General features: G+C 60.0%; 57 protein-coding genes (2 of these 57 running past the window's edge). 49 read left to right on the forward strand and 8 right to left on the reverse strand.

The features are described 5' to 3' along the window. The 7 genes from ACNA0I_RS12760 to cysM form a co-directional block, all read left to right on the forward strand. Positions 1-68, forward strand: partial view of an integration host factor subunit beta gene (locus tag ACNA0I_RS12760; RefSeq protein ID WP_094820404.1) — the 3' end only. The gene continues 292 nt to the left of window position 1, outside the view; only the last 68 of its 360 coding nucleotides appear in the window; the start codon falls outside the window, past its left edge; its stop codon occupies positions 66-68. A 252-nt stretch (positions 69-320) separates the two neighbouring features. Continuing rightward, complete coding sequence (locus tag ACNA0I_RS12765) at positions 321-635, forward strand: LapA family protein (RefSeq protein WP_094820405.1); 315 nt, start codon at positions 321-323, stop codon at positions 633-635. Positions 636-674: 39 nt separating this feature from the next. Then, positions 675-1,904 (forward strand): lipopolysaccharide assembly protein LapB, encoded by a 1,230-nt coding sequence (lapB, locus tag ACNA0I_RS12770; RefSeq protein WP_415806377.1) that lies wholly within the window; start codon positions 675-677, stop codon positions 1,902-1,904. Then, the gene (gene rfaE1, locus ACNA0I_RS12775) at positions 1,901-2,842 is read left to right on the forward strand and encodes a D-glycero-beta-D-manno-heptose-7-phosphate kinase (RefSeq protein ID WP_415806378.1); all 942 of its coding nucleotides are present in this window, start codon (positions 1,901-1,903) and stop codon (positions 2,840-2,842) included. Before lapB ends, rfaE1 begins: the two co-directional genes overlap by 4 nt. Then, the gene (gene rfaD, locus ACNA0I_RS12780; protein WP_415806379.1) at positions 2,839-3,831 is read left to right on the forward strand and encodes an ADP-glyceromanno-heptose 6-epimerase; all 993 of its coding nucleotides are present in this window, start codon (positions 2,839-2,841) and stop codon (positions 3,829-3,831) included. Before rfaE1 ends, rfaD begins: the two co-directional genes overlap by 4 nt. Before the next feature lie 126 nt (positions 3,832-3,957). Then, positions 3,958-4,443 (forward strand): ComEA family DNA-binding protein, encoded by a 486-nt coding sequence (locus ACNA0I_RS12785; RefSeq protein WP_415806380.1) that lies wholly within the window; start codon positions 3,958-3,960, stop codon positions 4,441-4,443. 64 nt (positions 4,444-4,507) lie between these two features. Continuing rightward, positions 4,508-5,431, forward strand: a complete 924-nt coding sequence (gene cysM / locus ACNA0I_RS12790) for a cysteine synthase CysM (RefSeq protein WP_415806381.1) — start codon at positions 4,508-4,510, stop codon at positions 5,429-5,431. A gap of 137 nt (positions 5,432-5,568) precedes the next feature. Here the strand turns inward: cysM and mltB are convergent, their stop codons facing one another. Next, positions 5,569-6,705, reverse strand: a complete 1,137-nt coding sequence (mltB, locus tag ACNA0I_RS12795) for a lytic murein transglycosylase B (RefSeq protein WP_415806382.1) — start codon at positions 6,703-6,705, stop codon at positions 5,569-5,571. A 10-nt stretch (positions 6,706-6,715) separates the two neighbouring features. On the opposite strand from mltB, the gene ACNA0I_RS12800 reads away from it, so the two are divergent. The 3 genes from ACNA0I_RS12800 (at position 6,716) to ACNA0I_RS12810 (ending at position 9,390) form a co-directional block, all read left to right on the forward strand. Beyond that, a complete protein-coding gene (locus tag ACNA0I_RS12800; RefSeq protein ID WP_415806457.1) occupies positions 6,716-7,639 on the forward strand; it encodes a histone deacetylase family protein in 924 nt (307 codons plus the stop codon). Positions 7,640-7,709: 70 nt separating this feature from the next. Further along, positions 7,710-8,459, forward strand: a complete 750-nt coding sequence (locus tag ACNA0I_RS12805; RefSeq protein ID WP_415806383.1) for an electron transfer flavoprotein subunit beta/FixA family protein — start codon at positions 7,710-7,712, stop codon at positions 8,457-8,459. A gap of 1 nt (position 8,460) precedes the next feature. Beyond that, the gene (locus ACNA0I_RS12810) at positions 8,461-9,390 is read left to right on the forward strand and encodes an electron transfer flavoprotein subunit alpha/FixB family protein (protein WP_415806384.1); all 930 of its coding nucleotides are present in this window, start codon (positions 8,461-8,463) and stop codon (positions 9,388-9,390) included. 182 nt (positions 9,391-9,572) lie between these two features. On the opposite strand, the gene ACNA0I_RS12815 is transcribed toward ACNA0I_RS12810, so the two are convergent. Continuing rightward, on the reverse strand, positions 9,573-10,496 hold the full coding sequence (locus ACNA0I_RS12815; RefSeq protein ID WP_415806385.1) for a LysR substrate-binding domain-containing protein: 924 nt from the start codon (positions 10,494-10,496) through the stop codon (positions 9,573-9,575). A 96-nt stretch (positions 10,497-10,592) separates the two neighbouring features. Between ACNA0I_RS12815 and ACNA0I_RS12820 the strand changes: the two genes are divergently transcribed. From ACNA0I_RS12820 to ACNA0I_RS12885, 14 genes are all read left to right on the forward strand, one after another. Next, the gene (locus ACNA0I_RS12820) at positions 10,593-11,813 is read left to right on the forward strand and encodes a CaiB/BaiF CoA transferase family protein (RefSeq protein ID WP_415806386.1); all 1,221 of its coding nucleotides are present in this window, start codon (positions 10,593-10,595) and stop codon (positions 11,811-11,813) included. Then, the gene (locus tag ACNA0I_RS12825; protein WP_415806387.1) at positions 11,810-12,577 is read left to right on the forward strand and encodes an enoyl-CoA hydratase/isomerase family protein; all 768 of its coding nucleotides are present in this window, start codon (positions 11,810-11,812) and stop codon (positions 12,575-12,577) included. Before ACNA0I_RS12820 ends, ACNA0I_RS12825 begins: the two co-directional genes overlap by 4 nt. A gap of 59 nt (positions 12,578-12,636) precedes the next feature. Next, positions 12,637-13,614 (forward strand): Bug family tripartite tricarboxylate transporter substrate binding protein, encoded by a 978-nt coding sequence (locus ACNA0I_RS12830; RefSeq protein WP_415806388.1) that lies wholly within the window; start codon positions 12,637-12,639, stop codon positions 13,612-13,614. A gap of 13 nt (positions 13,615-13,627) precedes the next feature. Continuing rightward, on the forward strand, positions 13,628-15,454 hold the full coding sequence (locus ACNA0I_RS12835; RefSeq protein WP_415806389.1) for an acyl-CoA dehydrogenase: 1,827 nt from the start codon (positions 13,628-13,630) through the stop codon (positions 15,452-15,454). 125 nt (positions 15,455-15,579) lie between these two features. Continuing rightward, the gene (locus ACNA0I_RS12840; RefSeq protein WP_415806390.1) at positions 15,580-16,221 is read left to right on the forward strand and encodes a peroxiredoxin; all 642 of its coding nucleotides are present in this window, start codon (positions 15,580-15,582) and stop codon (positions 16,219-16,221) included. 216 nt (positions 16,222-16,437) lie between these two features. Further along, complete coding sequence (locus tag ACNA0I_RS12845) at positions 16,438-17,463, forward strand: sulfate ABC transporter substrate-binding protein (RefSeq protein ID WP_415806391.1); 1,026 nt, start codon at positions 16,438-16,440, stop codon at positions 17,461-17,463. 21 nt (positions 17,464-17,484) lie between these two features. After that, positions 17,485-18,369: a sulfate ABC transporter permease subunit CysT gene (gene cysT, locus ACNA0I_RS12850; protein WP_415806392.1), complete on the forward strand. Its 885-nt coding sequence runs from the start codon at positions 17,485-17,487 to the stop codon at positions 18,367-18,369. Beyond that, positions 18,366-19,274, forward strand: a complete 909-nt coding sequence (cysW, locus tag ACNA0I_RS12855; protein ID WP_415806393.1) for a sulfate ABC transporter permease subunit CysW — start codon at positions 18,366-18,368, stop codon at positions 19,272-19,274. The genes cysT and cysW overlap by 4 nt, the downstream gene beginning before the upstream one ends. A gap of 13 nt (positions 19,275-19,287) precedes the next feature. Beyond that, a complete protein-coding gene (locus ACNA0I_RS12860) occupies positions 19,288-20,349 on the forward strand; it encodes a sulfate/molybdate ABC transporter ATP-binding protein (RefSeq protein ID WP_415806394.1) in 1,062 nt (353 codons plus the stop codon). A 2-nt stretch (positions 20,350-20,351) separates the two neighbouring features. Next, positions 20,352-21,104 carry a phosphoadenylyl-sulfate reductase gene (locus ACNA0I_RS12865; protein WP_415806395.1) on the forward strand — a complete coding sequence of 251 codons (753 nt, stop codon included), beginning with the start codon at positions 20,352-20,354 and terminating at the stop codon, positions 21,102-21,104. Positions 21,105-21,114: 10 nt separating this feature from the next. After that, on the forward strand, positions 21,115-22,023 hold the full coding sequence (gene cysD / locus ACNA0I_RS12870) for a sulfate adenylyltransferase subunit CysD (RefSeq protein WP_415806396.1): 909 nt from the start codon (positions 21,115-21,117) through the stop codon (positions 22,021-22,023). Positions 22,024-22,043: 20 nt separating this feature from the next. Continuing rightward, entirely contained in the window at positions 22,044-23,345 is a 1,302-nt protein-coding gene (locus ACNA0I_RS12875; protein ID WP_415806397.1) for a sulfate adenylyltransferase subunit 1, read from the forward strand. Between the two features lie 314 nt (positions 23,346-23,659). Then, entirely contained in the window at positions 23,660-24,919 is a 1,260-nt protein-coding gene (locus ACNA0I_RS12880; protein ID WP_415806398.1) for a PA0069 family radical SAM protein, read from the forward strand. A 12-nt stretch (positions 24,920-24,931) separates the two neighbouring features. Next, a complete protein-coding gene (locus tag ACNA0I_RS12885) occupies positions 24,932-25,420 on the forward strand; it encodes a hypothetical protein (protein WP_415806399.1) in 489 nt (162 codons plus the stop codon). A gap of 99 nt (positions 25,421-25,519) precedes the next feature. Here ACNA0I_RS12885 and ACNA0I_RS12890 read toward each other — a convergent pair whose 3' ends face one another. Continuing rightward, positions 25,520-26,392 (reverse strand): EamA family transporter, encoded by an 873-nt coding sequence (locus tag ACNA0I_RS12890; RefSeq protein WP_415806400.1) that lies wholly within the window; start codon positions 26,390-26,392, stop codon positions 25,520-25,522. Between the two features lie 263 nt (positions 26,393-26,655). On the opposite strand from ACNA0I_RS12890, the gene rplS reads away from it, so the two are divergent. Together rplS and ACNA0I_RS12900 are read left to right on the forward strand one after the other, a co-directional pair. Next, complete coding sequence (gene rplS / locus ACNA0I_RS12895; protein ID WP_415806401.1) at positions 26,656-27,036, forward strand: 50S ribosomal protein L19; 381 nt, start codon at positions 26,656-26,658, stop codon at positions 27,034-27,036. Between the two features lie 106 nt (positions 27,037-27,142). Further along, positions 27,143-27,892, forward strand: coding sequence for a CoA pyrophosphatase (locus ACNA0I_RS12900; protein ID WP_415806402.1), 750 nt, complete (start codon positions 27,143-27,145; stop codon positions 27,890-27,892). Positions 27,893-27,918: 26 nt separating this feature from the next. On the opposite strand, the gene rsgA is transcribed toward ACNA0I_RS12900, so the two are convergent. Both rsgA and ACNA0I_RS12910 read right to left on the reverse strand, forming a co-directional pair. Then, entirely contained in the window at positions 27,919-28,830 is a 912-nt protein-coding gene (gene rsgA / locus ACNA0I_RS12905; RefSeq protein WP_415806403.1) for a ribosome small subunit-dependent GTPase A, read from the reverse strand. Continuing rightward, positions 28,827-30,086 (reverse strand): M48 family metallopeptidase, encoded by a 1,260-nt coding sequence (locus tag ACNA0I_RS12910; RefSeq protein ID WP_415806404.1) that lies wholly within the window; start codon positions 30,084-30,086, stop codon positions 28,827-28,829. The genes rsgA and ACNA0I_RS12910 overlap by 4 nt, the downstream gene beginning before the upstream one ends. Positions 30,087-30,135: 49 nt before the next feature. Between ACNA0I_RS12910 and orn the strand changes: the two genes are divergently transcribed. Further along, positions 30,136-30,681 carry an oligoribonuclease gene (gene orn, locus ACNA0I_RS12915; RefSeq protein WP_415806405.1) on the forward strand — a complete coding sequence of 182 codons (546 nt, stop codon included), beginning with the start codon at positions 30,136-30,138 and terminating at the stop codon, positions 30,679-30,681. Between the two features lie 212 nt (positions 30,682-30,893). Here orn and paaX read toward each other — a convergent pair whose 3' ends face one another. Then, the gene (gene paaX, locus ACNA0I_RS12920) at positions 30,894-31,826 is read right to left on the reverse strand and encodes a phenylacetic acid degradation operon negative regulatory protein PaaX (protein ID WP_415806406.1); all 933 of its coding nucleotides are present in this window, start codon (positions 31,824-31,826) and stop codon (positions 30,894-30,896) included. Between the two features lie 169 nt (positions 31,827-31,995). Between paaX and paaA the strand changes: the two genes are divergently transcribed. The 9 genes from paaA to paaK all read left to right on the forward strand — a co-directional run bounded on the left by paaA (position 31,996) and on the right by paaK (position 40,328). Then, the gene (gene paaA / locus ACNA0I_RS12925) at positions 31,996-32,985 is read left to right on the forward strand and encodes a 1,2-phenylacetyl-CoA epoxidase subunit PaaA (protein WP_415806407.1); all 990 of its coding nucleotides are present in this window, start codon (positions 31,996-31,998) and stop codon (positions 32,983-32,985) included. Between the two features lie 211 nt (positions 32,986-33,196). Next, the gene (paaB, locus tag ACNA0I_RS12930) at positions 33,197-33,481 is read left to right on the forward strand and encodes a 1,2-phenylacetyl-CoA epoxidase subunit PaaB (RefSeq protein WP_094820434.1); all 285 of its coding nucleotides are present in this window, start codon (positions 33,197-33,199) and stop codon (positions 33,479-33,481) included. A 14-nt stretch (positions 33,482-33,495) separates the two neighbouring features. Continuing rightward, entirely contained in the window at positions 33,496-34,260 is a 765-nt protein-coding gene (paaC, locus tag ACNA0I_RS12935; RefSeq protein ID WP_415806408.1) for a 1,2-phenylacetyl-CoA epoxidase subunit PaaC, read from the forward strand. A gap of 32 nt (positions 34,261-34,292) precedes the next feature. Next, a complete protein-coding gene (paaD, locus tag ACNA0I_RS12940; protein WP_415806458.1) occupies positions 34,293-34,763 on the forward strand; it encodes a 1,2-phenylacetyl-CoA epoxidase subunit PaaD in 471 nt (156 codons plus the stop codon). A gap of 18 nt (positions 34,764-34,781) precedes the next feature. Beyond that, complete coding sequence (paaE, locus tag ACNA0I_RS12945) at positions 34,782-35,870, forward strand: 1,2-phenylacetyl-CoA epoxidase subunit PaaE (RefSeq protein ID WP_415806409.1); 1,089 nt, start codon at positions 34,782-34,784, stop codon at positions 35,868-35,870. A 26-nt stretch (positions 35,871-35,896) separates the two neighbouring features. Next, positions 35,897-37,561, forward strand: a complete 1,665-nt coding sequence (paaN, locus tag ACNA0I_RS12950; protein ID WP_415806410.1) for a phenylacetic acid degradation protein PaaN — start codon at positions 35,897-35,899, stop codon at positions 37,559-37,561. A gap of 14 nt (positions 37,562-37,575) precedes the next feature. Continuing rightward, on the forward strand, positions 37,576-38,364 hold the full coding sequence (gene paaG / locus ACNA0I_RS12955; protein WP_415806411.1) for a 2-(1,2-epoxy-1,2-dihydrophenyl)acetyl-CoA isomerase PaaG: 789 nt from the start codon (positions 37,576-37,578) through the stop codon (positions 38,362-38,364). 63 nt (positions 38,365-38,427) lie between these two features. Next, positions 38,428-38,919, forward strand: a complete 492-nt coding sequence (gene paaI, locus ACNA0I_RS12960) for a hydroxyphenylacetyl-CoA thioesterase PaaI (protein ID WP_415806412.1) — start codon at positions 38,428-38,430, stop codon at positions 38,917-38,919. 95 nt (positions 38,920-39,014) lie between these two features. Next, positions 39,015-40,328: a phenylacetate--CoA ligase PaaK gene (gene paaK, locus ACNA0I_RS12965; protein WP_415806413.1), complete on the forward strand. Its 1,314-nt coding sequence runs from the start codon at positions 39,015-39,017 to the stop codon at positions 40,326-40,328. 5 nt (positions 40,329-40,333) lie between these two features. On the opposite strand, the gene ACNA0I_RS12970 is transcribed toward paaK, so the two are convergent. After that, positions 40,334-41,374 carry a Bug family tripartite tricarboxylate transporter substrate binding protein gene (locus tag ACNA0I_RS12970; RefSeq protein ID WP_415806414.1) on the reverse strand — a complete coding sequence of 347 codons (1,041 nt, stop codon included), beginning with the start codon at positions 41,372-41,374 and terminating at the stop codon, positions 40,334-40,336. 40 nt (positions 41,375-41,414) lie between these two features. Beyond that, positions 41,415-42,644: a CaiB/BaiF CoA transferase family protein gene (locus ACNA0I_RS12975; RefSeq protein ID WP_415806415.1), complete on the reverse strand. Its 1,230-nt coding sequence runs from the start codon at positions 42,642-42,644 to the stop codon at positions 41,415-41,417. 170 nt (positions 42,645-42,814) lie between these two features. Here ACNA0I_RS12975 and ACNA0I_RS12980 point away from each other — a divergent pair, with 170 nt between their 5' ends. The 13 genes from ACNA0I_RS12980 to ACNA0I_RS13040 all read left to right on the forward strand — a co-directional run. Further along, positions 42,815-44,026: an ABC transporter substrate-binding protein gene (locus ACNA0I_RS12980; protein ID WP_415806416.1), complete on the forward strand. Its 1,212-nt coding sequence runs from the start codon at positions 42,815-42,817 to the stop codon at positions 44,024-44,026. A gap of 10 nt (positions 44,027-44,036) precedes the next feature. Then, entirely contained in the window at positions 44,037-44,894 is an 858-nt protein-coding gene (locus ACNA0I_RS12985) for an HTD2 family dehydratase (protein WP_415806417.1), read from the forward strand. 89 nt (positions 44,895-44,983) lie between these two features. Then, positions 44,984-45,727 carry an SDR family NAD(P)-dependent oxidoreductase gene (locus tag ACNA0I_RS12990; protein WP_415806418.1) on the forward strand — a complete coding sequence of 248 codons (744 nt, stop codon included), beginning with the start codon at positions 44,984-44,986 and terminating at the stop codon, positions 45,725-45,727. 16 nt (positions 45,728-45,743) lie between these two features. Then, positions 45,744-46,742, forward strand: coding sequence for an NAD(P)-dependent oxidoreductase (locus ACNA0I_RS12995; protein WP_415806419.1), 999 nt, complete (start codon positions 45,744-45,746; stop codon positions 46,740-46,742). Then, complete coding sequence (locus tag ACNA0I_RS13000; RefSeq protein WP_415806420.1) at positions 46,735-47,613, forward strand: branched-chain amino acid ABC transporter permease; 879 nt, start codon at positions 46,735-46,737, stop codon at positions 47,611-47,613. Before ACNA0I_RS12995 ends, ACNA0I_RS13000 begins: the two co-directional genes overlap by 8 nt. Then, entirely contained in the window at positions 47,606-48,601 is a 996-nt protein-coding gene (locus ACNA0I_RS13005; RefSeq protein WP_415806421.1) for a branched-chain amino acid ABC transporter permease, read from the forward strand. Before ACNA0I_RS13000 ends, ACNA0I_RS13005 begins: the two co-directional genes overlap by 8 nt. Then, complete coding sequence (locus ACNA0I_RS13010; protein WP_415806422.1) at positions 48,598-49,383, forward strand: ABC transporter ATP-binding protein; 786 nt, start codon at positions 48,598-48,600, stop codon at positions 49,381-49,383. Before ACNA0I_RS13005 ends, ACNA0I_RS13010 begins: the two co-directional genes overlap by 4 nt. Continuing rightward, on the forward strand, positions 49,376-50,164 hold the full coding sequence (locus ACNA0I_RS13015) for an ABC transporter ATP-binding protein (RefSeq protein WP_415806423.1): 789 nt from the start codon (positions 49,376-49,378) through the stop codon (positions 50,162-50,164). The genes ACNA0I_RS13010 and ACNA0I_RS13015 overlap by 8 nt, the downstream gene beginning before the upstream one ends. Positions 50,165-50,223: 59 nt before the next feature. Further along, positions 50,224-51,144, forward strand: coding sequence for an SMP-30/gluconolactonase/LRE family protein (locus ACNA0I_RS13020; protein WP_415806424.1), 921 nt, complete (start codon positions 50,224-50,226; stop codon positions 51,142-51,144). Positions 51,145-51,192: 48 nt separating this feature from the next. Beyond that, positions 51,193-52,215, forward strand: a complete 1,023-nt coding sequence (locus tag ACNA0I_RS13025; protein ID WP_415806425.1) for a Bug family tripartite tricarboxylate transporter substrate binding protein — start codon at positions 51,193-51,195, stop codon at positions 52,213-52,215. A gap of 96 nt (positions 52,216-52,311) precedes the next feature. Beyond that, entirely contained in the window at positions 52,312-53,526 is a 1,215-nt protein-coding gene (locus ACNA0I_RS13030; RefSeq protein WP_415806426.1) for an FAS1-like dehydratase domain-containing protein, read from the forward strand. A 35-nt stretch (positions 53,527-53,561) separates the two neighbouring features. Continuing rightward, complete coding sequence (locus ACNA0I_RS13035; protein WP_415806427.1) at positions 53,562-54,728, forward strand: CoA transferase; 1,167 nt, start codon at positions 53,562-53,564, stop codon at positions 54,726-54,728. Further along, positions 54,725-55,708: the 5' portion of a CaiB/BaiF CoA transferase family protein gene (locus ACNA0I_RS13040; RefSeq protein ID WP_415806428.1), read on the forward strand. It continues 216 nt past the right edge of the window; 984 of the gene's 1,200 nt are visible here — the first part of the coding sequence; the start codon lies at positions 54,725-54,727; the stop codon falls past the right edge of the window. The genes ACNA0I_RS13035 and ACNA0I_RS13040 overlap by 4 nt, the downstream gene beginning before the upstream one ends.

Below are 55,708 nucleotides of genomic sequence, written 5' to 3' on the forward strand. Positions count from 1 at the left end.
ACGCATCATCGTCCGAGGGTATTTCGGACGATCCTATGCCTACATTGCTTGGCATGCACGTCATGTAGTGTGGTCAGGTGCGCAGCCATGTCATGTGCCAGGCTGTCCCGATAGATATACCGAGCCCCTTGAATGTCTTGCGGCATTCAAGGGGCTTTGGCATTCTAGGAGGGCTTACTGAGCGTTTCAGGATTGGGCCGTGCCCTGCCTGCCGTCGCGGAGCGAGGAAATTTGCGCTGGCCCGGTGTTTCCTCGGGATTGCACGGAATGAGCCCGCTTCCGCTTACAATTGAAGTCTTGAATTTTCTGGAGCATGCGCCATGCGTTACCTTATCTGGGCACTGCGATTGCTCGTCTTTATTGCGGTGCTGATGTTCGCGCTGAAGAACACCGGGCCGGTTGCGGTAAATTTCTATGCCGACTATGTGGTGCAGGATGTGCCGCTTATCGTCGTGATGCTGGTGACCTTTGTCGTGGGCACCGTGTTTGGCCTGTTGCTGACCGTGCCGGCGGCGATGCGTCGTCGCCGTGAGGCATTGCGCTTGCGTCGCGAGCTCGAACGTCTGCAGGCCGCGGCCAATGGGACGACGCCCGAAATCGCACCCGAGGCGATTGCCCCGATGTCGCCGCTGTAAGCAGCGTCCTTTTCTCTATCCTGCTACAGAGCTCGCCGCGTGGACTTCGAACCTTGGTGGTTAATTTTTGTGCCAGTGCTGTTTGCGCTGGGGTGGTTGGCAGCGCGTTTCGATTTTCGGCAGATGCTGCGCGAAACGCGAACCCTGCCGGATTCCTATTTCAAGGGCCTGAATTTCCTGCTCAACGAGCAGCCTGATCGCGCCATTGACGCCTTTGTCGAGGTGGCCAAGCTCGATCCCGAAACGACCGAGTTGCACTTTGCCCTGGGCAGCCTGTTTCGTCGCCGAGGCGAGATGGAGCGTGCCATTCGTGTGCACCAGAGCCTGCTGAGCCGTTCCGATTTGCCCGAGGCCGAGCGCGAGCACGCTCAGCACGAGTTGGCTCATGATTTTCTCAAGGCCGGCATGCTGGACCGTGCGGAAAGCGCCTTCGAACAACTGAAAGACACGCGTTATGCATTGCCTGCACTGCGGTCGCTGATTCGCATCTACGAGTCCGAGCACGATTGGCCGAGGGCGATCGAGGCGGTCAAGACGTTGCAGGGCCTGGTCGACGAGCCCGTCCCGCAGATCGTGCATTATTACTGCGAGCAGGCCCAAATGGCATTGGCGGCCAAGCCCTTTGACGCCGACGCGGCGCACACCGCCCTGGACGCGGCGGATCACGCTGCCAAGCAAGCCGGGCAGGGCGAATCCGCCAGCAAGGCAGCCAAGGTCCGCACCGCCATGTTGCGTGCCCGGCTGGCCCAGCTCGAGGGCGACCTCAAGCGCGAGCGCATGTATCTGGAATCCATTCTGGCCGACGCGCCCGAGTTTGCCGGTCAAGTCGCCGAGCAACTGCTGGCCAATTACCGCAATGCCGGGCAGGTGGCCGAGGGGCTGGACGTACTGCAAAAACAGTATGCGCGTTATGCCTCGCTGGATCTGTTCAACGTGGTCTTTCGCGAGTTGCGTGTCCAGCAGGGGGCTGCGCCTGCCTGGGCCTTTGCCCGGGGCGCGCTGCGGCACCATCCTTCGCTATTGGGGCTGGATCGCTTGCTGGAGGCGGAGCTCAGCAGCACCGACGGCAGCCAGCAGGACCAGGAACAAGGGCCTGTGCGCGGCGCGGATCTGAGTCTGTTGCGCAGCCTGATCCACAAACATACCCAGCGGCTGGATCGCTACGCCTGCCGCACTTGCGGCTTTCAGGCGCGGCGCTATTATTGGCAGTGTCCGGGGTGCAATGGGTGGGAGACCTATGCACCACGGCGTTTGGAAGAACTTGAATGAACGCATTTCCCACCGAAGCGATGACGCGCAGCCGTGTGCTGGTCGTGGGCGACGTCATGCTGGACCGATACTGGTTTGGCGAAGTCGATCGCATTTCTCCTGAGGCTCCGGTTCCTGTGGTGCGGGTTGCTCGGCGCGAAGACCGTCTAGGCGGCGCCGCTAACGTGGCGCGCAACGTGGTCGCGCTGGGCGGGCAGGCAACCTTGGTGGGCATCGTTGGAAAAGACGAGGCCGGCGACAGCATTACCAACCTGTCGACACAGGCGGGCATCAATGCCGATCTGGCGGCCGACGCGGAAAATCCGACGACGCTCAAGATGCGGGTCCTGGGACGCCAGCAGCAATTGCTGCGCGTTGACTTCGAGCAGCATCCTGCGCATGCGACGCTGGATGACTTGGACGCGCGTGTGGCGCGTCATCTCGCGCAACATGATGTGCTGGTCTTGTCGGACTACGCCAAAGGCGCACTCGATCGGGTCGAGGCGCTGATTGCATTGGCGCGTGGGGCTGGTGTTCCCGTGTTGGTTGATCCCAAGGGGGACGATTACACGCGTTATCGTGGTGCGACGCTGGTCACGCCCAACCGGGCCGAAATGCAGCAGGCGGTAGGTCGCTGGACCACCGAGTCGCAACTGACCGAACGCGCGCAGCGATTGCGCGAAGATCTTGATCTGGAAGCCTTGCTGGTGACGCGTTCCGAGCAGGGCATGACACTTTTTACCGCGGCAGGCCGCGAGCATGTCGACGCCCAGGCACACGAGGTGTTCGACGTGTCTGGCGCAGGCGATACCGTGCTGGCGACCTTGGCGGCGATGCGCGCGATTGGCCAGCCCTGGGAACAAGCCATGGCGTGGGCCAACCGTGCCGGCGGCATTGTCGTCGGCAAATTGGGTACGTCCGTCGTCACCGCCGCAGAACTCGCAGGAGCATCCTCATGATCGTCGTTACAGGCGCCGCCGGTTTCATCGGCAACAATCTCGTACGTGGCCTGAATCGGCGCGGTATTACGGACATTATCGCGGTCGATGATCTGACCGAAGGCGACAAATTTCTGAATCTGGTGGACCTGCAGATTGCAGACTATCTGGATAAAGACGAGTTTCGCCGTCGCGTACTCGCAGGCTCATTGCCGCCCTTGCAGGCCGTCTTGCACCAAGGGGCGTGCTCGGATACTACCGAGCGCAACGGGCGGTACATGATGGATAACAACTACCGGGTGACGCTGGAGCTCTTTGAGTATTGTCAGGCTCAACGCGTGCCGTTCCTGTATGCGTCCTCCGCGGCGGTTTATGGCGGTTCATCGGTATACGTCGAGGATCCCGCCAACGAACGGCCGTTGAACGTTTACGGTTATTCAAAGCTGTTGTTCGACCAAGTGCTGCGCACGCGCATGCATTCGTTGACTGCGCAGGTCGTGGGCCTGCGTTATTTCAACGTCTACGGTCCGCATGAACAGCACAAAGGCCGTATGGCGTCGGTGGCTTTTCACAACATGAATCAATTCCTGGCCGAGGGGCACGTCCGTTTGTTCGCGGGCTGGGATGGTTACGAAGACGGTGGCCAGAGCCGTGATTTCATCTCGGTGGACGATGTCGTCGCGGTCAATCTGCATTTTCTGGATCATCCGGAAACGTCGGGGATCTTTAACTGCGGAACAGGGCGCGCACAGCCGTTCAATGACGTGGCGGCTTCGGTCGTCAATGCCCTGCGCGCCGAGCGCGGAGAGGCACCTTTGCCACTGGAAAAACTGGTCGAACAGGGGCTGCTGCGCTATATCCCGTTCCCCGACGATCTCAAAGGCCGTTATCAAAGCTATACGCGCGCGGATGCGACGCAACTGCGCGCCGCCGGCTTTACGGCACCGATGCGGGATGTGCAAACGGGTGTGGCCGAATACGTGAAGTATTGGCGCGCGCGTCAGGCGTAGCCACTGCTCGTACGTAGTTTCCGAGGGTGATTTTTTCATTCACTCTCCGATTCGGCGGGGCGTGCAATGGGCATCATGAGTGGGCTGGCGGACGGTTCGTCCTGCCGTTTGATACGGAGCCTGATCTTGAATCCCTTTTTGCCTGTCCCCGTTGCTGCGCCCACGGAACCCCTGCCTTATTCTGTTCTGCGTCGTCCCGTGCGACGGCTATGGTCGGAGCGCTCTCGCTCCGCTGCCGACAGTCTGCCGATCGTGCGGCGGCGTTGGGTGCGTGTGCTCGGCCGTGTTGCAGTCGCGAGCGGGTTGGCGCTGATTGCGATGCCTGCCCACGCTCTGGACGCGAACGTGGCCACTATCGAGCAACTCGAGGCGATCAACGGCGTGGGCCCGCGTACTGCCAAAATCATCGTACAAGAGCGCGAGCGCGCCGGCCTGTTCGAGTCGCTAGAGGACCTGTCTGATCGCGTACGCGGTATCGGGCGCAAACGCCTGGGGCGCTTGCGCGCCGCTGGGTTGACCGTGGGCGCAGGTGTGACTGTGCTCAGCCCCAACTCGATTGCGATGCCTCAGTTTGCGCCCTCGCTGCCCCAGGCGACGCCTATCGCGCCATAGGGTGTCCCTGGCGCCGTCTCGGCTTTATCCCCGCAGTCAGGGATCCGGCGGTATGATCGATTGCATGGCTACTTTCTCATATCCCACAATCGCACAAACCGTCGGCAATACGCCGCTGGTCTGTTTGCAGCGTATCCCCAGCGCGGCGGCTCAGTCACGGGGCAACGTCGTCCTGGCCAAACTGGAAGGCAATAATCCCGCGGGCTCGGTCAAAGACCGCCCGGCGCTTTCCATGATTTTGCGCGCCGAAGAGCGCGGTGAAATCAAGCCGGGCGATACGCTGATCGAGGCCACCAGCGGCAATACGGGCATCGCGTTGGCAATGACAGCGGCCATGCGCGGCTATCGCATGGTATTGATCATGCCGGACAATCTATCGGTGGAGCGTCGAGCGGCCATGGCCGCCTACGGTGCCGAGCTGATTTTGACCCCTGCGAGCAAGGGTGGCATGGAGTATGCCCGCGACCTGGCCATGTCCATGCAAGACGAGGGCAAAGGCAAGGTCCTGGACCAGTTCGCCAATCCTGATAACCCGCGTGCTCACATCGAAGGCACAGGCCCTGAAATCTGGACCCAGACCGAAGGGCGCGTGACGCATTTCGTCAGCGCAATGGGTACCACTGGCACCATCATGGGTGTCTCGACCTACCTGAAGTCCCAGAATCCCAATGTGCAAGTCGTAGGCGCACAGCCTGCAGAGGGTTCGCAAATCCCGGGTATCCGTAAATGGCCCGAGGCCTACATGCCCGCGATTTTCGATCGCAGTCTGGTCGATGCCTACGAGTCCATCGAGCAGTCCGAGGCCGAAATCATGGCGCGCCGGTTGGCCGCCGAAGAAGGCATTTTCGGTGGTATTTCGTCGGCAGGCGCTTTGGTGGCGGCGTTACGCGTGTCCGAGCGCGTCGAGAATGCCACCATTGTGTTCATCGTCTGTGACCGCGGCGACCGGTATCTGTCTACTGGCGTATTTAACGAAAAATCCGCCTGAGTGCGCCTTTCCCGGCGGCCGTCCCAAGGTGAGAATCTGGGCGCAAGGAGCCACAAGCGCGGTATAGGAGGGCTTCTTATCGCCCTCCTGTTTTCTTCCGGCTATCGAGGCGGGCACGCGTGTGCCGTCGCCGTGTCTCAGCGCCCCATGCGCGTTTCCAGCTCAGCCGCGAGGTCGGCAACGGCCGTGGCATAGAAATAGCTGCGGTTGTACTGGGTCAGGGCAAAAAAGTTGGGCGTTGCTGTCCGGTACTGCACCGTGCCGCGGGCCTCTTCGACCAGGTCTACGACGCCGAGGGGGCGATCCTGCCAGCTTTCCGTACTGGCGCCTGCCGTCACACGGGCGCCGGCGGCTTGCAAGCTGCGCCAGGTTTGCGTAGGTGTGAGCCCGCCTGTGGCCAGGGCGGACGGGTCCGCCGGTAACAACACGGGGGCAAAAACCGGCAGTCCGCGCAACCATCCGTGCTCGACCAGGAAGTTGCCGACAGACATGACCGCGTCGTTCACGCTGCTGTTCAGCCTGATATGGCCATCGCCATCGCCATCGACGGCGTAACGCATGATGCTGCCAGGCATGAATTGCGGCATACCTATCGCCCCGGCGTACGAGCCTTTGGCATTCATATCGAGCTTGTCCTGCAGCGACAAGGTAATGAAATCAGCCAGCTGCCCACGGAACATCTCGGCCCGTTCGGGCTTGTTCGGATCTGGGTAATCAAAGGCCAGTGTGGTGAGCGCATCCAGGACACTGAAGCTGCCCATGTTGCGGCTGTACAGCGTTTCCACGCCGATGATGGATACGATGATCGAGGCGGGTACGCCATAGCGCTGCGCCGCCTGATTCAGCAGTGCCTGGTTTTCCTGCCAGAACTCCACGCCCCACTTGATACGTTTGGGCTCGACAAAACGGGCGCGATAGGTATTCCAGCTGCGCCATATTTTTCGTCCAGGCGGAGAGGGGGCGATCAAGCGTGCCACCGTCGCGTTGTAGCGAGCTTCGGTCAAGGCCTGCTCGATAGGTTCCAGGGGTAAATTACGTTCGGCTGCCAAGCGTTCTGCAAAGGCTTTGACTTCGGGCCGCAGCGTTCCTTTGGCGGTGAGCGCCGCAGGGGGCTCGCCCGTCGGCTGGGCGGGGCCTATGCGGATAGGCGTGACGCCAGCTGGTGCCTTAGGGGGAGTTTGGGCCTGGGATGAGCCCGAAGGCGCGGTGTTTGCACAACCCGCCAATACCAGGAATACCGTGCCGATTTGCACGAACCGCCGACAGATGAACATAATCTTCCTTATGGAGACCATGTATCTTACCCATCCGCTGTGCAAACTGCATGAAATGGGCAGTTGGCACCCCGAAAGTCCAGAGAGGCTGGATGCTATTGCCGACCAGTTATTGGTCAGCGGATTGGCACCATTTCTGCTGGAGCAGCAAGCCCCTGCGGCGACGCGCGAGGCGATTCTGCGCGTGCATTCCAAGGCGCATCTCGAAGGCTTGCAGGCACGCTCACCCACCGAGGGTTACAGCGCTATCGATCCCGACACCTTGATGAACCCGTATACCTACGAAGCAGCATTGCATGCCGCGGGGGCAGGGGTTGCGGCGGTGGATGCGGTGATGCAAGGCCAGGCGGTCAATGCTTTTTGTTCGGTGCGTCCACCGGGTCATCATGCCCGTCCAGATGTGGCTATGGGTTTTTGTTTTTTGAACAATATCGCGATTGCTGCGCAGCACGCCATTCACGCGTACGGAGTACAGCGCCTGGCGATTATCGATTTCGACGTCCATCACGGTAACGGCACTGAAGAGATGTTTGCGGGTGATGAACGGGTGTTGATGTGCAGTTTTTTCCAGCACCCGTTTTTCCCTCACAGCGGCGCCGAGAGCACCGCCGCCAATATGGTCAATGTTCCGGTTCCTGCCTATACTGGGGGCGCGGCCATACGTGAGTTGGTGCAGGACATTTGGTTGCCTCGCCTGGAGGCACATGCGCCAGAGTTGATTTTGGTCTCCGCGGGGTTTGATGCCCACCGCGAGGACGATATGGGCCAGATGGCGCTGGTCGAGGCCGATTACAGTTGGATGACCGAGCAGATCATGCAAATGGCCGATCGTCACGCGCAAGGCCGCATCGTCAGCATGCTGGAGGGCGGTTACAACTTGTCCGCTTTGGCGCGCAGCGTGGTCGCCCATCTGCGGGCTCTCACAAAGTTGTAGAATCAATGAATTGTGCAATGCGGGACCGGCGAGAGCCGGTCTATTATTCTTAAGCTTAGGAGGCTGCTGGATGAAGGTGCTGGTACCTGTAAAGCGCGTTGTTGACTATAACGTCAAGGTGCGCGTGAAATCGGATCAAACGGGCGTGGATATCGCGAACGTGAAGATGTCCATGAACCCCTTTGACGAAATCGCCGTCGAAGAAGCCACGCGCCTGAAGGAAAAAGGCGGCGCCACCGAGGTGATCGCCGTTTCTTGCGGCGTTGCGCAATGCCAGGAAACCCTGCGCACGGCCATGGCCATCGGCGCCGACCGCGGCATCCTGGTGCAGACCGACGCTGAACTCCAGCCGCTGGCCGTGGCCAAGCTGCTCAAGGGTCTGGTCGAAAAAGAGCAACCGCAACTGGTCATCCTGGGCAAGCAAGCCATTGACGACGATGCCAACCAGACTGGCCAGATGCTGGCTGCTCTGCTGGACTGGCCGCAAGCCACCTTCGCCAGCAAGGTCGAAGTCGCAGGCGACAGCGTCACGGTGACCCGCGAAGTCGACGGCGGCCTGGAAACGGTCAAGCTCTCGCTGCCGGCCATCATCACGACCGATCTGCGCCTGAACGAGCCGCGTTACGTCACGCTGCCCAACATCATGAAGGCCAAGAAGAAACAGCTGGACACCGTCACCCCCGAGGATCTGGGTGTAGATGCGGCGCCTCGCCTGAAGACCTTGAAAGTCACCGAGCCGCCCGCCCGCAAGGCCGGCATCAAGGTGGCCGACGTGGCTGCATTGGTCGACAAACTCAAGAACGAAGCGAAGGTGCTCTAAGATGACGACGCTGGTTATTGCCGAACACGACAACGCCCAACTGAAGGGCGCTACCTTGAATACCATTGCTGCCGCCGCCAAGGTGGGTGGTGATGTGCACGTGCTGGTCGCTGGCAGCAATGCGAAAGCCGTTGCTGATCAAGCTGCACAGGCCGCTGGCGTGGCTAAAGTCCTGCTGGCTGATGCTCCGCAACTGGCCGACGGCCTGGCGGAAAACCTGGCTGCCCAAGTCCTGGCCGTGGCTTCGAACTACAGCCACATCTTGTTCCCGGCCACCGCCTCGGGCAAGAACGTTGCCCCGCGCGTAGCTGCAAAGCTCGACGTGGCACAGGTCTCCGACATTATCGGTGTCGAGTCTGCCGATACCTTCCAACGCCCGATCTACGCCGGTAACGCCATCGCCACCGTGCAATCGAGCGACGCCGTGAAGGTCATCACCGTCCGTACGACCGGTTTCGACGCGGTCGCCGCCACCGGTGGTTCGGCCGCCGTGGAAACGATCGAAGCCGTTGCCGATTCGGGCAAGTCCTCGTTCGTGGGCCGCGAAGTCGCCAAGAGCGACCGTCCTGAGCTGGCCGGCGCACGCGTGGTCGTCTCCGGTGGCCGCGGTCTGGGCAGCGCTGAAAACTTCAAGATCCTCGATCCGCTCGCCGACAAGCTCGGCGCCGCGCTGGGCGCCTCGCGTGCCGCCGTTGATGCCGGCTACGCGCCCAACGACTGGCAGGTCGGCCAGACCGGCAAGATCGTGGCGCCGCAGTTGTACGTGGCCGTCGGTATCTCGGGCGCCATCCAGCATTTGGCTGGCATGAAGGACTCCAAGGTCATCGTGGCCATCAACAAAGACCCCGAAGCGCCGATTTTCGGCGTGGCCGATTACGGCCTGGTCGGTGACTTGTTCACGGTTGTCCCCGAGTTGGCTAATGCGCTGTAAATAGCATCGCCACAGTGCGCCGAACGGGCGTGCAGGGCTGGGTTTCCAGTTTCTGCACGCCCGTTTGTTTTTTTATCGCCGGGCCGCCCCAAGATAAAAAAGCCCCCTTTGGGGGCAGCAAGCCGAAGGCGCAGCGTGGGGGCTTCTTCTTCGCCGGGCCGCCCCAAGATAAAAAAGCCCCGTCAATACAAGGCCTCGCAGCCGCGCCATACCCGAGCGGAAATCAATCGCTTGATTTCGTCTTTGCATAGCTCAATGACGCGCTCTACGGCCGGCGTGGGGGGCATGCTGTCACTTGCGCACAGCACGAGTTCTCTAGGTTGTCCCATATCCAGAGCATGTGCGCTGATGATGCCGAGCGCAATATCGGAGTGCGCGGCAGAGTAGGGCAGGATGGTGGCTGCGATGCCCTCGCGAACTGCCGGGATAAGGATGGCAGAGGTACTGGCTTCTGCAAACAGATTGCAGGTGAGCCGCGCCGTCAGAAAGGCATGATCGACGCGCGCCCTGAGCGTATTCGGCAGGCTCGGCAGGATCAAAGGCATGTGATGGAAGTCGGCAATGGCCAGCCGGCGCGGCGGCAATTCCTGTGCGGCATGGGTGAGCAGGAACAAGTCTTCCAATAACAACGGCGTGTGCTGCAAGCCCTGCATAGGCTGTTGATCCGGCGATAGTGAAAAATCGACACGGCCTTGCAGTACGAGTTTGGTCAGGTCCGCACTCGGGAGGTCCACGATCTCTAGTACCACCGACGGCAATTCGGCTTTGACCCTCTGCATCAGGGGCAGCGATAACATCCGTGCCGTGCTGGAGGCCAGGCCAATCGAGACCGTTCCCGTAATCTGATCGGCAGCGCGAGCCAGCAGGCTGCGCGTGGCGTCGACCTGCCGCAATATGGTCTGTGCGTGCCGATATAGCAGCAGGCCTTCTGCCGTAGGCTGTACGCCGCGTACTCCTCTGGTCAGCAGGGACACGCCAACCGCCTCCTCCAGCAGGGCCATCTGCTGGCTTAGTGCAGGCTGCGCGACGTGCAGGCTTTCAGCCGCACGAGTCATGTTGCGCATCTCGACTACCCGCACGAAATACTTCAGTTGCCGCAGATTCATTGAAATAAGTTTATCTTATGGATTGATCGTTAAATCGTATTTTTTCACCTGACTGCTCCTGCCTAGAATGAGCTCCATACAACAAGGAGACATGTCATGAGCCTGCCGTTGGCTGGAGTGAAAGTGCTGGATTTGACGCGAGCCCTGTCGGGGCCCTTCAGCACGATGATACTCGGGGACTTGGGTGCCGAGGTCATCAAGGTTGAGCCAGCGCCCGATGGGGATATGGTACGGCAATGGGGGCCATTTGACGGCGATATAAGCGTTTATTATCTCAGTGCCAACCGCAGTAAAAAAGGGATAGGAATCGATTTCCGGCATCCTGAAGGTCTGGCGCTGGTACGCAAGCTGGCTCTGCAGTGCGACATCGTGGTCGAGAATTTCAAAGTCGGAACGATGCAGCGCATGGGGCTGGGCTATGACGAGTTGGCGGCAGAAAATCCCGCGTTGATCATGGCGTCGATTTCCGGGTTCGGCAGTCGCGGCCCAGCCAAAGATTGGGCAGGATTCGATCAGATTGCTCAGGGCTATTCGGGCTTCATGAGCTTGACCGGCACCGCGGAATCGGGCCCCACGCGGGTGGGGACTGCCATTGGGGATTTGACCGCTGGCCTATGGCTGGTAATCGGCATTCTGTCCGCAGTCGTGCAGCGCAGCCGCACCGGCCGCGGTCAACATGTGGAAACCTCGCTGCTGGCCGGGCTGATGGCGCTGCTGAGTGTGCAAGGTCAACGTTATCTGAGCGTGGGGGAGGTGCCGCAGCCTTGCGGGAACGTTCATCCCGTCATTGCTCCCTATGGCACCTTTGAAACGGCAGACGGGCCGCTCAATTTAGCCCCGGCAACGCAAGCGATGTGGGTCAAGCTGTGCAACATTCTGGAGATGGAGCACCTGGTCTCTGATCCTCGTTTTCTTTCCAACGCGGATCGCATGCAGCACAGGCATGAATTAAAGCAGGAACTGGAAACCGCCTTGACGCGTAGGACCCGCATGGAGTGGACACCGCTCATGATCGAAAACGGTATTCCGGCGGGTCCGATCAATACGTTGGAAGATGTCTTTGCCGATCCTCAGGTGCAGGCGTGTGGCCTGGTCAAGGCTTTGCAGCATCCATTGTTGGGTGAATTGCGGCAGGTAGGTTTGCCATTGGATCTCAGCGCTGGGTCTTCTGACGAGGCTGCCTTGCAAGCTCCGCCAGTGTTTGGCCAGCACACGCGTGATGTTTTCGAGGCGTTCGGTTTGGCGGCCGAAGAGATCGACCGCTTGCTCGAGCAAAAAGTGGCGTACCAGGCAAACCCGATGATGGTGAGTGTATGAGCACGCCCATCGATGCGCCTCAATTGACGGTGCAGGGAGCCGTGGCGACGATACGGTTTTCCAAACCTGCGTTTGCCAACCGGCTGAGTCCGCAAGATCTGGCTGTGTTGCGTCAGCACCTCGATACCGTGAACAGCGATGAGCATGTCCTGGTGCTGCGTTTTGTGGCCGAGGGCAAGTATTTCTGCAGCGGCTACGACATTTCCTCGCTGGGTGCTGACAGCGCGCCCAGCTCCCTGTATTTCGGGGAAACGATTGATCTGATCGAAGCCGCGCGACCGGTAACGATTGCGGTTGTACAGGGCGGTGTCTATGGCGGGGGGACCGATCTTTGCCTCGCCTGCGATTTCCGGCTGGGTACGCGCGAGGCCAATATGTTCATGCCTGCGGCAAAGCTGGGGCTGCATTTTTATGCGGGAGGCATGGTGCGTTACGTCACCCGCCTCGGGCTGAATCATGCCAAGCGCTTGTTTCTGACGGCCGAGAAAATTACGGCCGAAGAAATGCTGCACATGGGCATGCTGACAGAGATGGTGCCTGCCGATCAGTTGGACAGTCGGCTGCAAGCACTGACAGAGCAACTGACCGGGATGGCGCCGTTGGCGCTGTTGGGAATAAAGCGGCATTTGAACCTGATTGCGCGCGGAAATGTGGCGGTGTCCGAAATTGAAGCTGCCGTGTTGCGCTCAGAGCGGTCTCGTGACATCGCCGAAGGCGCCCTGGCCTGGAAAGAAAAACGCAAGGCTCGATTTACCGGCCAATGAGGCCGGTCAAGACCAAAGCAGCCCTTTTAGACAGGCTGAAATAAAAAGGAGACAACGACATGAACATGCATCGTATTTTGCGTGCAGCAGGGTGTGCGCTGGCGTTAATGAGCGGATCGCTGGCGACGGTGGCCCTGGCTGCCTCGAACTATCCCACGAAGCCGATTACGCTCGTCATCGGCTTTCCTCCAGGAGGGGGCGCCGATCACGTGGGGCGGGTCTATGCCAATAATCTGGCCAAGGTGTTGGGGCAACCTGTGGTCGTAGAAAACCGGCCTGGCGCGGGCTCGACGATCGGAGCGAGCTTCGTGGCACGCGCCGCGGCAGACGGCTATACCCTGTATCTGGGTAACGCCAGCGTCATGGGCAGCGACAGCGCGCTATACAAGGTGGATTACACCGCCGACAATTTCGTTCCCGTTGCGCAGCTCACGACCGGCCCCATGGTATTGATTGTGAATGCGGCGCTGGGCATCAATAGCGTGAAAGATCTGCTGGATCGTGCGCGTGAGCAACCCGGCAAGCTGAACGTGGCCTCATCGGGCAACGGCGTCATCACCCATTTGGCCGCCGTGGAGTTCATGGGGTTGACTGGGGCAAAATTCATGCACATCCCGTTCAAAGGCGGCGCAGCAGCTACGCAATCGGTGGCGGCAGGGGATACGGACCTTTCTTTTGCTACGGCCCCGTCCGCCAAAGCCGCGATTGAAACAGGTAAGGCTCGGGCGCTGGCAGTCACCTCGGCACAACCCTCCAAGCTGCTGCCTTATCCGACGATTGCGCAGACGGTGCCCGGTTATGACGTCTCCAATTGGTGGGGCATTTTTGCCCCGCGGGGCACGCCGCCAGCCGTCGTGCAGACATTGTTTGAGGCCACGAACAAGGTTCTGGAGCAGCCGGAGGTGCGCCAGACGATGGAGGCAGGTTACGAAGAGGCGACTCCTTCCGAGTCTGCCCCCGCTTTTGCCGCCTTCGCTCACAAGGAGGGTGCGAAAGGTTTAAGATTAGCCAAGGAGAGCACCACCACCGCCAATTGATTCTGGAGACACAATGCCTTACGTCACTCCACTGCGGGATTTCCGCTTCGCGCTCAAGGACCTGGCTGGTCTGGACGAGATTCTGCGGTTGCCGGGTTTTGAGGAGGTCACACCGGATCTGGTGGACGCGATCCTGGACGAAAACGCCCGTTTTGCCGAGCAGGCTATTGCGCCATTGAACGTCGCGGGCGACACGCAGGCGCCGCAGTGGAACGACGGGCAGGTGACGACGACGCCGGGGTTCAAGCAGGGATTCGCCGATTATGCAGCCAGCGGCTGGCAGGGCCTGCAGCATCCCGCGCAGTGGGGCGGCCAGGGGCTGCCTAAATTGGTGGCGGCGGCGCCTTGCGAGAATTTGCAGGCAGCCAACTTGGCGTTTTCATTGTGTCCCATGTTGACGGATGGCGTGATCGAGGCCTTGTTGACAGTGGGGTCCGAAGCGCAACGCCAGGCCTACGTGCCGAATTTGATCGCGGGCAAATGGACAGGCACGATGAACCTGACGGAGCCGCAGGCTGGGTCAGACCTGGCCCAGGTGGCCACCCGTGCGGTGCCTCAGACTGACGGCAGCTACCGCCTGACGGGTCAGAAAATTTTCATTACCTATGGCGATCACGATCTGGCAGAGAACATCATTCACTTGGTGCTGGCTCGCATGCCGGACGCTCCTGCCGGGGTCAAGGGCATTTCGCTGTTTATCGTGCCGAAGTTTCTGGTCAACCAGGACGGCAGTCTGGGGCCTCGCAATGATGTATGGTGCGCCTCGCTGGAACACAAGCTAGGCATCCATGGCAGTCCCACGGCCGTCCTGCTGTACGGGTCGGGCAAGGGTGAGGCGGGCGAAGGGGCGGTGGGCTACTTGGTGGGCGAACCCAACCGCGGCCTCGAATACATGTTCATCATGATGAACGCTGCGCGTTTCGGCGTGGGTCAGCAGGGCATCGGCGTGTCCGAACGAGCCTATCAGCATGCGCTGGCCTATGCGCGTGAGCGGGTGCAAGGGCGGGCGATCGAAGGCTCTGCGGGGCCGGTGGCCATCGTCCATCACCCGGACGTGCAACGCATGCTGCTGACCATGCGTGGCCTGACAGAGGCGGCCAGAGCCGTGTCCTTTGTGGCAGCCGCTGCACATGACAAGGGGATGCATCATCCCGACGCTGGCGTGCGCGCCCGCAACCGCGCTTTTTACGAGTACCTGGTCCCGATTGTGAAGGGATTCTCAACCGAGTCCGCCGTCGAGGTGGCGTCGCTGGGGGTCCAGGTGCATGGGGGGATGGGTTTCATCGAGGAAACCGGCGCAGCCCAGTATTATCGCGACGCCCGTATTCTGCCGATCTACGAGGGCACCACGGCGATTCAGGCCAACGACCTGGTCAGCCGCAAGACCCTGCGCGACGGCGGCGCGACGGCCTATGCGTGCATCGCCGCGATGAAAGACACCTTGCAGACCCTGCACACTGCCGCCGCGCGTGCCGAGCCCGACGATAGGGCCGGGCTGAATTTGCTGCGCGACAATCTGGATCTGGCGATCCAGGGATATGACGCTGCAGTCACTTTCATCCTGGAGCAGGCACAATCCAATGTGCGGGCGATCTACGCGGCGAGCGTGCCCTATTTGATGCTGGCCGGTATTGTGCATGGCGGTTGGCAGATGGCGCGTGCGGCGCTGGTGTGTCAGCGGCAACTGGCCGAGGGGACGACGGATCCGTTTTATCGCAGCAAGCTTTCTACCGCGCTGTTCTACGGCGCGCAGATCTTGCCGCGTGCGTTGGCGCTGTCGGCGTCGGTCCGTGCGGGAGTCGTGGCCAATCGCTGCGGTGCACAGTCCGATATTGCATAAAGTTATTAAACATATGCAACAAACGTATTTCCAGTGATACGTGTTTGATGTAAGAATCTTCGGGTATGACTCTCGCAGTCGCTGATCATACTGGTCAGCGACGCTAACTGCCACGGAGACCTTCCATGACCCAACTTCGTCTGGGCGACACCGCCCCGGATTTCGAGCAAAACACGTCCACCGGCCCGATCCGTTTTCATGAGTATTTGGGGGATAGCTGGGGCGTACTGTTTTCGCACCCGGCTGATTTCACGCCGGTCTGCACGACCGAACTCGGTTACACGGCCAAGCTGGCCGATGAGTTCGCCAAGCGCAACGTGAAGGTGCTGGCCTTGTCCGTTGACGGCGTGGACTCGCACAATGAGTGGATCAACGATATCAACGAGACGCAATCCACGACGGTGAATTTCCCCATCATCGCGGACGACGATCGCAAAGTCGCCGAGCTGTATGACATGATTCACCCCAATGCCAGCGCCACGGCAACCGTGCGTTCGGTGTTCATCATTGATCCGGCCAAGAAGATCCGTTTGACCATTACCTATCCGGCCAGCACCGGACGTAATTTCAACGAAATTCTGCGCGTGATCGATTCGCTGCAGTTGACCGATAGCCATAGCGTGGCGACGCCAGTCAATTGGCAAGACGGCGATGACGTCATCATCGTGCCTTCCCTGAAGGACGAGGCCGTGATCAAAGAGAAATTCCCGAAAGGCTACAAAGCGGTGCGCCCGTACCTGCGTATTACGCCTCAACCGAATAAGTAAATAACCGGGATGCAGATCGGCGCGAGGTGCGCCGGTCTGCATCAGGTGCCGCTTGCGCGCGCTCGCCGTCAGGCAGCGCNCGCTTTTTTTGTTGTCGTCGTCAGGGAAGCACAATCTTTATTTCGAATAGCGATGAGCAACCAAAAAATGATTCTTTCCGTTTAGTTCGGCGACGCTGCACACTTGCATCCACTGTCTACGGATTCGGGTGCAAACATGCTGTACAAGAAAAAATTCTGGGCTGCATTGGCGGCGGTGGCTGCGGCCTTCGTCGTGGGGTTGCCGGTCCATGCGCAAGAGAAGCAAACCTTATTGAACGTGTCCTACGATCCCACGCGTGAGCTGTACCGTGCCGTGGACGAAGCATTCGCCAAGCAATATCAAGAAAAAGCCGGTGTGGCCCTGACCATTCGCCAATCGCACGGCGGCTCGGGCAAACAAGCGCGCTCGGTCATCGACGGTCTGGACGCTGATGTGGTGACATTGGCGCTGGCGTACGACATTGACGCCATTGCCGACAAGGGCCTGTTGCCCAAAGACTGGCAAACCCGCTTGCCTTTGAACAGCTCGCCTTATACCTCGACTATCGTTTTCCTGGTCCGCAAGGGCAACCCGAAGCAAATCCATGATTGGAATGATCTGGTCAAGGACGGCATTGAAGTCATCACACCGAATCCGAAGACCTCGGGTGGCGCACGCTGGAACTACCTCGCGGCCTGGGCCTATGCACTGGAGAAAAACGGTGGCGACGAAAGCAAGGCCAAGGCTTTCATTAGCGACTTGTTCAAGCATGTGCCGGTGCTGGATACCGGTGCCCGCGGAGCGACGACGACCTTTGTCGAACGCGGTGTCGGCGACGTGTTGCTGGCCTGGGAAAATGAAGCGTTCCTGGCGCAAGAGGAATTGGGCCCGGACAAGTTCGATATCGTCGTGCCTTCGTTGTCCATTCTGGCTGAACCCCCCGTCGCCATCGTGGACAAGAACGTCGATCGCAAGGGCACGCGTGCCGCTGCTCAGGCCTATCTGGAGTTCCTGTACACACCAGAGGCGCAGGAAATCATTGCTCGTAATTTCTATCGTCCGACCGACAAGAGCGTGGCCGAGAAGTACGGCAAGCAGTTCCCCAAAGTGAAGCTGGTGACAATTGACGATGCCATCTTCGGCGGTTGGAAAAAGGCGCAGGCCACGCATTTCAGCGATGGTGGGGTCTTTGACCAGATTTATCTGCCTAACGGCAAATAGGCCAGAGGGCGGGATGCAATCATGACTTCAGCCATGACCACGGCTGCGGGGGCGAAAGCCCCCGTTGGCCGGCAACGGAAACGACCCGGCGTCTTGCCGGGTTTTGGGCTTTCCATGGGTTTTACGGTGGTGTACCTGAGCTTGTTGGTACTGCTGCCTCTGGTGGTCTTGCCGCTCAAGAGCGCAAGCCTGGGATGGGAGGGTTTTTGGCGCGTGGTCACTACGCCGCAGGCGTTGTATTCGTATCAACTGACATTCGGTGCTGCGCTCATCGCAGCGTTGGTGAATCTGGTGTTCGGTATGGTGGTGGCGTGGGTCTTGGTGCGCTATCAGTTTCCCGGCAAAAAAATCTTGGACGCAATGGTGGATCTGCCGTTTGCGTTGCCCACGGCTGTAGCGGGGATTGCGCTGACGGCGCTCTATACCAAAACAGGTTGGCTGGGCGCACCGCTGGACAACTGGTTCGGCCTGAAAGTGGCGTTCTCTCCGATCGGCATTGTGGTGGCACTGGTGTTCATCGGCATTCCTTTTGTCGTGCGCACCGTGCAGCCTGTCCTGGAGGATATTGAACGCGAGATCGAAGAAGCAGCCGCCAGCCTGGGCGCCAATCGATGGGAAACGGTGCGGCGTGTGTTGCTGCCGACCATTGTGCCGGCGCTGCTGACCGGTTTTGCCTTGGCATTCGCGCGGGCAGTCGGCGAATACGGTTCCGTCGTGTTCATTGCGGGTAATCGGCCGATGGTGACCGAGATCACTCCCTTGCTGATCATGTCGAAGCTCGAACAATTCGACTATGTAGGCGCCGCTGCGATTGCCACGGTGATGCTCGCTATCTCATTTGTGTTGCTGCTCTTTATTAATTTGCTGCAAGGTTGGCAAGCCCGTCGTGGCAGGAGGTTTGCATGAGTTCTGCCGTGACGGATCGTCCCAATCATCTGACCGAACCGCGTTGGGTGCGCGGCCTGCTGCTCGGCGTCGCGCTGGCATTTTTGACGCTGTTCCTGCTGTTGCCCCTGATCACCGTGTTCGTCGAAGCCTTCAAGAAAGGCTGGGCGCTTTATCTCGCGGCGATCACCGAGCCCGATGCCTGGAGCGCAATCCAGTTGACGCTGTGGGTGGCGGCCATATCGCTGGTGGTGAATCTGGTCTTTGGTGTGGCTGCGGCCTGGGCGATCGCCAAGTTCGAGTTCCGCGGCAAACAATTGCTGATCACCTTGATCGACCTGCCGTTCTCCGTGTCGCCGGTCGTGGCAGGGCTGGTGTTCGTCGTGTTGTTTGGTTCGCAAAGCTGGATATGGCCCTTTCTGGAAGATCACAACTTGAAGATCGTCTACGCCGTGCCTGGCGTGGTGTTGGCGACCTTGTTTGTGACCTTTCCTTTTATTGCTCGCGAGCTGATTCCGCTGATGCAGGCGCAGGGCAGCGAAGAGGAACAGGCTGCATTGACGCTGGGCGCCAGCGGCTGGCAGATATTCTGGCGTGTGACGTTGCCCAATATCAAATGGGGCTTGCTCTACGGTGCGATCCTGTGTAACGCCCGTGCGATGGGAGAGTTCGGAGCGGTGTCCGTGGTGTCGGGCCATATACGCGGGCTGACCAATACGCTGACGCTGCATGTCGAGATTCTGTACGGTGAATATCAGTTTGCGGCCTCGTTTGCCGTGGCGTCGCTATTGGCTTTGTTGGCCCTGGTGACGCTGGTGATCAAAAACGTGGTCGAGTGGCGCAGCGCACGGCCCGATACCGTCGATCAACCGATGGAGGCCCGCGTGGCCGCACCGGTTGCGACGCCTCAGCCGACAACGGCATGATGGAGTTCCTGGCATGAGTATTGAAGTCAAAAATCTTTCGCGTCGCTTTGGTGATTTCCGTGCCCTGGACGATGTGTCTCTGCATATCGAAACCGGTGAGTTGGTTGCGTTGCTCGGTCCGTCCGGTTGCGGGAAAACGACCCTGCTGCGCATTATCGCGGGCTTGGAAACCGCCGATACAGGCAGCGTCCTGTTTGCTGGCGAGGACGCCACGGATGTGGACGTGCGCCACCGTCAGGTCGGTTTTGTGTTCCAGCATTACGCGCTCTTCAAACACATGACCGTGTTTGAGAACGTGGCTTTCGGTCTGCGGGTCAAGCGTCGCGCGCAGCGTCCCAATGAAACGCAGATCCGTCAGAAGGTGCACGAGTTGTTGAACCTCGTGCAGTTGGATTGGCTGGCCGATCGTTATCCGGCGCAGCTATCTGGCGGCCAGCGCCAGCGTATTGCGCTGGCTCGCGCTTTGGCGGTGGAGCCGCGGGTGCTGTTGCTGGACGAGCCGTTCGGCGCCTTGGATGCCAAGGTGCGCAAGGAGCTGCGCCGCTGGTTGCGCCGGCTGCACGACGAACTGCATGTGGCAAGCGTGTTCGTCACGCACGACCAGGAAGAGGCCCTGGAAGTCGCCGACCGCGTGGTCTTGATGAATGCCGGCCGTATCGAGCAGGTGGGTACACCGCGCGAGGTCTGGGAGCACCCGGCGACGCCGTTCGTCTACGGGTTCTTGGGCGACGTCAACCAGTTGGCCGGTCATGCGACCAATGGCGTCTGGCATGCGCATGGCGTCGAGCTGCCTGCGCCCGATCTGGCCAAGGCCCATCAGCAGCAGGCAATTGCCTATGTGCGTCCACACGAGATCGATCTGGCGCGTGACAACGGTTTGGGGCAGGGGATTCCCGTGCGCCTGAACCACGTGTATTTAGCCGGGCCGAGCGCCTATCTGGAACTGGAACGTCAGGACATCCAGGCCACGATCGAAGCGCAGGTGCCGGAGCAACTCTATCGTGAACTTGAACTGAAGGAAGGCGAAAGCTTGCTGGCGCGACCGCGCCGTGCTCGGGTTTTTGCCGCGGCATAACTATGACAGTCATTGATTCCGCATTAGATCCGGCCGTGGCAGTGCGTTGGCACACACTGCAAGAGCGTCTGGCCGAAATCGCCCAGCAGTATCCTGACGCCGCGCTGGCATCGTCGCTCGCTGCCGAGGACATGTTGTTGACACACGCTATCTACGACGGCGGCTTTCCGTTAGAGGTTTTTACCTTGGACACTGGCCGTCTGCATGCTGAAACGCTAGGCATGATCGACGCCGTGCGCGAGCGTTACGGCCGTGAGTTGACGATCTATCGCCCCGATACTGAGGCAGTGGATCAGTATGTGAAAACGCATGGGACCTACGCTTTCTATGAAAGCGTGGACTTGCGCAAGTCCTGTTGCCAGATCCGCAAAGTCGAGCCGTTAAAGCGCGCGCTGGCGGGCCGTGGCGCCTGGATCACAGGGCAACGCCGTGCCCAGGCCGCCACGCGCGGCGAGCTGCCGGAGGCCGAGCACGACCCTGTGTTCGGTCTCTACAAATACAACCCCCTGGCCGCCTGGAGCGAAGAAGACGTGTGGCATGTCATTCGCGCTCTGGACATTCCCTACAACCCATTGCATGACCAAGGCTATCCCTCGATCGGCTGTGAACCTTGCACGCGCGCCATCCGTCCGGGCGAGGATGTGCGGGCGGGACGGTGGTGGTGGGAATCCTCCGACTCCAAAGAGTGCGGCCTTCATGCGGGCAACCGGGTGATCTCGGTCGTCGCGGCACCAGAAAAACCGACTTCTGTATAAAAGGAAAATCATGTCTGTCGTTCTCAATCGCAGTCATCTCGATTGGCTGGAATCCGAAGCGATTTACATCCTGCGCGAAGTGGCGGCCGAATGCGCCAAACCCGTGTTGCTGTTCTCCGGGGGCAAGGATTCAGTCGTGCTGTTGCGACTCGCGGAAAAAGCCTTCCGTCCGGGCCGTTTCCCGTTTCCGCTGATGCATATCGACACGGGGCATAATTTTGATGAAGTGATTGCATTTCGCGATCAACGCGCCGCCGAGTTGGGCGAGACCCTGATTGTGCGCAGCGTCGAGGATTCCATCCGTCGCGGCAGTGTGGTGCTGCGGCGCGAGACTGATTCACGCAACGCGGCGCAGGCGGTGACGCTGCTGGAGTCGATCGAAGAATTCGGGTTTGATGCGTGCATTGGCGGCGCACGTCGTGACGAAGAAAAAGCGCGCGCGAAAGAGCGCATTTTTTCGTTCCGCGACGAGTTCGGTCAGTGGGATCCGAAAGCCCAGCGTCCCGAGTTGTGGAATCTATTTAACACCCGCGTGCACAAGGGCGAAAACATGCGGGTGTTTCCGATTTCCAATTGGACCGAATTGGATGTGTGGCAGTACATCCAGCGCGAGCAGTTGGCGTTGCCGTCGATCTACTACAGCCATCAACGCGACGTTGTGCGCCGCAAGGGGCTGCTCGTACCGGTAACACCGTTGACGCCGCCGCAAGACGGCGAGCGGGTGGAAAACCTGGCTGTGCGATTCCGCACGGTCGGCGACATCTCTTGCACGTGCCCCGTGGCATCGGATGCGACGGATCCGCTGGCCATCATCGCCGAGACTGCCGTGACCGATATTACCGAGCGCGGCGCGACGCGCATGGATGACCAGACTTCCGAGGCCTCGATGGAGCGCCGCAAGAAAGAAGGCTATTTCTGAACTGATTACCGGACTTCGACATGAATGCTGTGAATGACTCTTTTCTGCCGGATACCGACAATGGTGTTCTGCGTCTGATTACGGCCGGCTCGGTTGATGACGGTAAATCGACCTTGATCGGGCGTTTGCTGTATGACAGCAAGGGCGTGTTTGCCGATCAACTGGATGCGATCTCCCGCGCCAAATACAAACGCGTGGTGGGTGACGGGATTGATTTCTCATTGCTGACCGATGGCCTGGAGGCCGAGCGTGAGCAGGGGATTACCATCGATGTCGCCTACCGCTATTTCTCGACCCCGCTACGCAAGTTCATCGTGGCCGATGCGCCGGGGCACGAGCAGTACACGCGTAATATGGTGACTGGCGCCTCGACCGCCGATGCCGCGATTATCCTGATCGATGCGACGCGGGCTGCCGATGGCCAACTGCTGACGCAAACCAAACGCCATAGCACCATCGCTCACTTGCTCGGCATTCGCCATATCGTGGTGGCGGTCAACAAGATGGATCTGGTTGACTGGGATCAAGCCGTATTCGAACGCATCCGTGATGCGTATGCAGAGCTCGCGCGCCGTTTGAATATCGCGCACCATCACGTGCTGCCGTTGTCGGCGCTCGAAGGCGACAACGTTGTCAACCGTTCGGACAAAACGCCGTGGTATGACGGCCCACCGCTGCTGAGCCTGCTGGAACAATTAGGCGGCACCGATAGCGAAGCCGCCGTACGCCCGCTGCGATTCCCCGTGCAATGGGTGTCGCGTCACGGAGGTGACAGCGCGGAGGATTTCCGTGGTTATGCGGGCCGGATTGCGAGCGGCGAATTACGTCCCGGTGATGACGTCGTGATTCAGCCCTCCGGTGTTGCCGCACGCGTGAAAGAGGTTCTGGCATTCGATCGCGCTGTAGACCTCGCGGTTGCTGGTGATTCCATCACTATCGTGTTGGACCGCGATGTGGATGTGTCGCGTGGCGATGTGTTGTCGCATGCTGCCGCTCCCGCGCGCGTGGGACGTGAGTTCGAGGCAGAGCTGTGCTGGTTGGATACGCAAGCCTTGAATCCGGCTCGCAAGTACTTGCTCAAGCATGGCACGCGTCTGACGTCGGCGAAGATCCGCAGCGTGTTGACGCATCGTGATATTCACGAGTTGCAGGAGGTCGAAAACCACAGCGGCACCTTGAATATGAATGAGATTGGCCGCGTATCGTTCGCGACACGTGAAGCCTTGGCGGTTGACAGTTATATCGATGCGCCGGCAACGGGAGCGTTCATTTTGATCGACGAGGCCACGCATCAAACCGCGGCTGCAGGCATGCTGCGTTAGGCGCTCGCGCGTGTCCGAGTGCGTCAGAATTCAGCACGTACTGCTCATCAGTTTGCTCCGAACTTGCTGTGCTGTCTGAATTCCCAGGCGGTGATTCATGTCGAGACCAAAACGGGCCTCATTGGCCGCCGTCCGTAGGGGCGGCGGCCTGTTGTTTTTAGGCTAAATCCAATATCCATGCGGGTTTCCAGCCGATTTCCAAAGTGTGAAATCGATTGTTCAGACGGCGAGCGCGTCTTGGGGTAAAGTGAGATTTCGCCCGATTAGGGCATTTGGGGCTTGCTGAAAGTACTGGTTTTTTGTACAGTACTTTCATGGAACGCACCAAGCACGCTTTTTCCGCCGGTTCTGGGTCCCCGGCTACCGCCCCCGCCGCCTTGCGCGGCCGGGGAGCGGTTACTAATGTTCGGCATCGATTCGAACAGACCGAGCGTGAGCCTGCCGACGACGGTTGGTCCAGCGGGCAGGTGGCGGCTTCCCAGGACGATGTTTCCGACGCCGACATTGCCGGCGGTTACATTCCCATCGTTCCCGAATCGACCCTGAAGACCACTGTAACGTCCGAGCAGGCGCGCAAGCTCCTCTCACGTAACGATTCTCCCGATATTCCCTTTGACGTCGCCGTGAACCCCTATCGTGGGTGCGAGCATGGCTGCGTCTATTGTTACGCCCGGCCGACTCACGCCTACCTGGGGTATTCCCCCGGGCTGGATTTCGAGACTCGCCTGATCGCCAAGGCCAATGCCGTCGATGTGTTGCGAGCCGAGCTGGCGCGTCCGGGGTATCGCGTTTCGCCGATCAATATTGGCTCGGCGACGGATGTGTATCAGCCCATCGAGCGCGAATGGCAGCTGACCCGCGGCGTGCTTGAGCTCTTGCTGCAAACACGGCATCCCGCCACGATCGTCACCAAAAACGCGCTGATCGAGCGCGATCTCGACCTGTTGCAGCCTCTGGCAGAGCAGCGCTTGATCACGGTGTACATCAGCGTGACGACACTGGATACCGAGATGGCGCGCACGCTCGAGCCGCGCGCATCTGCCCCCTGGCGGCGCATTCAGGCCATTCGCACGCTGACGAATGCCGGAGTGCCCGTGGGCGTGCTGGTGGCACCCATCATTCCATTCATTAACGACGAATCTCTCGAACGCATCCTGCAGGACGCACGCCAGGCAGGTGCCTGCTACGCCAGCTATACCGTGCTGCGCCTGCCCTGGGAGGTCAAAGCTGTTTTCCAGGAATGGCTGGAGGCCCATTTCCCCGATCGCGCGCAGCGCGTGCTGCACCGTATCGAGGATATGCGCAATGGCCGGCGCAACGACCCTCAATTTGGCACGCGGATGCGGGGCACGGGCCTGTGGGCCAATTTGCTGCGTCAGCGTTTCAACCTGGCCGTACGCAAACTGGGCCTGAATACCACTCGCTCCCAGTTGGTCACGCATTTGTTCCAAGCGCCCAGGGCAGCGAGCCCGGCGTCCTCTGTCTCGGCTGCCTCGGCGGCAGGGCAGAGCTCATCCCGGCAATCGAAATCCTCGTCGCCGCTTTCGTCTTCACCGCAGTTAGCGCTGTTCTAACCGGAGCCTTTCATGTCCACTGCCACGCTTGCTTCCGATACCGTTGTTTCCTTGCCTTCCCGGCTGCCGACCTGGGTACCACGCATGCTGGCGCGAGCCGCAGTCGGTGTGTTGCGTCAGCCTGCCAAATGGCCTTTTTCTTCTGGCTTGTCCCAGGGGCGTCATCGCGCCTTGGCGCCGGCTGCGCAGTCGGATGTCATCGGCACTGCCACCGTTGTCCAGCCAGTAGAGGCGCCGGCCATTGAGGTTCAGCCGGTTGTTCAACCGACGCCCGCGGCCCGGATTTCCCAGCCGATCGTCGGTGCTGCTCAGACGCATGTGTCTGCCGCCGCACTGTCAATGGATACGATGGCCGCGCACAGCCAGTCCATGGGGACGGCCAGCCGAGCACTGAGCCAGGGCGTGACCGTGCGCCAAATGGTGGGTGATGTCTTGCTGGTCGCGATGTGGGGGGCGTTGATTCCCGGGTTGATGTGGCTCGGGGCGGCAGCGGGGTTTTAAGCCTGCTTTTCCGTGGTTAGAGGCCTCGTTGCACAGTAGCAGTGTTCGCCTGCATACGGCCAAATCACGCTGTGCCGTAGCGACCGTCCGAGAGCCCGTTTAGCTGGACCCGAGCAGGATCACCCCGGCCAGAATGGCCAGGCATCCCAGTAGCCGTCCGACGCCGACCTTTTCTCGCAGGAGAAACATGCCGGCGAGGGTGCCCAGCATCATCGACATTTCGCGGGCGGGGGCGACCAGGCTCAACGGTGCGCCGTTGCGCAGCGCATAGAGCACCAGGATATAGCCCAGCGGCGACAACAGGCCGACGGCCCAGGCGAGGCGCCAGTATTCCCGCATGGCTTGCCAATTTTCCGCGCGGCGCTTCATGACGTGCGGCGCCATCATGACGGTACGTGTAGCACAGGTGAACCAGTCAAAGAGCACCGGCATGATCAGCAGCACCTTGACGCCGTAGGCGTCTACCACGGTGTATGTCGCGATGAACAGGCCAATCACAATGCCCCAGCGCACGCCGAGCCATGCCTGGGGCTGGCGGAATAACGACAGCCTGCCCTGTGTGGCAATCAGCAGCACGCCGCCGACGACGCACAGCATGCCGATGATCCCGGTGGTCGTTGCGGGCTCGCCCAATAGTAAAAATGCGCCTGCGGTAGACAGCAGGGGGCCAGTACCGCGGGCGATGGGATACACCACCGACAGATCCGCGACCTGATAACCGCGTTGCAGACACAGGCTATAACCCAGGTGCAGGGCGCTGGATGCCAGGATGCACACAATGACGGGCCAGCTCCAGACCATCCCTTCGTGCAGCAGGATCCATATCACCCAGGGCGCATATAACAGCGTAGCGCACAGCCCATAGGCAAAGACAAAGACCGGACCCACCATGGCGGCTCGTTTGGCCAACAAATTCCACGAGGCGTGGGCCATGGCCGCCAAGACAACCAATATCAGGGACGAGTAAGACATGGGTGCTGCAGTTGCGGTATATGACAGAAATATGACATTTCGATCTGCAAGGGTACTGCTAAAACCGCCCAAAAAGGGGACGGTGTTGCACAAGGCCTGGGATTTCTGCGCGCGTGCAGGTGGTATGTACGTAAAGTCTTGATTTGATGTAGAATGCTCGGTTTACCACAAACCTCATCCTCTGCTTGCGTACAGCAAAGGTCCCGGCCCTGGCCGGCGCCCCACGCAAAAACAGCGCAAGGCACGATGATCTCGGAGTTCTCATGAACCTCATCGCTATCCTGGAACAGGAAGAAATCAAGCGCCTGACCGGCGACAAGACCATGCCCGAATTCGCCCCTGGCGATACCGTAGTGGTCAGCGTCAACGTCGTTGAAGGCACCCGCAAGCGTGTGCAGGCCTACGAAGGCGTCGTGATTGCCAAGCGCAACCGCGGCCTGAATTCGTCCTTCATCGTGCGCAAGATCTCGTCGGGCGAAGCCGTCGAGCGTACGTTCCAACTGTATTCCCCGCAAATCGCCGGCATCGAAGTCAAGCGCCGTGGTGATGTGCGTCGTGCCAAGCTGTACTACCTGCGCAGCCGCTCGGGCAAGTCGGCTCGTATCAAAGAAAAGCTGGTCATCAAGCAAGCCAAATCGGCTTGATTGGTCTCGGTGTGATGCCCGCTCAGGCAGGATCACACCGCGCTTCCCGGCGATCCGGGTTAAAAAGGCACCTATCAAGGTGCCTTTTTTAACGTTTGCTGCAGGTATGCCCGACCCTTCGTCCCGTCCTCGCCGGCCTCCCGCCGCCGTGCAATTCGATCCCGCCGCTCAACCTTGGCAGCCCGCTGATGCGGGGCTGACGGCGATCGCGCCAGATTTGCTGGTTCCCCAGCGACTGCGTGGAGTGCTGAGCCACGCAGGACCGTGGCCCCAGGACCCGCTAGGTTCGACCGAATACCGCCATCCCGGACGCGAGGGCGCTCCTGTACTGGCAGCAGTCTTGATCCCCATGGTCGTTCATCCCGAGGGGGTGAGCATCATGCTGACGCAGCGCACGGCACACCTGTACGATCACGCCGGCCAGATCAGTTTTCCGGGAGGGCGCGTGGAAACCTCGGATGCCTCGCCCATTGCAACGGCACTACGCGAGGCCGAAGAAGAAACCGGTCTGTCTGCCGAGTATGTCGACGTGCTGGGTTCGATGCCCGCTTATTTGACGTCGACGGGGTTTTCCATCACGCCGGTGTTGTCGCTGGTGCGCCCGGGTTTTACGCTGAAGCCCGATGTCTTCGAAGTCGCCGAGATATTCGAGGTGCCTCTGACTTTTTTGACGGATCCTGCGAATCACCGACTCTACCGCGGGCCATTGCCCGACGGGCGTGAAAGGCTGTATTACGCCATGCCTTGGCATCAATACTTTATTTGGGGGGCCACCGCGGGCATGTTGCGCAACCTGTATCACATGCTGCGTCATGGTTTGACGGCTGACATAGGTGGCGCTTCGTTCGGGCGGTGACTGTACCAGCTGCCTTTCCAACCAGGTCAGTAGCGTTGCTGCGCGGCCTCGCTTTCTTCGAGAATGCGCCGATACAGCGCGTAACGCCCCGCATCGATCTCCCCGGCCTGTAGCGCTGCCACGACGCCGCAACCCGGCTCGTGCCGGTGCGTGCAGTTATAAAAACGGCAGCGTTCAATATGCGCGGTGAATTCCGGGAAGCCTCGCAGGATATCGTCGCCCGACAGATGTTGTAGGCCGAACGCTTGAAATCCCGGGGAATCAATCAGATCGCCGCCCGGCGCAGGCAAGTGATACAAGCGCGTACTGGTGGTTGTATGCCGGCCCATGTCCAACGCCGACGAATGTTCTCGCGTCGCCGCGTCGGCATCGGGCACCAGTGCATTGAGCAGCGTCGATTTGCCCATGCCGCTTTGGCCCAGCAGCAGCGTGGTTTTGCCGGCCAGCTTATCCGCCAGCGCGGCATGTACTGAGGGCCGATCGTGAGCACTGAGTTCGATGATGGGAACCCCTAAGGCACGCACGGATGCCAGCCGTGCGCGGGCCGCGGCGACACCGGTTTCCAGATCGACTTTGTTCAGAATGATCAGCGGCTCGATCCCGGCGCTCCAGGCGCCTGCCAAGGCGCGTCCCGCCAGATCGTCCGAAAAGGTCGGTTCGACTGCGACCACGATCAGCAATTGGTCGACATTTGCCGCAAACTGCTTGGAACGCATTTCGTCCGAGCGGAATAGCAGATTGCTGCGCGGCAAAACCGCATCGATGGCACCTTCGTCACGCCCTTGAGGGGCGACGCGTACCCGATCGCCCACGGCAGCGCCCGCTTTTTTCCCGCGAGGGAAGCAATGACGTTGAGATCCGTCGGGGAATTCCACCACATAGTGGCGGCCGTGTGCCGCAATAATACGGCCCTCTAATGGCTGGCTGCTGGCGCTCATGCGTGCTGCGTCAGGTGGCGGATACGCACGGCGGCGGGAGGATGACCATCGTAAAAGGCTGAGTGCACGGGGTCGGGGGTCAGAGTGGCGGCGTTGTCATCGTACAGTTTGACGAGCGCCGAGACGAGCTGTTCGGGCGAGCTTTGGCTGGCCGCATAACGGTCGGCCTCGAACTCGTCACGGCGAGAGTACCAGCTGGCGATCGGGGTCAACATAAAGGTAAACACGGGTATCACCAGGAAAAACAGCAGTAGCGCCATCGCATCATTGCGGCCATTCAGGCGTGGCAATACGCCCAGGCCTTCGTAGAACCAGGGTTGTTGCGCCAACCAGCCCAGCACCGCAAAAAACAGCAGGGCAGCGGCCAGGCTCAGCACGATACGTTTGACGATGTGGCGTTTGGCAAAATGTCCCAGTTCATGCGCCAGCACAGCTTCGATCTCGTCCGCATTCAGGCGCGCCAGCAGCGTGTCGAAAAATACAATGCGGCGCGATTTGCCAAAGCCGGTGAAATACGCGTTGCCATGCGCCGAGCGGCGCGAGCCGTCCATGACGAACAGGCCATTGAGCGCAAAACCGCAGCGCTGTGCGAGCTGTTTGATCCGGCTCGCCAGATCGGGATCGGATAGCGGCGTGAATTTGTTGAACAGCGGCGCGATGAAGGTCGGAAAAATGAACAGCAACAACAGGTTGAACGCCGTCCATAGGCCCCAGGCCCATAGCCACCATAAGCTGCCGGCACTCGCCATCAACCAGAAAATGGCGGCTGCCAAGGGAGCGCCCAGAATCAGCGACAGCAGTATCCCTTTGACCAAGTCAGAGGCAAACAGCCCTGGAGTCATGCGGTTAAAGCCAAAACGGGCCTCGAGTTTGAATTGGCGCCACAAGGTAAAAGGCAGACCCAGCACCCCCAGCAGCAGCGCGATGCTGCCTACCAACAGCAGCTGACGCAGCAGGTCATTCGAGGTGAGCTGTGCCACTGCCAGATCGATGGCCTGCAGGCCGCCCAGCAAGGTCAGGGCTACCAGAATGCCCGCGTCGTACACTCGTTCCAGCATCCCCAGCCGCACGCGCGCCGCCGTGTAGTCCGCGGCACGCTGGTGGCTAGCCAGGCCGATACGCGGTGAAAACTCAGGTGGAACCTGGTCTCGGTGGCTGGCGACATGGCGGATCTGGCGCATGGCCAGCCATTGGCGCACACAGAGATCGGCAACCAGAAAGGCGACAAACAGCAGGGTTAAAGTGGTCAGTGGCACGGAGTTGGCGTTGCGTATGAGAAAATGTGGTGTTTTATAGGCAAATTATATGGCTGCGAACGAAAATCGCCTGGTCTGGCTCGATATGGAGATGACCGGGCTCGACCCTAGCAAAGAGCGCATCATCGAAGTGGCCGTGGTGGTCACCGAACCGGACCTGACCATTGTGGCCGAAGGCCCCGTGCTGGTCGTGCATCAGCCCGACAGCCTGCTGGATGCCATGGACAACTGGAACAAGTCCACGCACGGCAAAAGCGGTCTGATCGACAAGGTCAAGGCGTCCACCCTGAGCGAGGTCCAAGCCGAGCAAACGCTGCTGGATTTCCTGTCTCAGCATGTGCCTGCCGGCAAATCACCGCTGTGCGGCAACACCATCAGCCAGGATCGCCGCTTCATGTACGCCTACATGCCCAACCTGGAGCGTTTTTTCCACTACCGCAATCTGGATGTCAGCACCTTGAAAGAGCTGGCTCGCCGGTGGGTGCCTGCGGTGTACAAGGGCTTTGAAAAGAAAAGCAAGCACGAGGCGCTGGCGGACATTTACGAGTCCATCGACGAGCTGAAGTATTACCGCGAGCATTTCCTGAAAGTATAAGAGGGCGATGATGTTGGCCGCCGCTATGGTTTTTTAGGCGCCGGCGTTCGCCGTGTAAAAGGGGCGCCGGCCCTATCGCACGGACTCGCCCCATGAGCAGGGGGCTCGGTCCGCTGCGCGGACTGAATCCGCGCTCTACGGGCCGGCGCCCCTTTTACACGGCGAACGCCGGCTCGCGCTGTCTTCACATGACGGATGATTCCATCGCTCGCCTAGACCGGCCGTCCCCCAAACCTCGCATATACCTCATCCGACAACGGCGTATACCGCTCGTTATCCTTGCCCGCGACAGCATCGAGATACTGCTCCGAAGCATCGAACAATTTCCAGTAGATCCTGCCGCATAGTTCCCGTGCGGCGTGACCAGGCCATTGCTCGGGCAACATGGGCACCGGCAGTTGCGGGTCGTGCAGGACAATGCGCCGCCACGTATGCAGCAGCAGCATCCGCGCGGCAAAGGCGTCGACGGGCTCGGCGGGCGCGTCCAACAGTTTGTCCAGCGGCCCCAACTGACTGGAAAAATGACGGTATTGGTCGGCCAGTGCGTCCAGATTCCAGCATTGCGGGGCCAGACTGGCGATGGGCAGTCCGCCCGCGCCGGCGAGATCGCGCCCGGCCAGAACGAGCGCCTTGTCGGGAATGCCGAGTTTTTCCAGGATTTCATGCGCCGTATTCGCGTCCGCCTGCGGGTGGGCGAACAGCCCTGGCGCAATCAAGGCAAAGCCCTCCCACGTTAATTCACGACGCAGTTCCACGCGCTCGGACAGCGCGTTGTTGCCCAGGCGGGGCAGGGCGACAAGGGTCCAGTCGCCATTCCATTGGGCGGACGGGCCGTCGTAGATGCGTTGCGAGGCGTGTGCGGTACGGCGGCGGCCGAGTTCGGATAGCTGATACAGGCTGCGCCGTCCATGGCGCTCGGCCTGCAGCCAGCCTTGGGCAACCAAGCGGAATACGCTGGTGCGCAGCAAACGCTCGTTGATGCCCAAGGGTTCGAGCAGCTCGATGATGCCCCCCAGCCAGATGGCGCCGCCGTGGCATGCCAACGCATCGCCCAGCAAGCTCACGCATAGCGATTTCGCGCGCGGCGGGTCGTCTTTGAGCAACCGGGCCACGTAGCTGCCTAGGGAAGAAGGGGTGTTTGCCATCGAAATCCAGGCCGGATATCAGAATGCTGAACATGATACACATTTTTAATGTGATACAAGAATTTCTTTGACAATTGATTTTGTGTATTAAATAATCGTCCTTAAGCTGAGTCAGATAAACGATCGGTGTGGGCGCCTGCAGGCGCATGCGGCCGTACAGGAGACGAACATGTATGCACAGCTAGTCGAAACCGGCGTCAAGCAGGTCCGCAATGTGGATGAACTTTCCGGTCCCGAGCAGGCCTTTCAACGCCGCGTCGATGAGGGCGTGCGCATCGAGCCCCAGGACTGGATGCCCGAGGCCTATCGCAAAACGCTGATTCGGCAGATTTCACAGCACGCGCATTCCGAAATCGTCGGCATGTTGCCCGAGGGCAACTGGATCACGCGTGCGCCGTCGCTCAAACGCAAGGCCATTTTGTTGGCCAAGGTGCAGGACGAGGCGGGGCATGGCTTGTATCTGTATAGCGCTGCCGAGACGCTGGGTGTGTCGCGCGATGAGCTGGTCGACGATCTGCTGACGGGGCGCGCCAAGTACTCCAGCATTTTCAATTACCCCACCTTGTCCTGGGCCGACATCGGCATGATCGGCTGGTTGGTGGATGGTTCGGCCATCATCAATCAGATTCCGTTGTGCCGGTGTTCGTATGGCCCTTACGCGCGTGCCATGGTGCGCGTCTGTAAAGAGGAGTCGTTTCATCAACGGCAGGGCTATGACCTGCTGATTCAAATGTGCCTGCACGGTACGCCCGAACAAAAGGCCATGTGCCAGGACGCGTTGAATCGCTGGTGGTGGCCGGCGTTGATGATGTTTGGTCCGTCCGATGCGGATTCGCCGAACAGCGCGCAATCGATGGCCTGGAAGATCAAGCTGTTTTCCAACGACGAGCTGCGTCAGAAAATGGTCGATCAGACTGTACCCCAGGCCGAGTATCTGGGCCTGACGGTGCCCGATCCCGATCTGAAATGGAACGCCGAACGCGGTCACTACGATTTTGGCGAAATTGATTGGACCGAGTTTTACGCGGTCATCAAGGGCCATGGCCCTTGCAACCGCGAACGCCTGGCGGCTCGCAAAAAGGCCCACGAAGCGGGCGCCTGGGTGCGCGATGGCTTGGTGGCCTATGCCGAAAAGCAGGCGCAACGCAAGGCGGCGTGATCGCAGCGACAGACAGGCCGCCCGAATACCTTGGTCGCCGATGCGCACGAGGCGGCGCATATGAGTGTTCGACGCGGTACGTGGCGGGCAGTGAGCCCGCAACGCGATGCAGGATGAACGGGGATTCCCCTCACGAACATCAAGCCGGTTGTCGGCAACCGAATGATTTCAGGGCGGATAAGGTGCCGCCCAACACTAAAGGATAGGCATCATGAGCAAGGAATGGCCGCTGTGGGAGGTCTTTATCCGCAGCCAGCATGGTCTGGCGCACAAGCATGTGGGCAGTTTGCACGCCTCCGATGCGGAGATGGCCATCAATCATGCACGCGACGTCTACACTCGTCGTAACGAAGGTCTCAGCATCTGGGTCGTACGTGCGGCCGATATCGTGGCGAGCAGTCCGGCGGACAAAGAGCCGTTGTTCGATCCGGCCAGCAACAAGGTCTATCGGCATCCCACGTTTTTCCCGATGCCCGACGAAATCAAGCACATGTAAAGGAGGGCGCGAGCATGGACAAGCCCTTTTTCGAGTATCTGTTGCGTTTGGGCGATACCACGCTGATCCTGTCGCAGCGCCTGTCCGAATGGTGTGGGCACGGGCCTGCGCTGGAGGAAGACCTGGCGCTGACCAACACAGCACTGGATCTGCTGGGACAGGCACGCATGTGGTTGACGCTGGCCGGCGAGGTGGAAGGCGCGGGGCGTGACGAGGATGCATTGGCGTATTTGCGTCATGCACATGAGTTTCGCAATCTGATCCTGGTCGAGCGGCCCAACGGGCATTATGGCGATACGCTGGCGCGGCAGTTTTTCTTTGACGTATGGCATTACTTTCTGCTGCAGCGCCTGACGCAATCCACCGACGAGCGTGTAGCCGCCATTGCGGAAAAATCGCTGAAAGAAGTCACCTATCATGTACGCCGCTCGTCGGATCTGGTGGTGCGTTTAGGGGATGGTTCTGAGACCAGTCACGCCAAGATGCAAGACGCCGTCGACGACGCATGGCGGTATACGGGTGAGCTGTTCGTTGACGATGACGTCGATCACGAGATGGTTGAGCGCGGTATTTCCTGTGAATTGGGCTCCCTGCGCGGATCCTGGCTGGCGCATGTGCGCGAGGTGTTGGCCGAGGCGACATTGACGATGCCCGCCGAGGATGACGCGGGCCACCTGGCCTACCAGGGTGGGCGTCAAGGCCGCCACACCGAGGCACTGAGCTATGTGCTGGCGGAAATGCAGTCGCTGCCACGTGCTCATCCGGGAGCCGTCTGGTGAACGGCGTTGCGATCGTGCCGCCGAGCCAGGTCATGGCCTGGCTCGAAGGCGTGCCCGACCCGGAGATCCCCGTGTTATCGGTGGTGGATCTGGGCGTGATACGCGAGGTGGCATGGGAAGACGGCACGTGCGTGGTCACCATTACACCCACGTATTCCGGTTGCCCTGCGATGCGCGAAATCTCGGAGGATATCCAACGGACATTGGCGGATCATGGTGTCGCCGCGGTCCGTATACAGACGAGATTGTCCCCGGCCTGGACGACCGATTGGATGAGCGAACGTGGCCGAGCGGCGCTCAAAGGTTATGGCATCGCGGCCCCGGTGGAGCGAGCCGTTGATGTATCCGGCATCAGCCGGCGTGCCGCCGGGCGGTTGGTCGTGTGCCCGCACTGCGGCTCGTCGCAAACGCGCTTGATCAGTCATTTCGGCTCGACCTCGTGCAAGGCGCTTTATCGCTGCAATGCTTGCCGCGAGCCGTTCGATTATTTCAAAACACACTGAGCAGGGCCGGATCACGCCATGAGTCAGAATTCTTTTCATTCTCTGCGAGTCGCCTCCGTGGCGCGCAATACGCGCGATGCCGTGGTGGTGACGTTCGATTTGCCCGAGGCACTGCAATCGCAGTTTGAATTTCGTCCGGGCCAGTATCTGACGCTGCGCACTCAGCTCGAGGGCGAAGAGCTGCGCCGTTCTTATTCGATTTGTTCTGCCCCTGGCGACGGCGTATTGCGCGTCGCGATTAAAAAAGTCGATGACGGCGCATTCTCCAGCTGGGCCAATCACGCGTTGCAGGCCGGTCAGATGCTCGAGGTCATGCCGCCCGCCGGCAATTTCACGGTGGATTTTTCGCCGGAGCATCAGCGACACTATGTCGCGTTCGCCGTGGGCAGCGGCATCACGCCGGTATTTTCCTTGGTGAAGACCGCGCTGTCGACCGAGCCGCACAGCCGATTTACCCTGTTCTTTGGCAATCGCGCCTCGTCGTCGGTGTTGTTCCGCGAGGAAATCGAGGACCTGAAAAACCTGTACATGGACAGGTTTTCCCTGGTCTACATCATGAGCCGCGAGAGCCAGGACATCGAGCTATTCAATGGCCGGCTCGATGGCGACAAAGTCGATCAGCTCTTGTCCGCATGGATGCCTGCCGCCGATATTGATTATGCTTTTGTCTGTGGTCCGCAGACCATGATCGAGAGTGTGGTGCAGCATCTGCAGGATCGCGGCGTGCCGAAATCGCAGATCAAGTTCGAGTTGTTCGGCGCGCCCCGCGGACCACGAGCCTTGCGTACGGGCCGTGATACGCCCGCCGCCCCTGGAAAAGGGCAGTGCGAGGTGACGGTCGTGCAAGACGGCCACAGCCGCAGTTTTGTCATCCAGAAAAATAAAGACAGCGTCCTGGACTCGGCGCTGGAGCAAGGCATCGAATTGCCGTACTCCTGCAAAGGCGGAGTATGTTCGACGTGCCGCTGCAAGGTCATCGAAGGCGAGGTCGATATGGACGCGAATTTCGCGCTAGAGGACTATGAGGTCGCGCGCGGCTTTGTGCTGAGCTGCCAGAGCTTTCCTGTCAGCGATCGCCTCGTGTTGGATTTTGATCAAGAAACCTGAACAAACTATTTATCCGGAGACTGCACGTGTCATCAGAATTTTTCGAACGCCATCAGCCTGTGCTAGAGCGTGCCTTGGCCGCCGCCGCCGATCGTGGTTATTGGAGTCCATTCGCCGAGTCACCCAGCCCACGCAACTATGGCGAGACTGCCAATGAGGACGGACGCGCCGCTTTCGAAGCTTTGCGCGGCAAGCCTTTTCCGTTGGAACTCAGCGGTGCCGACGGTACGGTGGGTGCCGAGCAATCGCCTTATGGTTTCGCCCTGGATATTACGTATCCGCGTGTGCCGCCGGCCGTGCTGGTACAGTCCGCCGCTCAAGCGTTCGAATCCTGGCGCCGTGCCGGACCGCGCACCTGGGTTGGGGTATCGCTGGAAATCCTGGCACGCGTGAATCGGCGCAGTTTCGAGATCGCGCACGCGGTTCAGCACACCACAGGCCAGGGTTTTATGATGGCTTTTCAGGCAGGCGGCCCGCATGCGCAGGACCGTGGCCTCGAGGCAGTGACCTATGCCTGGCAGGAAATGGCGCGTATTCCCGATGTGGCGTTGTGGGAAAAACCGCAGGGCAAGAATGATCCCATCAAGATGGAAAAGCGTTTCACGGTAGTGCCTCGTGGTACGGCGCTGGTGATTGGCTGCTCGACCTTTCCGACCTGGAACGGCTATCCGGGCTTGTTTGCCAGTTTGGCAACAGGCAACGTCGTGATCGTCAAACCGCATCCCAGCGCCATTCTGCCGCTGGCGATCACGGTGCAGGTGGCGCGCGAAGTCCTGGCCGAAGCGGGCTTTGATCCCAACGTTGTGCAGTTGGCCGCGCATGCTGCGGGCGACGATACCGCACAGCAGTTGGCTCAGGATCCCTCCGTCAAGATCATCGACTTTACCGGCAGCAGCGCCAACGGCAATTGGCTGGAGCAAAACGCCCGCCAGGCCCAGGTGTACACCGAGAAAGCAGGTGTCAACCAGATCATCATCGACTCGGCCGAGGACCTGAAAGGCGTGGTGCGCAACCTGGCCTTTTCGCTGGCCTTGTATTCCGGGCAGATGTGCACGGCGCCGCAAAATATCTACGTGCCTCGCGATGGTATTAAAACGGCAGAGGGGCACGTCAGTTTCGACGACGTCGCCGCGGCATTGGGAACGGCCGTGGGCAAACTTTGCGCCGATCCCGCCAAGGCAGTGGAACTGACGGGGGCGATTCAAAACGAAGGCATCGTCCAACGCATCGAACAGGCTCGCGCATTGGGCCTGCCAGTCGTGGTGGACAGCCAGTCGCTGGCGCATCCTCAATTTGAAAACGCGAGGGTGCATACGCCGCTGGTGCTGCGTACCGACGCCAGCAATCCCGACATCAGCAAAGAATGGTTCGGGCCGATTGCTTTCGTCGTAGCGACGGACTCGACGGCGCACAGTATTGAACTGGCGCGCAATAGTGTGATCCAGCACGGCGCGCTGTCCTTTGGCGCCTACACGACGGATGACGATGTCGCGGCCCGGATCCAGGATGCGGCAGAGGTGTCGGGCGTGGCGCTGTCGTTGAATCTGACGGGCGGCGTGTTCGTGAACCAGACTGCCGCGTTCAGCGATTTTCATGGCACGGGCGCCAACCCGGCGGCCAATGCCGCGTTGTCGGATTCGGCCTTTGTGTCCAACCGCTTTCGCGTCGTGCAGACGCGCCGTCACGTCTGACAGGAGCGAATTCCATGACTTATCAAAGCATCCTGTTCGATCTGTCTGGCGGCATCGCACGTCTGACGCTGAATCGTCCCGAAAAGCTCAATAGCTTTACCGCCACCATGCATGGCGAGGTGGCCGATGCATTGACCCGAGTCGAGAACGAGGGGGCACGTGTGCTGGTCCTGACGGGCGCCGGGCGCGGGTTTTGCGCAGGTCAGGACCTGAGCGAGCGTCAGATGGCCGCAGACGGCATACCTCCCGATCTGGGCGAGACGGTAGAGAAGTTCTATGCACCGTTGGTGCGTCGCCTGAACGCGCTGCCTATGCCTGTGGTGGTCGGTGTGAATGGGGTCGCAGCAGGAGCAGGGGCCAATCTGGCCTTTGCAGGCGACATCGTGATCGCCAAGGAATCCGCCAGTTTCATCCAGTCGTTCTGCCGTCTCGGCTTGATCCCGGATACCGGTGGCACATATGTGCTGCCTCGTCTGGTGGGACGTGCGCGCGCGATGGGATTGGCGATGTTGGGCGACAAGCTCACCGCTCGCCAGGCCCAGGACTGGGGCCTGATCTGGCAATGCGTGCCCGATACGGAATTCGAGGTGACACTGGACAAGCTGGCCACGCATTTTGCGTCAGCGCCGACACGCGGATTGGCCAGCACGAAACAAGCCTTGCAGGTGAGCTTGCAAAATGACCTCTCGACGCAGTTGAACCTGGAGCGCGACCTGATGCGTGAATTGGGACGCAGCGCCGACTATGCCGAAGGCGTAGCGGCATTCATGGCCAAGCGCGAGCCGCAATTCAAAGGGCAGTGATCGCCGCAAGCCCCGTGAGACCGGGGCCCTGTTTCACAGCAACCTAGAGATACGCCTACCGACATGCACACTGGACTGACAACCCCCTCGGCACCGAAGCAGGATCTTGATGTCCCTACCGATCCCCAGGCTCTCGCGCAGGCCGTTGGAGACACGATGTACGCGGCCGACGCAGCGACCCAGGGCCTGGGCATGCAGGTCGTCGAGATTGCGCCCGGCTACGCGCGCCTGACGATGCCCGTACGCCCAGACATGCTCAATGGCTATCAGACGTGCCATGGGGGCTTTTTGTTTTCCTTGGCGGATAGCGCCTTTGCTTTTTCGTGCAATTCGCGCAATGTCAGTACGGTGGCCTCGGGGTGCACGATTGATTTTCTGGCGCCTGGATTTGCCGGAGACGTGTTGACGGCCGTGGCGCAAGAGCGTTCGCTGGCGGGGCGCACCGGCGTTTATGACGTCACCATCACCAATCAGGATGGCAAGCAGTTGGCGTTGTTTCGCGGGCGTTCCTATCGCATCAAAGGCCAGATCGTGGGTGCACCGCCAGAGCGTTGATGGCCATTCATACCCGGGTATTGCGGCCTCGCCATACTTGTTGATTACGTTGATAAAGCGGCGAGAAGCCGTACAGTATTTCAGGAGACAGCACCATGTCCAACACCGTGAGCAAGCCGGGACTGGATCTCATCGAACATGCGAGCCGCGACGAAATCGAGGCTTTACAGCTGCAGCGCCTGCAGTGGACGGTGACCCATGCTTATCAGAACGTGCCGCACTATAAACAGGCGTTCGATGCGGCAGGTGTGCACCCAGATGATATGAAGCATCTGTCGGATATCGCCAAGTTTCCTTTTACGACCAAGAAAGATCTGCGCGACAACTATCCTTTTGGCATGTTCGCCGTGCCGCGTGAAAGGGTGTCGCGCGTGCACGCGTCCAGCGGCACGACGGGCAAGCCCACAGTGGTGGGTTATACCGCGCAAGACCTGGATAACTGGGCGAATCTGGTGGCGCGTTCGATTCGTGCGGCCGGTGGCAAGGCGGGCGATATTGTGCATGTGGCCTATGGCTATGGGCTGTTCACTGGCGGGCTGGGCGCGCATTACGGGGCCGAGCGATTGGGTTGCACGGTGATCCCCATGTCGGGCGGCCAGACTGAAAAGCAAGTGCAGCTGATCAATGATTTCCGACCGGACATCATCATGGTCACCCCTTCGTATTTCTGCAATATCCTCGAAGAACAACGCCGTCAGGGGATTGACCCGCGTCAGAGCTCGCTGCGTATCGGCATCTTTGGCGCCGAGCCCTGGACGGGGCAGATGCGCCAGGATATCGAAACCGAGGCGGCGATCGATGCGGTCGATATCTATGGATTGTCCGAAGTAATGGGGCCGGGCGTGGCCAGCGAATGTGTGGAAACCAAGGACGGCCCGGTAGTATGGGAGGATCACTTCTACGCCGAGATCATCAATCCGGAAACCGGCGCGCCCGTGGCTGACGGCGAGTCGGGCGAGCTGGTATTCACCTCGTTGACGAAAGAGGCGATGCCCATCATTCGCTACCGAACTCGCGATTTGACGCGTCTGCTGCCGCCCACGTCGCGCAGTATGCGCCGTATCGGCAAGATCACGGGTCGTAGCGACGATATGTTGATTGTGCGCGGGGTGAACCTGTTCCCCACTCAGGTTGAAGAACAGGTCCTGAAAATCGCACAGCTCGCGCCGCATTATCAACTGGTGTTGACGCGCAACGGACATCTGGACGAGTTGGAAATCCTGACCGAGGTGCGCGACGAGTTTGCGAATTTGCCAGAGGCAGAGCGCGAGGCGCTAGGCAAACAATTGCAGCATGCCGTCAAGTCGTATATCGGTGTGACTGCCAGAGTCCGTGTTGCGGAGTGCGGCTTTGTCGAGCGTACGTTGACGGGTAAGGCGCGGCGGGTGATTGACAAGCGTCCGCGGTGATTCCGTCAGAGCGAGATGTTGGCCTTTTGGGCGACATCTCGCCAACGTTTCAGATCCGCCTGCAATTCGTTCGCGAATTGATCTGGTGAATCCAGTACCGGCTGTACGCCACGCGTGATCATGCGGTCTTTGGCAGCCTTGCTTCCCATGCTGTCGCGAGTGGCGGCGTACAGAGCCTCCGTGATTTTCGGGCTGAGTTTTGCCGGACCAAACACGCCGAACCAGGTTGTGGTGTGGAATCCGGGCACGCCTGCTTCTTGCACCGTAGGAATGTCCGGCGCATTGCTCGCCCGTTCGCTGCTGGTGACTGCCAGGGCGCGCACTTGTCCGCTTTGGATATAGGGCAATGACGATGGGAGGGTATCGAAATAAGCATCCACTCTGCCGCCTATCAGGTCGGTGATGACCTGGGCGCTGCCCTTGTAGGGAACGTGTTGAAAGTTTTTCGCCCCTGCTGATTGCAGGAACATTTCTGCTGCCAGGTGGGTAATATTGCCGATACCTGCCGAGCCGTAGACGACGGGCTTTTTGCTGTCCTTGGCATATTGCAGGAAATCCGCAAGGGATTTGACCGGTAATTTCGGATTCACGATGAGCACCAGCGGGGTATAGCCGATCTGCGTGATGGGCGTGAAATCCTTGACCGCGTCATAGGGCAGCGACGGCGTCAATGCCGGGCTGATGGCCTGCGACGCGGTTACGCCGAGCAGCAGGGTGTATCCGTCGGCGGCGCTGCGCGCGACTTCGGATGCGGCGATGGTGCCGTTTGCGCCGGGCTTGTTGTCGACGACCACACTGGTGCGCAGGGTTTCCCCGAGCTGTTGTGCGACTTGCCTGGCGACAAAATCCGCGCCTCCTCCTGGCGGGAATCCCACGACCAATCGAATGGGTTTGTCGGGAAAGTCAGCAGCGTGTGTTGTTGATGGAGCGGCTGTAGCCAATAGGGACACCGATGCCGCGCAGGCGGCGATGCGGCTCAGGATAGGTGAAACGACTTGGGTTGCCAGGGGCCGTTTTGCCCCTCTTACAAAGGTGAGTCTACGCATTGTTGTCTCCGTTGTCGTCAGAACGGCGTGACCTGCCCGTTCAAGCGTCTTTACGTACTGGCGCCCATGCAAAGTCGCCAGCGTGAACTGCGGCAATGGCGCCGCTGGCCAGTAGCGCTTCGCATTGCTCGGGCGATAACCCGGCCTTGCGCAGCACTTCCAGGGTGTGCTCGCCCAGCTCAGCGGGCGGCAATGGGGAGGCGTCTGCTCCAGCAACCTGCAGACGCGGAAATTCCGGAACGTCGAACGCCAGCCCGCGATACTGGACGTGCCGCAGTTTGCCCGGTTGATGCGCCTGAGGGGCTTCTAAAACGCGCTCCAGCGGCAATACTTCGGTGCAGCCGACGCCGTTGGCTTTTAACCGGGCAACGACCTCGTCGAAGGGGCAAGCCGCGATGGCATCTCTAACGATTCTCTCGACCTGTTCGCGCGCTTTTTTCCTGTCGCGTAGGTGGTAAAGGCTGGCGTCGTCCGCCTGCGGCAGTTCCATCGCCTGGCAGAATTTCAGCCAATGTCCATCGGTGAGCATCAGCAAGTACAGCCAGCGCTCATCTGCAGTCAGATAGGCGCCATAGCCTGGCATGCTGAACTCGCCGTGCGGCTCGCGCTCTGGCCGCCCGAGTAATTGCGTCTTGAGTTGTACGCCCACCAGATCGCGCGAGGCCACGTGCAGGCCGGTTTCGTACAGGCCGACTTCGACGTGATCGCCTTGGTCTTGCTGCTGTTGTTGAATCAATGACGACAAAATGCCGATGACCGCATAGGCGCCGGCAAACTGATCGTGGTACGACGGCCCGAGCCGGCTAGGACGGCCGTTGATCCGGTTGCCCTCCATGACGCCAGTGGAGGCTTCGGCGACCGGGTTCGATGCTAGGTCGTTTTCCTGCGGGCCCGCAGCATAGCCACGAATATGGCAATAGATCAGTTTGGGATTGATCGCGGCGCAATCGTCGCGTGAGAGCCGCAGCTTGCGCGCGGCGTTCGGCGCCAGGTTATGCACCAGCACATCGGCGGTCTGCAGCAGTTTGCAAAACGCGTCGTAGCCTGCAGGACTGGCAAGATCGATGCATACGCTTTTTTTGCCATGGCTATAAGCGATGAAGGTGCCGCTGGGACCACCGCGCACCAGACTGCGAGTGGGGTCCCCTCTAGGCGGTTCGACCTTGATGACGTCCGCACCCAGTTGCGAAAGGATGTGCGCGGCAAATGGCGCCGCCAGCATGGTGCCTAATTCAATGATGCGGTAACCGGTAAGGGTAGGGGTAGTCATCGAGTGTCTCCTGCATGTTTTGATAAAGAATGCATTCTATATTTTTAAAAAGCCTGAGTTTTATCTAAATTCACTAGGGAAAGTACGTATTCTTCGGCTCAAATTAAAATATAGAATGCATTCTAAGTCGTGCGACAGATCACGATCGATGCAAAAAACGGAGACGAGACATGCGCAGAAGGACTTTTCTTTCTGGTTGTGCGGCAGCGGCTACCATCGCTTTGCCGGGCTGGGCGCGAGCACAACAGGGCGCGGTTGGTATCGATGCCGCATCCAAGACGGTGACGGTGGGCGCGTTCACGCCGGTGACTGGGCCGGTGCCGTTCTATGCGATCCTGACGCGAGCGGCCGACGCTTGCTTTAAGCATGTCAACGATACGAATGCCTTGGACGGCTGGAAGATCAAGTTCGTCACGTATGACGATGGCTATGAACCCGCACGCAGCGTCGCAGTAACGCGGCGCCTGGTAGAGGAGGACAAGATCTTTGCATTGGCGGCGCCGGTGGGCACGGCGCAATCGGTCGCAGTGATTCCGTATGCCAAAGAGGTCGGCTTGCCGATGATCGGGCCGATCGGCGGGGCGACGGCCTTGTTTTCCGAACGCCTGGTCTTCCCCTTGTTGCCGGATTACGGATGGTCTGCGGCATCCAATCTGGACTATGCCATCAATGGACTCAACGCCAGCCGTGTAGCACTGCTATGGGAAAACGACGAGCTCGGACGATCCGCAAAACGGGGTTTTGATCTCTTGATGCAGGCTCGGCAACTGCAATCCGCGGAGTCGATTCCATTTGAGGTTCGCAGTACAGATTTCACGCCGCATGTCCGCCGTATCGCGAATGCCAAGGCGGAAGTCGTGATTTTGTTCGGATCGAATGCGAATTTAGCCGCAGCGTTAAAGACAGCAGACCGTCTGGGACTGAAAGCCAAATGGATGGCGCCATTTTTTACGGCGGATCCGACCACGTACAAATTGGCCGGCAAGCTACTGGACGGAACGTATTTTTCGTCATGGTTGATGCCGGTCGACGCGGATGATGCAGCCATCAAAGCCTATCGCGACACAGTCGCCAAGCGCTATCCCAACGATCCCATTGGCGTGTTTGGCCTGAATGGCTGGAGTAACGCCTCGCTGTTTGTCGAAGGGTTCCGCATGCTGTTGGCCAGCGGCAAACCGTTGACGCGCGCGAGCCTGGTCGACGTGATGGAAACGATGACGAACCGCGCCGTGGGCGGCGCGCGTGAAGTGACCTTCAAGGCAGGAGACCACCGGGGCGCGCGGCAAGAAGGCATCATCCAGGCGCAAAGCGGTGGCGGGTTCAAGCTGGTGCGTGGATTCGAGCCCTATCCTGCAGCCGTTTTTGACGCAAAACTATCGTAGGGGAATGAGTGTGAGCGAGCTGTATGCAGCATGGGTGGGCCGCGAAGAGTCGCGTACAGAGTATGTGAATGTGAATACGGTAGCGGCAATGGCCGCGACCTTGGATTGGGAAAAGACGCCTGCCCAGGGGGAGGCTTTGCCGCCTGGCTGGCAGTGGCTGTTTTTCAATGGGGCAGCCCGGCGCAGCGGATTGGGAACGGATGGCCACCCGCAGCGGGGCGGTTTTTTACCGCCCATTGAATTGCCGCGCCGTATGTGGGCTGGCAGCCGTATTCGGTATCTGAATGACTTGCCTATCGGCGAGCAGGCGACCCGGCAGAGCCGTATTCTGAAGGTCGAGAACAAAGTCGGCAAACGCGGATCGCTTTGGTTCGTGACGGTGCAGCATACGACTACGTGCCAACAGCGGGATTGCATCGTGGAGGAACAGGACATCGTGTATCGCGAGGCGACGCCTGTGACGACGGCAACGAGCGCATCAGCGACGCCGGTCAAGCCTGCCCGTCACGAGGAAATCGCGCAATGGGGGCGTGAGGTGTGGCCCGACACCACATTGCTGTTTCGCTATTCGGCATTGACTTTCAATGGTCATCGTATTCATTACGATCAGGCCTATGCGCGCCAGGAAGAGGGTTATCCGGACCTCGTCGTGCATGGGCCGCTGACAGCGACGTTATTGCAGCAATTCGCCCTGGAATACGGCGACGGACGCCAATTGTCGAGCTTTGATTTTCGCGGTGTGAGTCCGTTGTTTGTCGCCCATCCATTTCAATTGGAGGGCCGCGAGGCGGATGACGGCAGTGTCGACGTATGGGCCCGCGGTCCAGACGGCGAGTTGGCCATGTCTGCCAAGGCCACTTATCGCTGATTGGGCCAGTCGTGTGCACGGGCACAGCGCATTCGCCCGGCGCTACATCTGGATCGGTGTTGAACAATACATTCAGGAGACAAAAGACAATGGCACAACATTTAAGCGGTCCTGCAGACCTGCAAGGACAAGTCGCTTTCATCACCGGCGGTGCAGGTTCAATGGGGCGCGCCATTGCGAATGCGTTCAAGCAGGCGGGGGCAAGGGTGATCGCCACGGACCGGGCAGAGCGCGCAGATATCGGCCCCGAGATTGACTATCGCCAATACGATGTGACCTCGCGGGCGCAAACGGACAGCGTGATCGATGGCGTGCTCAAGGACTACGGCAAGATCGATATTCTCGTGCTGTGCGCAGGCATTATTGCCCGGACTACATTGGCCGACAGTACGGATGATGAGTGGGACGCATTGATGTCGGTCAATGTTCGCGGGGTAGTGAATCCCGCGCGCAAGCTGTTTCCGTTGATGTGCGACCAGGGGTTTGGAAAAATTTTGGCGGCGGGCTCCATTGCCGCAAAGAATGGCGGCGTGGCCTCCGGTCCGGCCTATGTCGCCTCGAAGTCGGCGGTGCACGGCATGATGCGATGGATCGCCAAAGCCGGCGCACCCCACGGCGTGTACGCCAATACCTTGGCGCCGGGACCCGTCGAGACGGCGATGTGGGCGAGCATCACCAAAGAAGGCGCTCCGGCGGCGAATGCGACGGTGCCGTTGGGCCGTTATGGCAATCCGGACGATATTGCCCAGGCCGCGCTGTTCCTGTGTTCACCGGCTTCGAACTGGATCACTGGTACGTCGCTGGATATCAGCGGCGGTATGTGGATGGCCTGAACGCCGGAGACGCATCATGGCAAACGCGCAAGCAACCTTGGGATTTATCGGGCTAGGCGTGATGGGCGGCCCGATGTGTAGAAACGTCGCGAGCAAACACGCCGGCGAGGTGATTGCTTTCGATATGAATGCAGAGGCATTTGCGGCGTTGGAGGGAACCCGCGCGCGCCGCGCAGCGAGTGTGTCCGAGGTCGCGGCGCGGGCTGATGTGGTGTTCTTGTCTTTGCCGGGCGGACCGCAGGTGGAGCGCGTGTGCCTCGGAGAGCAGGGGTTGGTGCGAGGCCCGCGTCAGCCTGACGCGATAGTCGATCTCAGTACGACAACGGTCGCCTCGGCCCGTGCCGTGGCCGCGCGGTTAAAGGAGCTGGGTGTGGCTTTTGCCGATGCGCCTGTCGCACGTACCCGCGAGGCTGCCCAGCGCGGCGAACTCAGCATCATGGTAGGCGCCCACGCAGATCTGTATGCGCGCATCGAACCGTGGCTGCATTACATGGGATCGGATGTCACACGCTGCGGCGATGTGGGATGCGGCCAGGTCGTGAAGCTGATTAACAACGCGTTGGTGTTCGAGAACACGATGGCGTTAGCGGAAATGATGGTGCTGGGCGAGCGTGCGGGCGTACAGCCGGAGGTGCTGCTGGATGCGGTATCCAAGGGGTCCGGCGACAGTTTTGTGTTGCGTAATCATGGACGCCGCGCCATGCTGCCACGACATTTTCCCGAAAAATCCTTTCCCCCCGAGTATGTCTTGAAGGATCTGTCGTATGTGGCGGAACTGGCAGGGCAAATGGCAGTGACAGCCCGGGTGGTGGAATTGGCTCAGCGCTATTACGCTGCGACGGCGAGCGCAGGCTACAGCGGGAGATACTTTCCTGCCGTTATTGAAATCATCGATCAAGGCGTCGATATCGATGGCAGTGCTGTGCGAACGGGCATGGCGCGAGACAAGGCGCAAACTCATCGCCAGGATAAGGACGCAGTGCCGTCTGCATCGGGGAGCGGCCGTCATGGATGACGTCATCGGCCTGGTCTGGGCGGGAATGATCAGCGGATGTCTGTATGCGATGGGCGCGATAGGCATCGTGCTGATCTATAAAAGCTCGAATGTCGTGAATTTTGCGCACGGCAATCTGGCCGGTCTGGCGGCATTCCTGGTGTTCGGCTTCACCGCTGGGATTTTTTCCAATATGGCATGGGGAGCCGCCGTAGTGCTGACGTTCGTCATCATGATTGCGGTCATGGCGATCAGTTATTTTTTGATTGCGCCTTTGGTGTTCAAATCGGATTTGACCAGCACGATCGCGACGCTCGGCGTTGGATTGATCGCTCAAGGGGCGACACAATTACTGTTTGGTTCTAACGTCGTCTCGCTGGATCTGCCTTTGCCCGATTGGCGGGCAGAACTTGGGCCCATCCTGGTGACCTCCTACGACATGGCCGTGCTGGCGACGACTGCGTTGGCGATTGGGCTGCTATACGTACTGATCGAACGCACGCGTATCGGCATTGCTTTTCGTGCGGTATCGGCCAACCCATTCGCCAGCCGCGTGTGCGGATTGAGTCTGCGGCGCGTACATCTGTTTTCCTGGATTGTGGCGGGGCTATTGGGGCTGGTGGCGTCGCTGCTGATCGTGCCTACGACGTTTTTGTCATCGACCAGCGTGGCCTCGTTCATGTTGCAGGCCTTTGCGGCGGCGGTGGTTGGCGGGTTCAACAGTTTGCCGGGCGCCGTGCTGGGTGGCATCTTTATCGGTGTGATCATGAATCTGCTGTCGTTCTATGTGGCGGCCGAGTTCACCAATACGTATTTGTTGCTGACGATTCTGATTGTGCTGAACATATTCCCCAAGGGCATTCTTGCTGTGCGTGGAGGTGTTCGTGTCTAGTGTGATGATGTCGGTGAACGACTCGGCCAGCAAGCCCGGCCCTCAAACGCATGTCACGGTATTTCAGCGGTGGAGCACGAGTGCGGGCATTGCCGGGGCAGTTGTGTTGCTGCTGCTGCCTATCGTGGTGGGCGGATATTGGACCTATACCGTGGGATTGTGCTTCGCAAATGCCATTGCAGTTATTTCGGTAGGGTTTCTGGTGCGCTACGGTGGCGAGGTCTCGATCGGCCATGGCGTGTTTGTGGCGGCTGGAGCCTACGCCGTTGCGTTGATGGAGAAGTACGCCGGCGTATCGCTGTTGATGAGCTTGCCGGTGGCGGCGTTGGCAGGGGCGGTACTGGGTATGATCTTTGCCTTTCCATCGCGTCACTTGTCGGGAATTTATTTGGCTGTGGCCACAATGGCGCTAGCGCTGGCCTTGCCTGAAGTCCTGTTGCATTTTTCGTCGGTGACGGGCGGCTACGAAGGCCTGTACGTCAAGCTCGATGCATTACCCGGCATGTCCAAGGAAATGCAGCGGTATTACTTGCCGTTGGCGGGGTTGGTGGCGGTTGTCATGTTGCTGCGTCAGTTTCGGCGCTCGCGCCAGGCCAAGGCATTGTTGCTGATTCGTACTTCGGCTCATGCCGCCGAGTCGTTCGGCGTGCGCCGAAGCTGGGCGCGCCTGAGCTGCATGGCGCTCAGTGGCGGTATCGCCGCGATCGGCGGGGCGATGCTGTCGTTCAGCTCGTCCACGGTATCGCCGAACAGCTTTACGTTGTGGACCTCGATTTTTCTGCTGGTGGGATCGGTAGTGAGTCTGTATTCGCTGTCCATCGCAGGCGGTGTGATAGGCGGCGCGTTTTTGACCTTGATGCCCTTGCTGTTGGCCGGCGCCGGTGACTGGGTGCCTATTCTGTACGGGGCGGCATTATTGACTGTCGTGCTGGGATTCAACGCGTTGCCGGCATCGGTGCGGGCGAGGCTCCAAGGGGGGCAGGCATGACGGCCGATGTATTGGAGCAGGCACCGTTGGTGGTCGAGGACTTGTCGTTGTCGTTCGGCGGCATACAGGTTCTGCAGCATGTCGGTATGCGATTGTTGCCGGGGGAAATCACCGGCCTAATCGGGCCGAACGGTGCCGGCAAGACGAGTTTTTTTAATTGCCTGACGGGCTTGTATTGCCCGCAGCAAGGCAGCATTCTGCTGGGCGAGGAACACCTCGAGAAAATGGGGCCCACTGAACGTGCGGCGTTGGGATTCTCGCGCAGTTTTCAGCACGTTGCCTTGTGCCCGGAGTTGAGTGTGGTCGAGAACGTGATGATCGGCCTGGACCGTGAGGCGAGCGCGGGGTGGCTGGACGCGTTTCTGCCGCTGCCCAAAGGGAAAAAGGAAAATGCCCTGCATCGCGAGCGCGCCTTGGCGGCACTGGATCGCCTGGGGGTAGCGCATGTGGCTGACGTGATGCCTGCCGAACTGCCGCCGGGCGTGCTGCGGCTGGCCGAAATTGCACGTGCTATTGCCGCTCATCCCCGTGTGTTGTTACTGGACGAGCCCGCTGCGGGATTGAACTCCGTGGAAACGGCGGACTTGGCGTCTGCCTTGAAAAAGCTGCGGGCTCCAGGTCTGGTGCTGGTGGTGGTCGAGCACGATATGGATTTGATCATGGAAGTATGCGACACCATCCATGTGCTGAACGTGGGGCGCGTGCTGGCATCGGGCAGTCCAGAGCAGATCCGTGGTAACCGCGACGTGGTGCGGGTATACCTGGGAGACGAGGATGATTGACGTCACGGCGGATTTGCTGCGGGTCGAGGGATTGACGGTGCGTTATGGCGCGGGGCCCGTATTGCACGGGATCGGTTTTGCGATGACGGACTCGAAGGTTGCCGCCTTGTTGGGTGCAAACGGGGCAGGGAAGTCCAGCACGCTGCGGGCGATCGCCGGTCTGGAGCCGGCCCAGGGCACGATCCTGTTCCGGGGGCGGGATATTACGCGCCTGGGCGCCGCACAGCGATTTCGTCTGGGCATTGTGTATGTGCCGGAGGGCCGCGCCATCGTGTCCGACCTGACCGTTCAGGAGAACCTGAGGCTGGGGTCATATTTCGTCGACGCGCGCACGCGTGCACAACGCGAACAGATGGTCATGGATTTCTTTCCCGAGATCGCCAATCGGCGACGGGCGGCGGCAGGATTGTTGAGCGGCGGTGAACAGCAGATGTTGGCCATCGGGCGGGGCTTGATGTCAGGACCGCAGTTGTTGTTGCTGGACGAGCCGTCGTTGGGTTTGGCGCCGTTGCTGGTGGCACGCGTGTATGAGCGCCTGGCGAGGATTCAACAGGAACAGCGCCTTTGTGCGTTGTTGGTCGAGCAGAGTTTTCATGCGGCTGCCAAGCTGGCCTCTCATGCCTGGGTGCTGCGTCATGGCCATATTGTGGGTGAGCTGGACGAGGCCGAGATGCGCAGCCGCGAGGGACGGCAACGCGCGATTGATGCTTATCTCGGTTCTCGCAATCAGTCGTCGTCTGCATCAGCCGGATCGTCTTCCGGGAGCGCCAAGGCCGCGTGAGTCATCGAGCGGTTACGTTCCACCCAATGCGCCATCATGATCATGAACAAGGACACGGTATGCAGTCTCTAAAACTCCAAGGCGAGGTCATCGCATCTGGATTGCAGTTTCCCGAGGGGCCGGTGGCGTTGCCGGATGGAAGCGTGTTGGTCGTGGAGATCGCCGGGGGACGCCTGCTGCGTGTGTCGCCCGATAGACGGGTGAGTGTCGTGGCCACGTTGGGTGGTGGCCCCAATGGCGCGGCGTTGGGGCCTGATGGGCAGTGCTATGTCTGCAACAACGGCGGCTTCAGCTGGCGTACGGAGGATGGATTTACGCGGCCGATCGGCCCTGCGACGGACTACGCCGGCGGCAGTATTCAACGTGTCGATGTTGAGACAGGGGCAGTGACGACGTTGTATACGCATTGTGATGGGGTGTCCCTGCATGGGCCGAACGATATCGTGTTCGATGCACACGGCGGATTCTGGTTCACCGACTTCGGCAAGACGTTTGAAGACCGTATCCTGCGTGGCGCAGTGTATTACGCGCGCGCTGATGGCAGCGCTATTCGCCGGGCGGCGCATCCGGTATTGACGCCAAATGGTATTGGCTTGTCGCCCGATGGTCATACGCTATATGTCTCGGAGACGGAGACCAGCCGCTTATGGTCCTACGCGATCGAAGCGCCCGGCGTATTGACCCAGGAGCCCTGGCCGTCACCGTGCGGGGGGCGTTTGGTGCACGGCCTGCCGGGATATCAGCGGTTTGATTCGTTGGCGGTGGAGCAGGGCGGCAATATTTGCGTAGCCACCTTGGTACGCGGCGGCATCAGTGTCTTCAGCCCTTCTGGCCAGTGGCTTGAATTTCACGAGGCGCCCGAGGGGTATTGCACCAACATCTGCTTTGGCGGCGCCGATCTGCGCACGGCCTATATCACGCTGTCGGGCTATGGACAGCTATTGGCGGTGCCATGGCCACGTGCGGGCTTGGTTTTGTAGATGCGGGTGGCATAAATATAAATCGTGTGTATAGGGCATGGAGACAGCATGAAGACAACAGGTGAATTGCGCTCGAGCAGACGGAGATTTTTGCGTACGGGCGCGGCATGGGGAATGTCGGCAGGCTTGGCGGGGCTGGGACTGCCTGCACGCGCATTGCCGGTGTCCGCAGCATCGTGGCCGGATAAGCCGATACGCATCGTGGTCCCCTATGCCGCGGGCCAAGGCGCTGACCTGTTGGCACGGCTGATCGCGCAAGAGCTGGGCAAGACACTGACGCAACCCATCATCATCGAGAATCGTGCTGGCGCGGGCGGAAATATAGGCACGGCCAACGCAGCGCGATCGAATGCGGATGGCTACACGTTCCTGTTGGGAACGAACGCCACCAATGCGGCCAATGAGTTTCTCTATAGCAACCTGGGCTTTGATCCTGCCGCGGATTTTATGGGCGTGGCAATGATCGGCCTGCTGCCTATGGTGTTGTGCACGTCCGCGGCAGACTTGCCTGCTAATGGTATCGCTACGCTCATTGAGCGTGCCCGTGCCAAGCCCCGCACGCTCAATGTGGGATTGCCCAGCACGACCGCACAGGTCGTGTTCGCCGAGTTTGAAAAATCAGCGCAGGCACCGTTGTTTGCCGTGAAATACAAGGCTTCCGGTCAGGCGTTGGCTGACACGATGGGCGGCCAGATTCCTCTGGTGATCGATACGGTGACGGCGGCACGGCCCCATGTGTTGAGCGGAAAGCTGCGCGCGTTGGGGATTTCATCGTTGCACGCCAGCGACATGTTGCCAGGCGTGAAATCCATAGCAGAGCAGGGCGTGACGGGTTTCGACGTGGTGGCATGGGACGCTCTGTTTGCACCGCGCGGAACGCCTGCGGCCATTGTTGCACGCGTGGGCGAGCTGATACAGCGCGTGCAACAACAACCTGCGACGCGCAGCCGCATGATGGACATAGGGGTAGAGCCGCTGGTGATGGGGCCTGCTCAACTGGATTCGTTCGTGCAGGATGAACGTACCAAGTGGGGCGGGATCATCAACGCCGCGGGTATCCGCATCGAATAGTTTCCCAAATCAGGAGTGACTTTGCCGTTGAGGCGGAGTTGTGATCATTCAAAGAATGCATTCTGCATTTTATTGATTTAGCCAAGGAGCTGACCTATGAGTACCGTTTTGAATATTGCCCAGTCCGATGTAGGCAACGCGCCGGCCGAAGGGCGCATCACAGACGAAGCCATTGCCGCGGCACGCGCCATGATCGGCCTGCATTTGCGGCCCGAAGGCCCGTATCTGCAGGACGCGACGCCCGATACATTGCGCAATTGGTGCAATGGCATAGGCGATTTGAACCCCTTGTATCGCGATGTGGGCTATGCCAGCGGCACGCGCTACGGTTCGCTGCTCGGTCACCCCATGTTTCCCATGGCGTTTGGTTGGCTGGGCCGCACTCGATGGGGATTGCCGGGTGTTCATGGTTTTTATGCCGGCAACGATTGGGAGCTATTCCGGCACGTGCGTCCGAATGACCGCATCACCGCCATTGAGCGCGTGGTGGGCGTGGAAGAAAAAGAAAGCAAATTCTCGGGCCGGCTGGTGCTGCAGTATGTCGAGGCCAGCTATTACAACCAGCGTGGCGAGTTGATCGCGCGGGCGTTGGGGACTTGCACGCGCCACGAACGCAAAGCGGCGCGTGATACGGGCAAGTACAAAGAAATCGTCCAGCATGAGTACACCGACGAAGAGCGCGATCGCATCGACGAAATGGTGCTGAACGAGCCCAAGCAGATCCGTGGCGCTAACGTGCGCTATTGGGAGGACGTCGAGGTCGGCGAAGAATTGCCGACGATTGCGCGTGGTCCCTTGTCGCTGATGGACACGATGGGCTTCCTGGTGGGATGCGGCCGCGGCCATACGCATGGCGTGGTGTTGCAGGCGGCGGTGAAGCATCCGGGGCATTTCTTCCGCAATCCGGAGGCGGGCGGCGGCGTCGAATACACCGGTATTGGCCACCATCGCGAGTCGGTGGCCAAAGAAGTCGGGGTGCCTGGCACCTATGACTATGGCCCGCAGCGTTCATCATGGATGTGCTCGCTCGTGACGAACTGGATGGGCGACGCTGGGGTGTTAAAGCGCGTCCGTACGGAAATGCGCCGGTTCAACATCATGGGTGACACCACCTTCTGCAAAGGCAAGGTGATACGCAAATATGTGAAGGATCAGGTTGGCCTGGTGGATATCGAGTTGGCTGCGGAGAATCAACGCGGTGAGTTGACGACGCCGGGATTGGCCACGGTCGCATTGCCCTCGCGCGACGTGCGATTGCCGGCCTTTATCGATGGCTCTGGCGTCGATCTGGAGCTGCCAGTCACTCGTTGATGCACGTGCGTTCCTACCTCTGTGAGACAGTATCTATGCAGCCATATTCTTCACCTCGATCTGACACGCTGCCATTGACCGGTTGCCGTGTCGTGGAGTGTTCATCTTCTGTAGCCACCGCCTACGCCGCCAGGTTGTTGGCGGCCATGGGCGCGCACGTTGTGATGTTGGAGCCGCCAGCAGGGTCGCCGCTACGTCAGGCTGAGCCGCGATTGGAGGGAACGGAAGAGAGTGCGTTGTTTGCCTACCTGGCAGTGGGCAAGCACAGTCTGGTCTGCGATCTGTCCACAGAGGAGGGGCAAGCGCTATTGTCGCGAGAGTTGGGCCAAGCCGATATTCTCATTGAAGATATCCCAGTACGCGGTCGCACTCGTCATGGCCTGGAGCCGCAATCGCTCAGTGAGCGATTTCCGTCGCTGGTGCATGTCAGTGTCCTGCCCTTTGGCGCAACAGGGCCCAAGGCGGATTGGGACGGCGTGGAGTTGAACTTGATCCACGCTGGCGGCGAGGGCTATTTGCTGCCCAATGGCTTGTCGCAAGAGCTGTTTCCCGATAGGCCGCCGTTAAAAATCTATGGGCATTTCGGTGCTTATCAGGGAGGCGCGATGGCGGCATTCTGCGCGTTATCGGCATGGTGGGCGGTGCCGCAGCGGGGAGGGCAATATGTCGATGTGTCGGTGCAGGACGCTGTGCTGGCCGTCGGTGCGTTTGCCTTGCAGCGATTGGGAGATGGTTCGCTGGAGCACCGCACCACGCGCAGTTTTCGGTATGGCGGCGTGTTTGAGACACTGGATGGTTATGTCGAACTGCTGACATTGGAAGACAGGCAATGGCTGTCGCTGGTGCAGTTGTTGGGCAATCCAGAGTGGGCCGCTGATGAGGCGCTGCGCGATCCATTGGAGCGCAGCCGGCGCGGCGGCGACATCAATGCGCATATACGTGCCTGGATGTCCATGCATCATGCCGACGACATCGTCATGCGGGCTCAGGAATTGGGGGTGCCTATTGCCAAATATCGAACGCCCAATGAAGTGATGACGGGAGAACACGAGCGGTCCCGCGGACTGTTTGCGCCTGCCGTGCTGGAAAGCGGCAGACAAGCCGATATCCTGGTGGCGCCCTTTCAGTTCAGGCGCTCGCCGTTGCCGGGCGGTGGCAGCGTGCCGGCGTTGAATGAAATGGCTCGGGAGGAGATGGTATGAGTCTCGCCAATGCTCCACTGGCAGGCGTGCGTATTGCTGACTTCACCATTCATGCTGCAGGCCCGTTCTGTACGCATCTGTTGTCTCAGTTGGGCGCTGAGTGCATCAAAGTAGAAAGCCGTACGCGCCCAGATGCCTTTCGCAAGCCGCACGCTGTTTATGGACGCATGTCGGCGGCGACGTTCGATCAGGTGTCGGCGAACAAGCTGTCAGTGCGGCTGAATCTGAAACAACCCGAAGCTGTTGCCCTGGCCAAGCGGTTGGTGGCGGCATCGGATATTGCCGCGGAGAGCTTTCGTCCGGGCGTGATGGCGCGTTTGGGATTGGGGTTTGACGATTTATTGACGGTCAAATCTGATCTGATTCTGCTGTCGTTGTCGTCCTGCGGTCAGAGCGGCCCCGACTCGCATTTCGCGGGATATGCGCCACTGTTTGGCGCCTGGGGCGGCCTGGGTTGGATGAGTGGCTATAGCGATGGTCCGCCTATGGAAATGCGCCATGTGATGGATCACTCCGCGGGTGTACACGCGGCGCTGGCGGTCGTCGCCGCCTTGAATCAACGGCGCCGCACCGGCCAAGCCCAACATGTCGATCTGGCGGCGCGAGAGGTGGCCTCGGCCATGATAGGCGACGCGCTGGTAATGGCGTCTCAGGGGCAGGCCCCAGCACGACCGGGTAATAGCGATGACGGCATGGCGCCGCATGGGGTCTACGCGACGGCAGACACTGATCGCTGGTTGACCGTGGCAGTGCGCACCGATGCGCAGTGGCACGCGCTGGCGGCGCAGTTGGGATCAGAGGCTGACGATCCTCGCTATGCCACAAGGGCTTTACGGGTGCGCCACCGCGATGAACTGGATGGATTGCTGTCACGATGGCTGTCATCGCGCGATGCGGAGCAGACCGCCAGGCAATTGCAAGATTGTGGCGTATGTGCGCATGTATCCTGGAATATGCAGGACATTGCTGCGGATCCTCAT

The sequence above is a fragment of the Bordetella muralis genome (assembly GCF_965139205.1).
GTDB classification, from domain to species: Bacteria; Pseudomonadota; Gammaproteobacteria; order Burkholderiales; family Burkholderiaceae_B; genus Bordetella_A; species Bordetella_A muralis.

What these genes read in the sequence shown, in the direction of transcription:
- ACNA0I_RS13000 (WP_415806420.1), top strand. Translation starts at nt 46,735, where the DNA reads ATGGATGACGTCATCGGCCTGGTCTGGGCGGGAATGATCAGCGGATGT.
- orn (WP_415806405.1), top strand. Translation starts at nt 30,136, where the DNA reads ATGGCTGCGAACGAAAATCGCCTGGTCTGGCTCGATATGGAGATGACC.
- ACNA0I_RS12860 (WP_415806394.1), top strand. Translation starts at nt 19,288, where the DNA reads ATGAGTATTGAAGTCAAAAATCTTTCGCGTCGCTTTGGTGATTTCCGT.
- ACNA0I_RS12975 (WP_415806415.1), bottom strand. Translation starts at nt 42,644, where the DNA reads ATGACTACCCCTACCCTTACCGGTTACCGCATCATTGAATTAGGCACC.
- ACNA0I_RS13030 (WP_415806426.1), top strand. Translation starts at nt 52,312, where the DNA reads ATGAGTACCGTTTTGAATATTGCCCAGTCCGATGTAGGCAACGCGCCG.
- paaX (WP_415806406.1), bottom strand. Translation starts at nt 31,826, where the DNA reads ATGGCAAACACCCCTTCTTCCCTAGGCAGCTACGTGGCCCGGTTGCTC.
- ACNA0I_RS12995 (WP_415806419.1), top strand. Translation starts at nt 45,744, where the DNA reads ATGGCAAACGCGCAAGCAACCTTGGGATTTATCGGGCTAGGCGTGATG.
- cysT (WP_415806392.1), top strand. Translation starts at nt 17,485, where the DNA reads ATGACTTCAGCCATGACCACGGCTGCGGGGGCGAAAGCCCCCGTTGGC.
- ACNA0I_RS12805 (WP_415806383.1), top strand. Translation starts at nt 7,710, where the DNA reads ATGAAGGTGCTGGTACCTGTAAAGCGCGTTGTTGACTATAACGTCAAG.
- rfaD (WP_415806379.1), top strand. Translation starts at nt 2,839, where the DNA reads ATGATCGTCGTTACAGGCGCCGCCGGTTTCATCGGCAACAATCTCGTA.
- paaC (WP_415806408.1), top strand. Translation starts at nt 33,496, where the DNA reads ATGGACAAGCCCTTTTTCGAGTATCTGTTGCGTTTGGGCGATACCACG.
- ACNA0I_RS12885 (WP_415806399.1), top strand. Translation starts at nt 24,932, where the DNA reads ATGTCCACTGCCACGCTTGCTTCCGATACCGTTGTTTCCTTGCCTTCC.
- ACNA0I_RS12970 (WP_415806414.1), bottom strand. Translation starts at nt 41,374, where the DNA reads ATGCGTAGACTCACCTTTGTAAGAGGGGCAAAACGGCCCCTGGCAACC.
- ACNA0I_RS12815 (WP_415806385.1), bottom strand. Translation starts at nt 10,496, where the DNA reads ATGAATCTGCGGCAACTGAAGTATTTCGTGCGGGTAGTCGAGATGCGC.
- ACNA0I_RS13020 (WP_415806424.1), top strand. Translation starts at nt 50,224, where the DNA reads ATGCAGTCTCTAAAACTCCAAGGCGAGGTCATCGCATCTGGATTGCAG.
- ACNA0I_RS12830 (WP_415806388.1), top strand. Translation starts at nt 12,637, where the DNA reads ATGAACATGCATCGTATTTTGCGTGCAGCAGGGTGTGCGCTGGCGTTA.
- mltB (WP_415806382.1), bottom strand. Translation starts at nt 6,705, where the DNA reads ATGTTCATCTGTCGGCGGTTCGTGCAAATCGGCACGGTATTCCTGGTA.
- ACNA0I_RS12875 (WP_415806397.1), top strand. Translation starts at nt 22,044, where the DNA reads ATGAATGCTGTGAATGACTCTTTTCTGCCGGATACCGACAATGGTGTT.
- ACNA0I_RS12845 (WP_415806391.1), top strand. Translation starts at nt 16,438, where the DNA reads ATGCTGTACAAGAAAAAATTCTGGGCTGCATTGGCGGCGGTGGCTGCG.
- rplS (WP_415806401.1), top strand. Translation starts at nt 26,656, where the DNA reads ATGAACCTCATCGCTATCCTGGAACAGGAAGAAATCAAGCGCCTGACC.
- paaG (WP_415806411.1), top strand. Translation starts at nt 37,576, where the DNA reads ATGACTTATCAAAGCATCCTGTTCGATCTGTCTGGCGGCATCGCACGT.
- ACNA0I_RS12820 (WP_415806386.1), top strand. Translation starts at nt 10,593, where the DNA reads ATGAGCCTGCCGTTGGCTGGAGTGAAAGTGCTGGATTTGACGCGAGCC.
- ACNA0I_RS12865 (WP_415806395.1), top strand. Translation starts at nt 20,352, where the DNA reads ATGACAGTCATTGATTCCGCATTAGATCCGGCCGTGGCAGTGCGTTGG.
- ACNA0I_RS13015 (WP_415806423.1), top strand. Translation starts at nt 49,376, where the DNA reads ATGATTGACGTCACGGCGGATTTGCTGCGGGTCGAGGGATTGACGGTG.
- paaE (WP_415806409.1), top strand. Translation starts at nt 34,782, where the DNA reads ATGAGTCAGAATTCTTTTCATTCTCTGCGAGTCGCCTCCGTGGCGCGC.
- ACNA0I_RS12765 (WP_094820405.1), top strand. Translation starts at nt 321, where the DNA reads ATGCGTTACCTTATCTGGGCACTGCGATTGCTCGTCTTTATTGCGGTG.
- ACNA0I_RS12825 (WP_415806387.1), top strand. Translation starts at nt 11,810, where the DNA reads ATGAGCACGCCCATCGATGCGCCTCAATTGACGGTGCAGGGAGCCGTG.
- rfaE1 (WP_415806378.1), top strand. Translation starts at nt 1,901, where the DNA reads ATGAACGCATTTCCCACCGAAGCGATGACGCGCAGCCGTGTGCTGGTC.
- paaD (WP_415806458.1), top strand. Translation starts at nt 34,293, where the DNA reads ATGGCCTGGCTCGAAGGCGTGCCCGACCCGGAGATCCCCGTGTTATCG.
- ACNA0I_RS12980 (WP_415806416.1), top strand. Translation starts at nt 42,815, where the DNA reads ATGCGCAGAAGGACTTTTCTTTCTGGTTGTGCGGCAGCGGCTACCATC.
- ACNA0I_RS12810 (WP_415806384.1), top strand. Translation starts at nt 8,461, where the DNA reads ATGACGACGCTGGTTATTGCCGAACACGACAACGCCCAACTGAAGGGC.
- ACNA0I_RS12900 (WP_415806402.1), top strand. Translation starts at nt 27,143, where the DNA reads ATGCCCGACCCTTCGTCCCGTCCTCGCCGGCCTCCCGCCGCCGTGCAA.
- paaK (WP_415806413.1), top strand. Translation starts at nt 39,015, where the DNA reads ATGTCCAACACCGTGAGCAAGCCGGGACTGGATCTCATCGAACATGCG.
- cysD (WP_415806396.1), top strand. Translation starts at nt 21,115, where the DNA reads ATGTCTGTCGTTCTCAATCGCAGTCATCTCGATTGGCTGGAATCCGAA.
- paaI (WP_415806412.1), top strand. Translation starts at nt 38,428, where the DNA reads ATGCACACTGGACTGACAACCCCCTCGGCACCGAAGCAGGATCTTGAT.
- ACNA0I_RS12890 (WP_415806400.1), bottom strand. Translation starts at nt 26,392, where the DNA reads ATGTCTTACTCGTCCCTGATATTGGTTGTCTTGGCGGCCATGGCCCAC.
- rsgA (WP_415806403.1), bottom strand. Translation starts at nt 28,830, where the DNA reads ATGAGCGCCAGCAGCCAGCCATTAGAGGGCCGTATTATTGCGGCACAC.
- paaB (WP_094820434.1), top strand. Translation starts at nt 33,197, where the DNA reads ATGAGCAAGGAATGGCCGCTGTGGGAGGTCTTTATCCGCAGCCAGCAT.
- ACNA0I_RS12990 (WP_415806418.1), top strand. Translation starts at nt 44,984, where the DNA reads ATGGCACAACATTTAAGCGGTCCTGCAGACCTGCAAGGACAAGTCGCT.
- cysW (WP_415806393.1), top strand. Translation starts at nt 18,366, where the DNA reads ATGAGTTCTGCCGTGACGGATCGTCCCAATCATCTGACCGAACCGCGT.
- ACNA0I_RS12880 (WP_415806398.1), top strand. Translation starts at nt 23,660, where the DNA reads ATGGAACGCACCAAGCACGCTTTTTCCGCCGGTTCTGGGTCCCCGGCT.
- ACNA0I_RS12800 (WP_415806457.1), top strand. Translation starts at nt 6,716, where the DNA reads ATGGAGACCATGTATCTTACCCATCCGCTGTGCAAACTGCATGAAATG.
- ACNA0I_RS13035 (WP_415806427.1), top strand. Translation starts at nt 53,562, where the DNA reads ATGCAGCCATATTCTTCACCTCGATCTGACACGCTGCCATTGACCGGT.
- ACNA0I_RS13010 (WP_415806422.1), top strand. Translation starts at nt 48,598, where the DNA reads ATGACGGCCGATGTATTGGAGCAGGCACCGTTGGTGGTCGAGGACTTG.
- cysM (WP_415806381.1), top strand. Translation starts at nt 4,508, where the DNA reads ATGGCTACTTTCTCATATCCCACAATCGCACAAACCGTCGGCAATACG.
- ACNA0I_RS12840 (WP_415806390.1), top strand. Translation starts at nt 15,580, where the DNA reads ATGACCCAACTTCGTCTGGGCGACACCGCCCCGGATTTCGAGCAAAAC.
- ACNA0I_RS13025 (WP_415806425.1), top strand. Translation starts at nt 51,193, where the DNA reads ATGAAGACAACAGGTGAATTGCGCTCGAGCAGACGGAGATTTTTGCGT.
- paaA (WP_415806407.1), top strand. Translation starts at nt 31,996, where the DNA reads ATGTATGCACAGCTAGTCGAAACCGGCGTCAAGCAGGTCCGCAATGTG.
- ACNA0I_RS12835 (WP_415806389.1), top strand. Translation starts at nt 13,628, where the DNA reads ATGCCTTACGTCACTCCACTGCGGGATTTCCGCTTCGCGCTCAAGGAC.